This window comes from Citrobacter amalonaticus (genome assembly GCF_018252635.1).
Classification (GTDB): Bacteria; Pseudomonadota; Gammaproteobacteria; order Enterobacterales; family Enterobacteriaceae; genus Citrobacter_A; species Citrobacter_A amalonaticus_E.
The window spans coordinates 1-57671 of record NZ_JAGTXM010000002.1; the positions used below are offsets into that span (position 1 = coordinate 1).

Genomic DNA, 57671 nt, shown 5'->3' on the forward strand with positions numbered 1-57671 from the left:
GCCATAACGCCATGGATGACGGCAAAGACCGTACCTTCCAGCCGTTCGTCGAAGCCAACTGGATCCACAACACGCAGAACTACAGCGTGCAGATGGATGACATCAACAACGACGTGAAAGGCAGCCGCAACATAGGTGAACTGAAAGCTGGTATTGAAGGCCAGTTGACGAAGAACGTCACCCTGTGGGGCAACGTCGCCCAGCAGATTGGCGACAATGGCTACAGCGATACGCAAGGCATGCTGGGGCTGAAATACAGCTTCTAGTCCCTTTCCCCGTGGCGACGCGGGGATTTCTCACAAACCCTGACCTCGTCGGGGTTTGTGTTTTTTGGCAGTAAAGGGATCTTTCAGATTCATCAACAAGTTGCCGGCAATGACAATTGCTTACACTAGCAATGCTATGCTTATTCTGTGCATCTCAACAATGGAGCTGATGATGAAATTTTCCCGAGGAATACTGACAGGCGTCCTGCTGACCGCCTCCCCGCTGGTTTTTGCCGCCCCTGACTCCTGCGAACGCGTCAAGAGTGATATTGAGCAGCGCATCATCAATAACGGCGTGCCGGAGGCCAACTTTACCCTGAGCATCGTGCCAAACGATCAGGCCGATCAGCCGGACTCACAGGTCGTCGGACATTGCGCCAACGACACCCATAAAATTCTCTACACCCGAACCAGCAGTGGTAATGCCCCCGCCAGCACTACGCCGTCTCAGGATGGCGCCAACGCCGAACCGCAGTAATTCCGCCTGTTTTTCCCCCTCCGGCAACGGAGGGTTTTCCTCACATTGATATGGATTAATAACCCCTACTCATTAAGGGGTAAAATTCATGTCTGTTTAGCATGTCTTTGATATCGCTATTAATAATGTTATACAGCGCTCTGTTTGAAGGTGTGGCATTTCCACGACACCTCCCACATCACGTTGATTAAAAAAGAAAATTACGAATGGCTGTTCCCGGACAAGGAAGCAACCAGGTCAATGTTTAACATTAGCAAAGTGAGCAACCATGAAAATCACCACGCCTGAGGCCCTCATGACGGCCAGTATCAGTCGCCGTAGTCTGGTGAAATCATCCGCTATTGGCAGCCTTGCGCTTGCCAGCAGCGCTTTCACCCTCCCGTTCACCCGGATCGCGCGCGCCGCAGACGGCATGACGCCTGCGCCGGTCGAAGAAAAAGCCGTCTGGAGTTCCTGTACCGTGAACTGCGGAAGCCGTTGCCTGCTGCGTCTGCACGTCAAAGATGACACGGTTTACTGGGTGGAATCTGACACCACCGGCAACGATGAGTACGGCAACCATCAGGTTCGCGCCTGCTTACGCGGTCGCTCGATACGTCGACGTATGAATCATCCGGACAGACTGAAATACCCGATGAAACGCGTCGGCAAACGCGGCGAAGGCAAGTTTGAACGCATCACCTGGGATGAAGCGCTCGATACCATCGGCGACAACCTGAAGCGGATTTTAAAAGAGTATGGCAACGAGGCGGTTCACGTGCTGTACGGCACCGGCGTCGACGGCGGAAACATTACCAACTCCAACGTTCCTTACCGTCTGATGAACTCTTGCGGCGGCTACCTCAGTCGTTATGGCAGTTACAGTACCGCGCAAATCAGCGCCGCCATGAGCTACATGTTTGGCAGCAACGATGGCAACAGCCCGGATGACATTGCCAATACGAAACTGGTGGTGATGTTTGGTAACAACCCCGCGGAAACCCGGATGAGCGGCGGCGGCGTTACCTGGTACGTCGAGCAGGCACGCGAACGTTCCAGTGCGCGAATGATTGTGATCGATCCGCGCTATAACGACACCGCAGCCGGGCGCGAAGACGAATGGCTGCCCATCCGCCCCGGTACGGATGGCGCGCTGGCGGCGGCGATCGCCTGGGTGCTGATTACCGAAGATTTGATCGACAAGCCATTCCTCGACAAATATTGCGTCGGTTACGATGAAACCACCCTGCCTGCCGGTGCGCCGCATAACGCGCACTATAAGGCGTACATCCTCGGCGAAGGTCCGGACGGTATTGCTAAAACCCCGGAGTGGGCTTCCCGCATCACCAGTATTCCGGCGGATAAAATTATCCAACTGGCCCGTGAAATTGGCTCGGCGAAACCGGCCTATATCTGCCAGGGCTGGGGGCCTCAGCGTCACTCCAACGGTGAGCAAACCGCGCGAGCTATCGCCATGCTGTCGGTGCTCACCGGTAACGTCGGTATCAACGGCGGCAACTCAGGCGTACGTGAAGGCACCTGGGATCTTGGCGTGGAATGGTTTTCCCTGCTCGAGAATCCAGTGAAAACACAGATCTCCGTATTCACCTGGACCGATGCTATCGATCATGGCACTGAAATGACCGCCACACGCGATGGCGTACGCGGCAAAGATAAGCTGGATGTTCCCATTAAGTTCATGTGGTGCTACGCCAGTAATACGCTGATTAACCAGCACGGCAATATCGCTCATACCCATGATGTGCTACAGGACGACAGCAAGTGCGAAATGATTGTCGGCATCGAACATTTCATGACGGCGTCGGCGAAATACTGTGACATTCTGTTGCCAGATTTAATGCCGACCGAGCAGGAAGATCTGATCTCCCATGAATCCGCCGGCAACATGGGCTATGTGATCCTCGGTCAGCCCGCGACGTCTGCAAAGTTTGAAAGAAAGCCGATCTACTGGATGCTCAGTGAAGTCGCCCGTCGACTCGGCCCGGACGTCTACCAGACGTTCACCGAAGGACGTTCGCAGCATGATTGGGTGAAATACCTGCATGCGAAAACCAAAGAGCGCAATCCGGAAATGCCGGATTATGAAGAGATGAAGCAAACCGGTATCTTCAAGAAAAAATGCCCGGAGGAGCACTATGTCGCCTTCCGCGCGTTCCGTGAAGATCCTGATGCAAACCCGCTGAAAACGCCGTCAGGGAAAATTGAAATTTACTCTGCGCGACTGGCCACCATCGCCAGTACCTGGGAGCTGAAGAAGGACGACATCATCCATCCTCTGCCCGCCTATGCGCCCGGTTTTGACGGCTGGGACGATCCGCTCCGCAAAACGTACCCGCTGCAGCTTACCGGGTTCCACTATAAGGCGCGCACCCACTCCAGTTACGGCAATATTGATGTCCTGCAACAGGCCTGCCCACAGGAGATCTGGATTAACCCGATTGATGCCACGCCCCGCGGTATCCAACACGGCGATACCGTCCGGGTGTTTAACAACAATGGACAAATGCTGATCCCCGCCAAAGTGACGCCACGCATTCTGCCCGGCGTCACGGCCATTGGTCAGGGGGCGTGGCTCAAAGCCGACATGTTTGGCGATCGAATAGACCACGGCGGTTCCATCAACATCCTGACGTCGCACCGCCCTTCGCCGCTGGCCAAAGGCAATCCTTCGCACAGTAATCTTGTTCAGGTTGAAAAGGTCTAAGGAGTAACCGATGACAACCCAGTATGGATTTTTTATTGATTCCAGCCGTTGCACCGGGTGCAAAACCTGCGAACTGGCCTGCAAGGACTACAAAGATTTAACCCCGGACGTCAGCTTCCGCCGCATTTATGAATACGCGGGCGGTGACTGGCAGGAAGACAACGGCGTCTGGCATCAGAACGTGTTTGTCTACTATCTGTCCATTGCCTGTAACCATTGTGAGGATCCGGCCTGTACTAAGGTCTGCCCGAGCGGGGCGATGCACAAACGGGAAGACGGCTTTGTGGTGGTCGATGAAGATGTCTGCATCGGCTGCCGCTATTGCCATATGGCCTGTCCGTACGGCGCGCCGCAGTACAATGCTGCAAAAGGTCACATGACCAAGTGCGATGGCTGTCATGACCGAGTCGCCGACGGTAAGAAACCGATCTGTGTCGAGTCCTGTCCGCTTCGAGCGCTGGATTTTGGTCCCATTGATGAACTGCGTAAGAAGCACGGTGAACTGGCGGCGGTTGCGCCGCTGCCGGGGGCACACTTCACGAAGCCGAGTATTGTGATCAAACCGAATGCCAACAGCCGCCCGACCGGGGATACCACCGGTTATCTGGCGAATCCGAAGGAGGTGTAAAATGGGAAATGGATGGCATGAATGGCCGCTGGTGCTGTTTACGGTACTCGGCCAGTGCGTCGCAGGCGCGCTGATTGTCTGTGGACTTGGCTGGTTTGCGATGAAAGACGACGCCGCCGCCCGGCAGCGCCTGGTCCGCAGCATGTTTTTTCTCTGGCTGGTGATGGGGTTAGGATTCCTGGCCTCTGTCATGCACCTTGGGTCCCCGATGCGAGCATTTAACTCACTCAATCGCATTGGCGCATCCGGGTTGAGCAATGAAATCGCCGCTGGTTCAGTCTTTTTCGCCGTAGGCGGAATCTGGTGGCTGGTCGCCGTTCTGGGTAAAATGCCGCCCGCACTGGGGAAACTGTGGCTACTGGTCAGCATGGTGCTGGGGATCGTCTTCGTCTGGGCGATGACCCGCGTTTACCTGATCGATACCGTGCCGACCTGGTATACTGGCTATACGACGCTGGCGTTCTTTATGACGATGTTGCTCAGCGGCCCGCTGTTCGCGGCATTACTGCTACGGGCATCCCGCGTCACCTTTAATGGAACGCTGTTCGCCAGTATCAGCGTGCTGGCGTTGCTGATCAGCGTGGCGATCGTTGTTCTGCAAGGCATGTCGCTTGCGACAATTCACAGTTCGGTTCAGCAAGCTTCTGCGCTGGTGCCGGATTACGCCTCCTTGCAGGTATGGCGCGTGGTGCTGGTTACTGCCGGCCTGGGCTGCTGGATCTGCCCGCTGGTGCGTCGCAAAACGCCGCACGTCGCCGGGTTGTTGCTGGGGCTACTCCTCGTGCTTGGCGGCGAAATCATTGGCCGTGGCCTGTTTTATGGCCTGCATATGACTGTCGGTATGGCGGTGGCAGGTTAACAAATCCGTGCGGGGTAACCCGCACTATTCAGGATATTTCAGATGACTGATTTTACTCAATGTGATGATTTTGCGATGACCGCACGTGTGCTGGGGGCACTGTTCTACTACGCCCCCGACAGCGCCGAAGCCGCGCCTCTGGTGTCAGCGTTAACCGCTGATGACTGGCAGACGCAATGGCCGCTGGCAGCGGAAACACTGTCCCCGCTGGCAACAGACTTTAAACGCGTCAGCGATGAGTCACTTCCCGAGGCATTCCAGCGCCTGTTTGTCGGGCCGTACGCGTTACCCTCGCCGCCCTGGGGATCGGTCTGGTTAGATCGTGAAAATGTCCTGTTTGGTGAATCAACGCTGGCCCTGCGCCAATGGATGCGCGACAACGGTATTCACGTCGAGGCAGAGCAAAACGAACCCGAAGATCATTTTGGCTCGTTATTGCTGATGGTGGCGTGGCTGGCAGAAAGTGGCCGACACCGTGAATGCGAACAACTGATGGCGTGGCATCTGTTCCCGTGGTCATCCCGCTTTCTCGACGTATTCATTGAGAACGCCGGTCATCCTTTTTACCAGGCTCTTGGTGAGCTGGCTCGCCATACCCTGGCGCGGTGGCAGTCTCAGTTGCTGACGCCAGTCGCCGAAAAGCCACTATTCCGCTAATCCTCTGAAGGCAGGTTTTTCCTGCCTTTTCTGATACCTGCATCACTCTTGATTGTTACAGTGTCACTTTTTTATCGCGTTTTTAAGACAATTCTTTACATACCCTGCTTATCCTTTACGCCATAAGGCCAAATCGCGTTTAGCGATTAATAGTCTGCGAATCTAATTTGCCTGCGCGCTGGAATCCTTCCCGCCCTGTTGCTATAGCTCAAAATACCCTGCCAAACCATGGCATAACAACATGCGACGATTTTTCGCCGCCATAACGCATGCAAACAGGGAGACACACTGCAATGCACACATCCACGTTAACACGCGTGCTGGGCTTGAGTATTGCCATCATTCTGGTACTGGCGCTGCTGGTATGGGGAATTGGCATCGATACCCTCAAATCGCGTCAGGTTGATTTGCTTTATCTCGGTCAACAGCACCTGATTTTAGTCCTTACCTCGATGTTTTTCGCCCTGCTGGTCGGTATTCCAAGCGGTATTTTGCTCAGTCGCCCCGCCGCCCGTGGTATTGCCGAATATGTTATGCAGATTTTCAACATAGGCAACACGCTGCCTCCGCTGGCCGTTCTCGCGCTGGCGATGGTGATTATCGGCATTGGTGACATGCCCGCTATCGTTGCGCTTTTTCTGGCGTCACTGTTGCCAATTGTACGTAATACCTGGGCAGGATTGATTTCTGTGCCGTCGTCGCTGATTGAAGCGGCAAACGGCATCGGTATGACGAAATGGCAGCGGTTGCGTCAGGTAGAAATCCCCAACGCCTGGCCGGTCATGCTTTCCGGGATCCGCATTGCCACCGCGATCAACGTCGGTACGGCCCCGCTGGCGTTCCTGATTGGCGCGAGCAGCTACGGCGAACTGATTTTCCCCGGCATCTATCTTAACGACTTTCCGACATTGATTCTGGGTGCAACCGCCACTGCGCTTTTCGCCCTGATCCTCGACAGTCTGCTCGCCTGGCTTGGGCGTGCCCTGAGCCCGCACACGGCCAGATGACAATGATAAGAACAAGGAGCGCTAAATGAATCTCAAGAAAAAATGGCTGGGATGGTTCGCCGCCGCGCTGTTCATCAGCGTACAGGCCCAGGCGGCCCCCATTATTCTCGCCACCAAGAGTTTTACCGAGCAGCACATTCTCTCGGCAATGACCGTTCAGTATCTGCAAAAAAAGGGATTTCAGGTTCAGCCGCAGACCAATATCGCCACGGTGATCTCGCGTAATGCAATGATCAATAAACAGATTGATATGACGTGGGAGTACACCGGCACCTCGCTGATTATTTTCAACCACATCAATAAGCGCATGAGCCCGCAAGAGTCGTACGACACGGTAAAACGCCTTGATGCCAGAGTGGGACTGGTATGGCTGAAACCGGCAGATATGAACAACACCTACGCCTTCGCCATGCAGCGCAAGCGTGCCGAAGCGGAGAACATCAACACCATGTCAGAGATGGTGGCGAAAATTGAACACATTCGCCAGACCGATCCTGACAACAACTGGCTGCTGGGTCTCGACCTGGAATTTGCCGGGCGTAGCGACGGAATGAAACCGTTGCAGCAGGCCTATCAGATGGATCTCGACCGACCGCAAATCCGCCAGATGGACCCCGGACTGGTTTACAACGCCGTACGCGATGGCTTTGTTGACGCCGGTCTCGTCTATACCACTGACGGGCGTGTGAAAGGTTTTGATCTCAAAGTGCTGGAAGATGATAAGGGCTTCTTCCCAAGTTACGCTGTCACGCCGGTGGTGCGTAAAGATACGCTGGAAGCCCATCCGGGACTAGCGGAAGCGCTCAATACCCTTTCGGCTCAGTTGAACAATGACGTGATCAGTTCGCTGAACGCGAAGGTCGATATCGATCACCAGTCACCCCAGCAGGTTGCTCGCGAATTCCTGCAACAAAAGAATCTGCTGTAAGGAGCGCATATGGATACGATTCACTACATGATGGATAACGCGGGTTATCTGGCAACGCTCACCTTTCAGCATCTGTGGCTGGTGGCGCTGGCGGTTGGGCTGGCGATTATCACTGGCGTGCCGCTGGGGATCCTGATTGTCCGCCATAAATGGCTGGCAACGCCGGTGTTAAGCGTTGCGACGCTGCTGCTGACGATTCCCTCCATCGCTCTGTTCGGATTGATGATCCCCCTGTTTTCGCTGATCGGTCACGGAATTGGCGCACTGCCCGCCATTACCGCCGTGTTTCTTTACTCGTTGCTGCCTATTGTGCGTAACACCCATACCGCGCTGGACAGCCTCCCGCCGGGCTTACGCGAAGCGGGTCGCGGGATTGGCATGACCTTCTGGCAGCGCCTGCGCTGGGTGGAGATCCCGATGGCGTTACCGGTGATTTTCGGCGGTATCCGCACCGCCGTGGTCATGAATATCGGCGTCATGGCGATTGCCGCGGTGATTGGCGCAGGTGGCCTGGGATTACTGTTACTGAACGGCATCGGCGGCAGCGACATTCGCATGCTGATTGCCGGCGCATTGATGATTTGTCTTTTAGCGATTGCACTTGACTGGCTGCTACACCGCCTGCAAGTCGTCCTGACACCGAAGGGGATACGATAATGATAAAACTGGAAAACCTCACCAAACAATTTTCACAGAAAAATGGTCAGCCTTTGAAGGCGGTCGATAACGTCAATCTGAACGTGCCGGAGGGAGAAATGTGCGTTCTGCTGGGGCCGTCCGGCTGCGGTAAAACCACTACCCTTAAGATGATCAACCGCCTGATAGCCCCCAGCAGCGGGAACATTCTGATCAACGGAGAAAACACGGACGGAATGGATACCGTTACGCTGCGCCGCAATATTGGCTATGTGATCCAGCAGATTGGCCTGTTTCCTAATATGACCATTGAAGAAAATATCACCGTCGTTCCCCGCATGCTGGGCTGGGACAAAGCCCGCTGTAAAAGCCGCGCCGAAGAGTTAATGGAGATGGTGGCAATGGATGCGAAGAAGTTTCTGCATCGCTATCCGAAAGAGATGTCCGGCGGTCAGCAACAGCGTATTGGCGTGATTCGCGCCCTGGCAGCGGATCCGCCGGTCCTGCTGATGGATGAACCGTTTGGCGCCGTCGACCCCATCAACCGCGAAGTGATCCAGAATCAGTTCCTTGAGATGCAACGTGCGCTGAAAAAAACCGTGATGCTGGTGAGTCACGATATCGATGAAGCGCTGAAGCTCGGCGATCGCATCGCCGTGTTCCGTCAGGGGCGCATTGTCCAGTGCGCCAGCCCGGATGAACTGCTGGCCAAACCGGCCAACGATTTTGTCGGATCGTTCGTCGGCCAGGACCGCACGCTTAAACGTCTGCTGCTGGTTTCGGCGGGCGACGTGACCGATCAACAGCCCACGCTGACTGCCCAACCGTCCACTTCCTTAAGTGAGGCTTTTGGCATTATGGATGACAACGATATCCGCGCCATTACGGTGGTAGATGGCGAAGGGAAACCGCTGGGCTTTGTGAAACGTCGCGAAGCACGTCAGGCTATCGGTACCTGCGCAGACATCCTTCATCCCTTCCGCATTACCGGTAAAGCCGAAGATAACCTGCGTATTGTGCTCTCCAAACTGTATGAAAGTAATACCAGCTGGATGCCGATCGTTGACGAGGAAGGCCGCTACAACGGCGAGATCTCGCAGGATTATATCGCCGACTATCTCAGTTCCGGACGTACCCGTCGGGCGCTGAACATTCACGAAAACAGCTAAAACAGGTTATTACGCTACAAAAAAACCGGGGAGCGCATTGGCTCCCCGGTTTCACCATCAGGCATATAGTCGTAAATCAAGCCATAATTCTATCTACCGACAGCACGCTACCCAGCATGGACAGGCGAATGTACTGTCCCAGTTCGCGTTGTTCGGCACGCGGTAAATAAGGCAGTTCGCCAATCAATGGTGCCGGCAGTTTTTTGCTCAGCACATCGATAATCTCGGCGTAATGCGCCAGTCCCGGATTGATACGGTTAGCGACCCAACCGATCAGCGGTAAGCCGTCGTTGGCGATCGCCTGGGCTGTCAACAGCGCATGGTTAATACAGCCTTCCTGAATACCCACCACCATCAACACCGGTAACTGCTCCTGCACCACCCACTCGGACAACGGACGCAGATCGTTCATCAGACTGCGCCAGCCGCCTGTGCCTTCAACCACGACGTGATCAACCTTTTCGCTCAGGCTAGCCAGCCCGTTAGACAGTAAGGTGTAATTAATCGGGCCACTGTGGGCTACGCTACTTTCATCTTCGCTTAGGGCGATGGGATTAACCGACTCATAGGGTAACTCCAGCGTCGACACGCTTTGCAGCACCAGCGCATCTCTGTTACGCAATCCTTCAGGCGTCTCTTTACTGCTCTTCGCAACCGGTTTATATCCCGCGACGCTTTTACCTCCCGACGCTAACGCTTGCAGCAATGCGCGGGAAACAACCGTCTTCCCAACAGAAGTGTCTGTACCTGTAATAAAGAAACGCTTCAGCATCACCAACTCCACCGTTATGCTTCGAAAATATAAGCCAGGAAAATAATACAGTGGGGAAAGTCTAAGGTATGCCAGGTGGAATCAGCTTGAGTTAGCGCAATTTTTGGTAGAACAGTGAAAAAATGTTAACCCTGTAATAGACGAATCAACAAAGAACCGTTATACATCGCGTCTTTTACCAGCGCGGCTCCCGCCATTGTCCCCTGATTAGAGAACTGTGTGCTCTCAACGACCATATTCTTGCTGTAGGCCGGTAACGCCTGCTGGCGGATGCTGTCCGCAATTGCCGGGAACAACACGTCCGCCGCGTTGTTGAGGGGCGATCCAATCAGGATTTTTTGCGGATTAAACAGATTGACCATAATGGCGAGGATACGTCCGACGTGGGTTCCCACGCCGCTAATGATGTCTTTTGCCAGTAAATCACCCTGTATCGCCGCCTGACACAGCGAATCAACCGTCAGCGGCTGGCCGTGGAGCGAGGAACTCATGGACTGTGCCAGGCGCAGTTGTGCCAGTTCCAGTACGCTTTCAACGCTGGCGATGGTCTCCAGGCAGCCGTGGTTGCCGCAGTAGCAGCGTTTTCCGTAAGGATCGACCTGAGTATGGCCTATCTCCACCAGGCTGCTGCTACCTGCATGCAGTAAATGACCGTCTGTGATCACCCCGGCACCAACGTTATGATCGATAACCACCTGAATCACATCGCGTGCACCGCGGGACGCGCCAAACAGCGCCTCTGCCATGGTCCAGGCGCTGATATCATGCTGAATGTAGACCGGCACGCCGGTATGCTGCGCCAGCGTCTCGCCGAGCGGCATCTCTTTCACATCGGCATAAAACGGCATGCGATGCACGATCCCGTTCTCGGTATCGATAATGCCGGGTAAGGTAATGGCAATTGAGGTCAGACGTTCGAGTTTCTGCTGATGGCGAATAAAAAATTGATCGACCAGCGTGACAATACGCGCCAGCAGGGGCGTCTCATCGTTGAGCGGCAGTTCAAGACACTCTTCTACCACCAGCTTGCTGCTGAGGTCGCGCAGGGCGAGAAAGATTTCTCCACGACTGATACGAAGAGACAGATAGTGCCAGGCTTCCGTTTCCACCACCAGCCCCACCGCCGGGCGTCCGCGACTGCCCGCTTCTTTAATTTCCAGTTCCTGAACCAAATGCGCTTCAAGCATTTCACGCACGATCTTCGTGATACTGGCGGGTGCCAGTTGCGCAAGACGTGAAAGATCAATACGCGATACCGGTCCCAGCTGATCAATCAGGCGATAAACCGCCCCCGCATTGGTCTGCTTTATTTGATCGATGTGCCCAGGCTGACTATCAGCAACCACCTCTGACTCCCTTTATTTTCGCGCTCCGAAATAATCTGCGGGCTATGGTGAAGCACTTCAATACACAACGTCAACTTTTTACTTAGCCGTGTGATTAACTGCACATTTTCAGTCGTTATTAAATTAATTTAAGCACTCCTGACGGCCTGAATTAACTGCTGACGAAAACGTAGCGCCGCCTGACTCGGTTCGTGATGCGCTGACCAGACCAGCCACATTTCCGAGACGGCATCTTCTTCCGCAATGGGTACCCAACACATCTCATTAAGCTGCACTTTTTTAAATGAGGCCGGAAGTATCGACACCCCTAAGCCAGCGGCGACCAGCCCAATGATTGTCATTGCCTCCCCCACCTCCTGGGTAATCACCGGCGTCAACTGGTAGCGGCGCATCATGCCAAGGATATCATCATAAAGACCGGTTCCGACGTGCGGATCGAAGAAAACAAACGGTTCTTTCGCCAGTTCGGCCAGCGTCACCACTGGCTTTTGCGAAAGCGGAAAAACCCGGGGGATCATCGCCATCAACGGTTCATGCAAAATCACTTCATGGTGCAAGCTTTCCGGCAGCGGGGTATTGCGCATCAGGCCCAAATCCAGCGCCCCTTCGCTCAGCGGCGCCAGTTGTTCGCGGGTATTCATCTCGCGGGTCTGCAAATGCATGTCCGGGTATTTCTGGCGAAACAGCGACAGGGTATCCGACACCGCGCGGATAAACGGCGCAGACGAGGTAAAACCGATGCGCAGTTCTCCAGCCTCCCCCTGATGCAGGCGTTCCGCACGGGCGGCGGCATCATTGACCAGTCCGAGGATCTGTCGACTGTCTGCGAGAAATTGCTTACCCGCAGCGGTCAGGGCGACGCTCCGGTTAGTTCGCGCAAGCAGACGCGCGCCAACCTGCTGTTCAAGCATTTGTATTTGCTGACTCAGCGGCGGCTGCGACATATTCAGACGGGCCGCAGCGCGCCCAAAGTGCAATTCTTCCGCCACGGCAACAAAGTAACGAAGGTGACGCAGTTCAATATTCATATTTTTAAAGTATTATTTGAGACTATTAATATATTAGACAGAATAATGAGATTTTCCTACTCTATTCAATAAGGTTATGCCCGTCCCCTCAAAACACGGGTTTGTTGCGCAAGGATTTCCAGTGAGTCGTACTACTACAGTCAATGACGCGACGGCGAGCGATATTGACGACCAACGCATTTCTCAGCCGGTTCAGTTTATTCAACGCGGTACTTCTGCCTTTATGCGCGTCACGCTGGCGCTTTTTTCTGCCGGACTGGCAACGTTCGCCCTGCTGTACTGCGTCCAGCCTATTCTGCCGGTGTTGTCTCATGAATTTGGCGTTTCTCCCGCCAGTAGCAGTATTTCACTGTCAATCTCCACAGGAATGCTAGCCGTCGGCCTGTTATTTACCGGCCCATTGTCGGATGCCATCGGGCGCAAGCCGGTGATGGTGACCGCGTTGCTGCTCGCCTCCTGCTGCACGTTGCTCTCGACGATGATGACCAGTTGGCACGGTATTCTGGTAATGCGTGCGCTGATTGGCCTTTCGCTTAGCGGCGTGGCGGCGGTCGGGATGACCTATCTTAGCGAGGAGATCCACCCCAGTTTTGTCGCGTTCTCTATGGGGTTGTACATCAGTGGTAACTCGATTGGCGGGATGAGCGGACGTCTGATTAGCGGCGTGTTTACCGATTTCTTTAGCTGGCGCATTGCGCTGGCTGCCATTGGCTGTTTCGCGTTAGCGTCAGCCCTGATGTTCTGGAAAATTTTGCCGGAATCACGCCACTTCCGTCCCACGTCGCTGCGCCCCAAAACGCTGTTCATTAACTTCCGACTCCACTGGCGTGACCAGGGACTGCCGCTGCTGTTTGCCGAAGGTTTTCTGCTGATGGGGTCATTTGTCACTCTGTTTAACTACATCGGCTATCGTCTGATGCTTTCACCGTGGGAGCTCAGCCAGGCCGTGGTTGGCTTGCTTTCCGTCGCTTATCTGACCGGCACCTGGAGTTCGCCAAAGGCCGGTTCGATGACGGTCCGTTACGGACGCGGCCCGGTGATGCTCTTTTCCACCGCCGTGATGCTGTTCGGCCTGTTAATGACGTTGTTCAGTTCGCTGTGGTTGATTTTCGCCGGCATGCTGCTCTTCTCGGCCGGATTCTTTGGCGCGCATTCGGTGGCCAGTAGTTGGATTGGCCCGCGTGCGCGCCGCGCCAAAGGCCAGGCCTCTTCGCTGTATCTGTTCAGTTATTATCTGGGATCCAGTATCGCCGGTACGCTCGGCGGGGTGTTCTGGCATAGCTATGGCTGGAACGGCGTCGGGGGATTTATCGCGATTATGCTGGTACTGGCTATTCTGGTCGGCACACGACTGCATCATCGTCTTCACGTCTAGTCTGAAAGAAAAGCCCGGGCTTACCGGGCTTCTCGCCTCTCGACCAACAGTGGTTACCACATTCCTAAGATTGATGAATACCCCATCAATTCTCTGACGGCATCCAGTGCCAGAAGAGCAAAGACAACCCAGTGGAGTGGATTCATTTTGCTGTGTGTGCTTATTTTTATTAGACGGGTACGATGTTCCCGCTGGTTACTATAAAAAAGGCTATCGATAAACATAACTACCCATTATGGTGGGGACACTCAACCTGCCTGTTACGTCGAAGAGGTTACATGGATAACAAAAACTATCAACAACTTACCCGCACCTTCCTGCGACTCTCCCGCTTCTCTCATCTGTCCGCCATCGCCAGTTGGGATATGTTCGCAATGATGCCCCCTGGCGGCAGTGCGGCGCGTGGCGAAGCGCTGGCGGAACTGAGCGTGCTGGAGCACCAAATCCTGACCGAACCGAAAGTGGCGCAATGGCTTGCCGCTGCCGCACAGGAGGATCTCAATGATGTGGAGCAGGCCAACCTGCGAGAAATGACGCGATTGCATACCCAGGCCGCATTGTTACCGGAGTCGTTGGTGGAGGCCAAATCTCTCGCCGGCAGTCGCTGCGAACACGCCTGGCGCAGCCAGCGTCCCGCCAACGACTGGCAGGGATTTTCCGCCAATCTGCGCGAAGTGGTGAAACTCAGTCGCGAAGAGGCCAGACTGCGTGCGCAAGTCAAAGGCGGCTCGTTATATGACGCGCTACTGGATATTTATGAGCCGGAAATGACCAGCGCACAGCTGGACAGACTGTTTGCCGATCTCAAATCGTGGCTGCCGGATCTGCTCAACCGCGTGGTTGCCCGCCAGTCACAGCAGGCGCTGATTGCCCCTGTCGGCCCTTTCCCGACAGCCGTTCAGCGCGAACTGGGGCTGGAGACAATGTCTGTGCTCGGTTTCGATTTTAACGCCGGTCGCCTCGACATCAGCGCACATCCGTTTTGCGGCGGCGTACCGGAAGATGTGCGAATCACAACGCGTTATGACGAAAACGAATTACTCAGCGCCCTGTTTGGCGTGATCCACGAAACCGGACACGCCCGCTACGAGCAAAACCTGCCGCGTAACTGGCTGGGTCAGCCTGTCGCCCTCGCCCGTTCCACCGCGATCCACGAATCCCAGAGCCTGTTTTTCGAAATGCAGGTCGGTCGCAGCAACGCGTTTTTAAAGCGGTTGCTCCCCGCCGTGAAGCGTCATTTTGGCGATCAGGCAGCCTTTGAAGAGCAAAACTTCATCGCCTGGAACCAGCGGGTGAAACCCGGCTATATCCGCGTGGATGCCGATGAAGTCAGCTACCCGGCGCACGTGATCCTGCGTTATGAGATTGAGCGGGCTTTGATTAATGGCGATATCGAAGTAGACGATATTCCGGCGCTGTGGGACGAAAAAATGCAGGCATGGCTGGGGATCTCGACTAAAGGGAACTATCGCGACGGCTGCATGCAGGATATTCACTGGACCGACGGCGGGTTTGGTTACTTCCCCTCTTACACGTTGGGTGCGATGTACGCTGCACAGTTGTTCAGCGTCGCGAATCGCGCATTACCGGATCTTAGTCAGCAGATTGCCGGCGGCGATTTCAGCGCGTTGTTCGACTGGCTGCGACAAAACATCTGGCAGCACGGCAGTCGCTATACCACGACGCAGTTAATCACCCAGGCCACGGGAGAGGCCCTGAGCAGCCGTCATTTCCGCGCTCACCTGGAATCTCGCTATCTGTAAATCACCTCGCCGGGCCGCTGTGCCCGGCATTGTACATATCGTTACACGCCGAAACCAATGACTCACGGAAGCACTCATCACCCGGCGATATAGTTATTTCAACGGCCCCGCAGTGGGGTTGAATGAAAAACCAAATCGAGGGTATGAGAATGAAAAAAGTATTAGCTCTGGTTGTTGCCGCTGCTATGGGTCTGTCTTCTGCTGCGTTTGCGGCTGACACTACATCAACTGCACCGGCTGCGGCGCCTGTCGCGAAATCGGCCCCGGCAAAAACCACGCAGCACAAAAAACATCACAAAGCGACCACCCAGAAAGCGCCAGAGCAAAAAGCGCAGGCTGCTAAAAAACACCCGAAAAAAGCCAAAGCAACAGCTGAGCAAAAAGCGCCGGAACAAAAAGCGCAAGCCGCTAAAAAGCACACCAAAAAACACAGCCAAAAGCCGGCTGCTAAGCCCGCCGCTCAACCTGCAGCCTAAGTTCTGAAACGGTAAACTGGCGCGCCCCCTCGCGCCATTATTCAACGGCGCTGAACGCTTTCCCGGTTTAGCGCCGTCTTTTTCGGAGGGTAACATGGTGCGCCGTTATCGCTTTGAGTTCATCCTTATCACGCTTATTTTATGTGCCCTCATTGCCGCCCGCTTTTATCTTTCCTGATCGTAGTACGCTGATTTTGCTCTCACTTTCCTGCCGTTACGTCTATAGTAATTACTGAGGGTTTTCTTTTAATAATCATAATTACCCACACAGAGTGTGATATGCGTAAAACCGTTGCTGTATTACTGGGTTCGTTGTGCTTTTCATCGGGTATTGCGCATGCGGATAAGCCTGACGATGATACCGGGACCAGTGAAGTGAAAACGTTATTTTTTGGTCAGGACGATCGCGCGCCGGTAAGCGATCCTACCCAATCGCCATGGGATGCCATCGGGCAACTGGAAACCGCCAGTGGTAACCTCTGCACCGCGACGCTCATCTCCCCGCATCTGGCGCTCACTGCCGGACATTGCTTACTAACGCCGCCCAGAGGGAAACCGGATAAAGCCGTAGTCCTGCGTTTTGTCTCCAAAAAAGGGCTCTGGCGTTATGAAATTCACGGTATTGAAGGACGGGTGGATCCCGGTCTGGGAAAACGACTGAAGCCCGATGGCGACGGCTGGATTGTGCCGCCCGCAGCCGCACCGTGGGATTTTGGCCTGATCGTTCTGCGCTATCCCCCTTCCGGTATCACGCCGTTACCGCTCTTTGAAGGCGATAAAGCGGCACTGACCGCCGCACTCAAAGAGGCCGGACGCAAGGTCACGCAGTCTGGGTATCCGGAAGATCATCTGGATACGCTCTATTCTCATCAGGATTGTATTGTCACCGGTTGGGCGCAAAATGCGGTGTTATCGCACCAGTGTGACACGCTGCCGGGCGACAGCGGTTCACCGCTGATGCTGAAAACCGAGGCGGGTTGGCAGTTAATCGGTGTTCAGAGTTCCGCCCCGGCGGCAAAAGATCGCTGGCGCGCAGACAACCGGGCGATCTCGGTGACGGGATTTCGGGAAAAACTGGATGCGCTGTCCGGGGAGCAATAAGGCGCATCGTGCTGCCCGCAACAGGCGGGCAGCGAAGCATCAGGCCAGCTTAATCATCACCATGCCGGCCAGCAGCAGCGCAACACCGATCCAGCCTTTATGATTCAGACGCTGACCGAACAGTATCCATCCGGCAGCCAGCGTCGCGGCGATACCAAACCCTCCCCACAGCGCGTAGGCAACGGACAGGTCAATGCCTTTTACCGCCTGAGAAAGTGCGCTGAACGCGGCGAGTACCGCGGCCAGAGAGAGAATGCCGTACACTTTCCGTCGAAAGCCATCAGAGAATTTTAAAAAGACGTTGGCGATAATCTCCAGCACAATCGAAACGCTCAACCACGCCGCGTGAACCCACTCAAACTGTTGCATGCGTCACCTCTTTCTCGCTCTGACGCGGCTTGCGGGTACCGGATTTAATCAACACAATTCCCAATACCAGCGTTGTCAGTCCGGCAATTTTCATGGTCGACAGCGATTCATCAAATAACAGCACGCTAAACAGTGTAATAAATAAAATACCGATCCCTTCCCACAGCGCGTAAGCCACGCCGAGGGCGATTTTTTTAACGGCAAAAGAGAGGAAAATATACGAGGCTGCGATCATCACCAGCATTAAAATAAACCCGCTGTTGCCATCGCTCACGCTTGCCCATTTCATCGACAATGTGCCGGTAATTTCAGCGGCAATCGCCAGACCTAATAAAATCCAGTAAAACATGGTGCTTCTCCTGCTTGAGAATATAATCCTTTGGGCTTGCACAACGCTGCAAACCAGAAAATAAAATCAGTTAGCCAGACGCGTAGCGTCAGCTCAAACAGAAGAAGGGACTAAAGCGCGTTGCGCCAGTGCTGCTCACCTGCAAGCAGGAAAGAGGAGGAAGTGCGAAGAAGAATCTGTGTAGAAAAAAACGTCCTGAACATATTGTCCATAATATTACAATTATCCGCAGTGTTGCTTCTCGTCATCGCGGATGATAATTGTCCTCGGTAGTTGAACACGCCTGATTTGTATCATAGGCCAGGAATTAACTCAAAACCTTTTCACTTCTTTACCCGAATCGGGTGATTTTTCTCGGGACGCTTCGACCACAATCACATTATTATACGCGGCATGCAAAAAAATACAGGACGCTCCATGGCAAAACCAATCATCACGCTGAACGGTCTTAAGATCGTCATTATGCTGGGAATGCTGGTGATCATTCTTACCGGTATCCGCTTTGCGGCGGATATTATTGTGCCCTTTATTCTGGCATTATTTATTGCCGTCGTCCTCAGCCCGCTGGTACAGCGGATGGTGAAACTGCGCGTTCCGCGCGTGCTGGCGATCTCCCTGCTGGTGATCATCATCGTTATGGCGATGGTGTTACTGTTGGCCTATCTGGGAACGTCCCTCAACGAACTGGCGCGCACCCTGCCCCAATATCGCTCTTCACTGGTCATTCCGCTGAAAAACCTCGAGCCCTGGCTGGTTCGCTTAGGGATCGGCGTCTCGGTGGATGAGATGGTGAAGTATATCGACCCCAACGCGGCAATGACGCTAATCACTAATTTATTGACGCAGCTAACCAATGCCATGTCGTCGATATTTTTACTGTTACTCACCGTGGTCTTTATGCTGTTGGAAGTGCCGCAGCTCCCCACCAAACTCCAACAGATCATGGTTCGTCCGGTCGAGGGAATGGCCGCTATTCAGCGTGCTATCGATAGCGTGTCGCACTATCTGGTGCTGAAAACAGCAATCAGTCTGGTCACGGGACTGGTGGTCTGGGGCATGCTGGCAGCGCTGGATGTCCGTTTTGCCTTTATCTGGGGGCTGTTGGCCTTTGCACTCAACTATATCCCAAACATTGGTTCAGTGCTGGCGGCGATCCCGCCTATCATTCAGGTGTTAGCGTTTGGCGGCCTGTACGATGCGCTGGTGGTACTGGCGGGCTATCTGATCATTAACCTGGTGTTCGGCAATATCCTTGAGCCACGCATTATGGGGCGCGGTCTGGGGCTTTCTACGCTGGTGGTATTTCTGTCATTGATCTTCTGGGGGTGGCTGCTGGGGCCGGTGGGAATGCTGCTGTCGGTACCGCTGACTATTATCGTCAAGATTGCGCTGGAACAGTCCGTTGGCGGGCAAAGTATTGCCATTCTGTTAGGCGACGCCAACAAAGAGTGACCGACGTAAAAACGGCCTCCGCAGAGGCCGTTTCACCAGAACAACGGATTACAGCGCTTTCAGGATCGCATCCACGCTCGCTTTCGCATCGCCAAACAGCATATGGGTGTTCTCTTTGAAGAAAAGCGGGTTCTGCACACCGGCGTAACCTGTATTCATCGAACGTTTGAAGACAATCACGTTCTGCGCTTTCCACACTTCCAGCACTGGCATACCCGCAATCGGACTGTTTGGATCGTCCTGCGCCGCCGGGTTCACGGTATCGTTCGCGCCAATAACCAGCACGGTGTCGGTATCGGCGAAATCATCGTTTATCTCGTCCATTTCCAGCACGATGTCGTAAGGCACTTTCGCTTCCGCCAACAGTACGTTCATGTGGCCAGGCAGACGTCCTGCCACCGGGTGAATACCGAAACGCACCTTGATACCGCGTGCGCGCAGCTTCTCGGTAATTTCCGCTACCGGATACTGCGCCTGCGCCACCGCCATGCCGTAGCCCGGGGTGATGATCACCGTATGCGAGTTTTTCAGCATATCTGCGGTCTCTTCCGCACTGATCTCACGGTGTTCGCCCACTTCTTCATCACCGCTGGACGCCGTACCATCCGTACCAAACCCCCCCGCAATTACGCTGATGAACGAGCGGTTCATCGCCTTACACATGATGTAAGACAGAATCGCACCGGAAGAACCGACCAGCGCACCGGTCACGATCAGCAGGTCATTGCTCAGCATGAAGCCCGCCGCCGCTGCCGCCCAACCAGAGTAGGAGTTCAGCATGGAGACCACGACCGGCATATCTGCCCCGCCGATGGACGCCACCAGATGCCAGCCAAACGCCAGTGCGATGATAGTCATCACCAGCAGAGCCAGCACCTGCAAGCCAACGCTTTCGGTACGGACAAAAACCACCAACAGCAGGAAAGAGACGACCAGCGCCGCGAGGTTCATTTTGTGACGATTCGGCAGCATCAGCGGCTTAGAAGAGATCTTGCCGCGCAGTTTACCAAACGCCACCACCGAACCGGTGAAGGTCACCGCACCGATGAAGATGCCAAGGAACACTTCGGTCAGATGAATGTTGACCAGAATCGGCTCGAGGCCTGTTTCGTGATACAGATAGCTGTTGAAACCAACCAGTACCGCAGCCAGACCAACGAAGCTGTGCAGAATCGCCACCAGTTCCGGCATTTCGGTCATTTCGACTTTCTTCGCCAGACGAATACCAATCGCGCCGCCAATGATCATCGCCACCAGGATCCAGGCAACATTGCCGGTATCCGGGCCAAAAATCGTGGCGATCAGCGCAATCGCCATCCCGGCGATACCGAAGTTGTTACCCTGCTGAGACGTTTCATGCTTTGAAAGTCCCGCCAGACTGAAAATAAACAGGATCGCGGCAACAATGTATGCAGCTGTAACTAATCCTCCAGACATGTGTTACCCCTTAGTTTTTCCGGAACATTTTCAGCATGCGCTGAGTCACGGTGAAGCCACCGAAAATATTGATGCTGGCAATCAGAACCGCGATGAAGCTCAGGAAGCTAACCCAGCCGCCCTGACCAATCTGCAATAGTGCGCCAACGACGATGATCCCTGAAATGGCGTTGGTCACGGACATCAGCGGCGTATGCAGAGCATGGGAGACGTTCCAGACCACGTAGTAACCCACCACGCAGGACAGGGCGAACACCGTAAAGTGACCGAGGAACTCTTTCGGCGCGACATCTGCCAGCCAGCCGAACAGAACGATCGCCAGCGCCATCAGCGCGTATTTTCGCCACGGCGATGCCGGTTTTTCTGGCTCTTTTGCCGCCGGTGCAGCTTTCGCGGCGGCCTGCGGTTGTGCAGATACCTGAATCGGCGGCGCCGGCCAGGTAATTTCGCCGTCACGCACTACCGTGACGCCGCGCACGACCACGTCATCGAAATCAACGGTGATATTGCCGTCTTTCTCTTTGCACAACAGCTTAAGCAGGTTAACGAGGTTGGTGCCGTACAACTGTGAGGACTGCGTCGGCAGACGCCCCGGCAAGTCGGTATAGCCAATCACTTTAACGCCGTTTGCCGTGGTCGTAACCTGATTGGCGACCGTGTATTCACAGTTACCGCCGTTTTGCGCCGCCAGGTCGACAATCACGCTGCCCGCTTTCATGGAGTCAACCATCTCACGGGTGATCAGTTTCGGTGCTGGTTTACCCGGAATCAGCGCGGTGGTGACAATAATGTCGACCTCTTTTGCCTGCGCGGCAAACAGCGCCATTTCCGCTTTGATAAACGCTTCAGACATCACTTTGGCGTAACCGTCGCCGCTGCCTGCTTCCTCTTTGAAATCCAGTTCGAGGAATTCAGCGCCCATACTCTGGACCTGTTCTTTCACTTCCGGACGGGTGTCAAAGGCACGCACAATCGCGCCCAGGCTGTTCGCTGCGCCAATGGCGGCCAGACCGGCAACACCGGCCCCAATCACCATCACTTTGGCAGGAGGCACTTTGCCTGCCGCGGTGATCTGCCCGGTAAAGAAGCGGCCAAACTCATGCGCGGCTTCTACGATCGCCCGATAACCGGCAATATTTGCCATGGAGCTCAATGCATCCAGCGACTGCGCGCGTGAAATACGCGGTACGGAATCCATTGCCATCACCGTCACATTACGCTCGGCGAGCTTTTGCATTAACTCTGGATTCTGCGCAGGCCAGATGAAGCTGACCAGCGTGGTGCCCGGATTGAGTAGCGGAATTTCTTCATCTTCCGGCGCATTGACCTTCAAAATGATCTCTGATTGCCAGACAGTGCTGCCATCGACAATTTCCGCGCCCGCTTCTACAAAAGCGTTATCGTCAAAACTCGCCAGTCCACCCGCGCCGCTCTCTACCGCGACGGTGAAACCCAACTTCAGCAGTTGCTCAACCGTTTTCGGCGTCGCCGCTACGCGGGTTTCATTGGTAAACCGTTCTTTTGGTATGCCAATTCGCATAATGTTCCCTTCCATCGGTATTTTTGATGATGGTTTGTCAGTGATCGTGGAATTGCGCAGGCAATTTCACGCAGGAGGTATAGGTTACCCCGGAAAAATAAAACAGTAACAAACTCTGTATAACGTACTGAAAATAGCGCTTGTGATCTAGCGCCAAAAAACAGTATTTGTCGGGTTATCAGCAAAACAGGAACGATTCAGCCCTCTGACCGGGATAATGACCTTCAATTCCTCGTGAAAGGCCCATAAATCGCTCAGACGAAGCGGCAAAACATGATTAAGCGCCACAGCAGATCAACTAATTAACATTAAATTAACTTATAAAATTCAGTGCGTTCATCAGTTTTTACTGTGAAATGACCATTTTTTCGACATATCATAATTTGTTATCGACCTTGTGACCTCATCTGCCGTGTTGATTGAAAAATCACGCAGACAGTCACCGGGTTTAAATGCAATAATCAGCCACGTTTCTAGTCAATAACAATACCAGTACCTGGTTTGCGCAAGGCGAAGGATTATTTTATGAAGCTTAAGAACACTCTCCTGGCGTCCGCACTTCTTTCTGCGACGGCTTTTTCTGTAAACGCCGCAACAGAATTGACGCCGGAGCAAGCGGCAGCACTGAAACCTTACGACCGTGTCACGGTCACAGGCCGTTTTAATGCGATTGGCGACGCGGTGAAGGCCGTTAACCGCCGCGCCGATAAAGAAGGCGCCGCCTCATTTTATGTTGTCGATACATCCGATTTTGGTAACAGCGGTAACTGGCGTGTTGTTGCAGACTTCTACAAAGCCGACGCCGAGAAAGCGGAAACCAGCAAAAATCGCGTAATCAATGGCGTGGTTGAATTGCCAAAGTCAGAAGCCGTCATGCTGGAACCGTTTGATACCGTCACCGTACAGGGTTTCTACCGCAGCCAGCCGGAAGTAAATGACGCTATCACGAAAGCCGCGCGTGAAAAAGGAGCCTACTCCTTCTATATCGTGCGTCAGATTGATGCGAACCAGGGTGGCAACCAGCGTATTACCGCCTTTATCTATAAAGAAGATGCGAAGAAACGCGTGGTACAGAGCCCTGACGCGATCCCGGCGGATTCTGATGCGGGTCGCGCAGCGTTAGCTGCCGGCGGCGAAGCGGCGAAGAATGTCGAAATTCCGGGCGTGGCGACTACGGCATCCCCGAGTTCTGAAGTTGGTCGCTTCTTCGAAACGCAATCCACAAAAGGTGGGCGTTACACTGTCACCCTGCCGGATGGCACTAAAGTCGAAGAACTGAACAAAGCCACAGCGGCCATGATGGTGCCGTTCGACAGCATCAAGTTCACCGGCAACTACAGCAGCATGACAGAAGTCTCTTATCAGGTTGCCAAGCGTGCGGCGAAGCAAGGGGCGAAGTATTACCACATTACCCGTCAGTGGCAGGAACGTGGTAATAACATGACCATCAGCGCCGATCTGTATAAATAAGGCTCTCCGGTCATAAAATAAGGCGGCTTTATGCCGCCTTTCGCTTTATTAGTCACAAATTTTCCTCTGATCATTGCATGCAGTCTCTTCTCTCCGTAAAATCCCGCGCCTTAGTGGCTTTCACCATTTTTATGCGCTTTGCCACAATAATTATTCTCCATCGATCGTTTGTACCACGGGATAACCATGGAAAAAAAACTGGGACTGAGCGCTCTCACCGCGCTGGTTTTAAGCTCAATGCTTGGCGCAGGTGTGTTCAGTCTGCCGCAGAATATGGCCGCTGTCGCCAGCCCGTCGGCATTACTTATCGGCTGGGCGATTACCGGGGCCGGGATATTGCTGCTGGCGTTTGCCATGTTAATCCTGACCCGTATCCGTCCCGAACTGGATGGTGGCATCTTCACCTATGCCCGCGAAGGATTCGGTGAGTTAATTGGTTTCTGCTCAGCCTGGGGCTACTGGTTATGCGCGGTGATTGCCAACGTCTCCTATCTGGTCATTGTCTTCTCTGCCCTCAGTTTCTTTACCGATACGCCGGAATGGCGTCTGTTTGGTGACGGAAATACCTGGCAGGCGATCGTGGGTGCGTCGGTGCTGCTGTGGGTAGTGCATTTTCTGGTGCTGCGCGGTGTGCAAACGGCAGCGAGCATCAACCTGGTGGCGACGCTGGCGAAGTTACTGCCGCTCGGTCTGTTTATCGTGCTGGCCTTTATGGCATTTAAACTGGAGATTTTCAGCCTTGACTTTACCGGCCTCGCGCTGGGAGTCCCGGTGTGGGAACAGGTTAAGAACACGATGCTCATCACACTATGGGTATTCATCGGTGTGGAGGGTGCGGTCGTCGTCTCAGCCCGGGCACGCCATAAGCACGATGTAGGCCGCGCTACGTTGCTGGCGGTACTCTCCGCGCTTGCTGTTTATCTGCTGGTTACCCTGCTCTCGCTTGGCGTGGTTGCCCGCCCGGATCTGGCGGAGATCCGTAACCCGTCCATGGCCGGTCTGATGGTCAAAATGATGGGACCGTGGGGTGAGATTATCATTGCGGCGGGTCTGATTGTCTCCGTTTGCGGAGCCTATCTGAGCTGGACGATTATGGCGGCGGAAGTCCCGTTCCTCGCCTCAACGCATAAAGCCTTTCCGCGGATTTTCGCCCGTCAGAATGCGCAAGGCGCACCATCAGCCTCACTATGGCTCACCAACCTCTGCGTCCAGATCTGTCTGGTGCTGATCTGGCTGACCGGTTCGGATTACAACACGCTGCTGACCATCGCGTCAGAGATGATTCTGGTCCCCTATTTCCTCGTCGGTGCCTTCCTGCTGAAAATCGCCACCCGTCCGCTTCATCAGGCGGTAGGTGTCGGGGCGTGCATTTATGGCTTATGGTTATTGTATGCTTCCGGGCCGATGCACCTGCTGCTGTCGGTGGTGCTTTATGCGCCGGGTCTGCTGGTATTCCTGTATGCACGTAAGACGCATACGCATGATAACGTGCTGAATCGTCAGGAGATGGTTCTGATTGGTCTGTTGCTGGTTGCCGCTGTGCCGGCGACCTGGTTACTGGTGGGGTAAGCGCATCCCATCGTTTGACGCTAATAGCCTGATTCACAGGCGCATAAGGAGTTTTTCGATGGGAACTCAATATCCTCTGCCCATTCTCGTGACCGGTGGCGGCCGCCGCATAGGACTCGCGATTGCCTGGCATTTTATCAACCAGAAACAGCCGGTGATCGTTAGCTACCGTACGCATTACCCGGCAATCGACGGGTTGAGCCAGGCGGGCGCGCTATGCATTCAGGCTGATTTCTCCACCGATGAAGGCATTCTGGCCTTTGCCGATAGAGTGAAAGAGCAAGCCCGCGGTCTGCGCGCTATCGTGCACAATGCCAGCGCATGGATGGCAGAGAAGCCCGGAACACCACTTTCTGACGTGCTGGCCTGCATGATGCAAATCCACGTCAATGCCCCCTATCTGCTCAACCATGCGCTCGAAGGCATGCTGCGCGGACACGGGCACGCCGCCGCAGATATCATTCACTTTACCGACTACGTTGTGGAGAAAGGCAGCGACAAGCATATCGCGTATGCCGCCAGTAAAGCGGCGCTGGATAATATGACCCGCTCATTTGCCCGCAAGCTCGCGCCAGAGGTGAAAGTCAACGCCATTGCCCCTTCGCTGATCCTGTTTAACGAAGGCGATGACGCCGAATATCGCCAGCAGGCGCTGAACAAATCGCTGATGAAAACGGCTCCGGGCGAAAAAGAGGTGATCGATTTAATCGATTATCTGCTGACCAGCTGCTTTGTGACCGGGCGTAGCTTCGCCGTGGACGGCGGTCGTCATTTGCGTTAGTGCAGTTTGACCCAGCAAAAGATCAGCAGCCAGGCGCTCAGGCACCAGCAGATCACCGCCCCGCCCAGCGCCACCGGCAGCTTCAGAAAACCGGTGAAATACCACAGCGAAACAAGATAGACAAAATAAGGAATAATCGACCACATGCTGAATACGATGGTCGTTCTTAACGCGTCAATTCCCCGCTCGCTGGCCACGATGTAATGGGCAATCAGTGCGAAAGTCGGGAACAGAGGGATTAATCCTGCGATGTAGTAATTCTTTGTTTTTGCCAGCAACCCAATCAGCACCACCACCAGCGCACCCAGCGCGGCTTTAATCACGAGTCCCATTACCTTGCCTTTACACATCAATAACATCGACAACCAGCATAACGGAAGCGTCACCGTTTAGGAAAGATTAATGGAAGGCAACGCCACGGCGGTGTATGTTGACGTTTTCTGATCGGCAATCAAGACGATGAACACGATTGTATTTGTTGAAGACGATCCTGAGGTCGGCGCGCTCATTGCGGCTTATCTGGCTAAGCACGATTTTGACGTGGTCGTCGAACCGCGTGGCGATCTGGCTGAAGCGCGGATCCACCAGGTTCAGCCGGACCTGGTGTTACTGGATATCATGCTCCCTGGTAAAGACGGGATGACCCTCTGTCGTGACCTGCAAAACCAATGGCAGGGGCCAATCGTTCTGCTCACTTCGCTTGACAGCGACATGAACCACATCCTGGCGCTGGAAATGGGGGCCTGCGATTACATTCTGAAAACCACGCCGCCAGCGGTACTGCTGGCCCGTCTGCGGCTGCATTTGCGTCAGAGCGATCAGTCTGGCCATAGCAAAGGGATTCAGCCTGCCGCCGTCACGCCGCACAAGACGCTGCACTTTGGTTCCCTGACCATCGACCCCATCAACCGTGTCGTTTTGCTCAGTGGCGAACAGGTTATACTTTCCACCGCCGATTTCGAGCTGCTGTGGGAACTCGCCACTCACGCCGGACAGATTATGGACCGCGATGCGCTACTAAAAAATCTGCGTGGCGTCACCTACGACGGCATGGATCGCAGTGTCGATGTTGCCATTTCGCGTCTGCGCAAGAAACTGCTCGATAATGCGGCTGAGCCCTATCGTATTAAAACGGTACGCAATAAAGGCTATCTGTTTGCCCCGCACGCCTGGGATGAGGTGCAAGGTCAGTAAGACGAGGCCTTTCGCCCGTTACGGCATGACGATATGGGGAGGCAGTCTCAGGATCCGGAGATTGCCATAATGAATATCCAGCCCGGGGACCGTTTGAAACGGATGCTCATAGTAAATCGTCCAGTGCATGCGCGCACGGTTTTCTGTTGTACAGAATCGACGTAATTTTTCGTGGCAGGACAGTGGATAATGAATGCGTCCCAGTTGACGTGCAGGACTGGGATCGCGATTGGTCACCTGACAGGGGCAATAGGTAAGAAAGACGTCGGCGCGCCGGGGAAGACGATGTCGATGGTTCGCGAAATCCCGCAATACTTCATCCCAGTGTTCAATCATTGCTTCTTCCGCATGTCGCCCCTCGGGGTCCATAGCGGTTCTCGCAGCCATATTCCTCGCGAAACTAATCAGCTCTCGGTAGCGCAGTTGACCTTGTGCGCTATCGTAAGGCGGAGGGTCTTCGTGTCCTCGGTGCAGCAAGTCATGATGCAGTTCCAGCCTCCTTTGCAGAACGGAGCTGGCAACCTGATCGCGGGTCTGGCGACTATGAAAAACATAATAACGCGCGCCTTCCAGACTCAACACCAGGCCTACTGCCCCTGCCCGCGTACGTAATGGTAAAGCTTCCGTCAGCGTATTACGCACCAGCATTTGTTCTCTCCCTTGAAAAGATCCATTCCTGTTTTTACGACACCATATACTTTAGCCAGGAAAGAGATTTCCCTCTCCATCACAAAATTTTCACTCAGGACAGGACAGTGTACACTGCCAGGCGGGATACGCATGATGGCGACCAGGACAACAGAGCAACGCGCCTGCAATGTGCCTGCAATCCGTTTGCATCAGACACAACATTGAACATTCGGTGATTTTTAATGAAGAAACTGTTCGTGCAGTTTTATCTCCTGCTGTTTGTCTGCTTTCTGGTGATGACCCTGCTGGTCGGACTGGTTTACAAATTCACCGCAGAACGAGCTGGCAGGCAGTCGCTCGATGATTTGATGAAAAGCTCGCTGTATCTCATGCGCAGCGAATTGCGCGAGATCCCCCCGCATGACTGGGGTAAAACGCTCAAAGAGATGGACCTTAATCTCTCTTTTGACCTGCGCGTTGAGCCACTGACAAAATTCAGACTGGATGACCAGAGCATGCAGCGGCTGCGAGAAGGCGATATCATTGCGCTCGACGATCAATACACCTTCATTCAACGTATCCCGCGCAGTCATTACGTGCTGGCCGTTGGCCCCATTCCCTATCTCTATTTTCTCCATCAGATGCGCCTGCTGGATATCGCGCTAATGGCGTTTATCGCCATTTCACTGGCTTTTCCGGTGTTTATCTGGATGCGTCCTCACTGGCAGGAAATGCTGCGTCTGGAGGCCGCCGCTCAGCGGTTCGGCAAAGGTCATCTCAGCGAACGGCTGCATTTTGACAGCGGCTCCAGCTTTGAACGTCTGGGCATTGCTTTTAATCAGATGGCAGACAACATCAATGCGCTGATCGCCAGCAAAAAACAGCTGATCGACGGGATTGCCCATGAACTGCGTACCCCGCTGGTTCGCCTGCGCTACCGGCTGGAGATGAGTGAAAACCTTACTGAACAAGAATCTCTCGCGCTTAATCGCGATATCGGACAGCTCGAAGCCTTAATTGAGGAACTGTTAACCTACGCCCGCCTCGACAGACCGCAGAATGAACTGCATCTTAGCGAACCGGACCTCCCGGCCTGGCTCACGGCGCATATTGATGATGTGCAAAGTGTGAGTCCTGAGCGAACGCTGCAGGTGACGCGTCTCACCCACGGCGATTATGGCGCGCTGGATATGCGACTCATGGAACGGGTGCTGGACAATCTGCTGAACAACGCGCTGCGCTACTGCCAGTCCACGGTGCAGATAAGCCTGCAGCTCAGCGATCGTTTCGCGACGCTGACCGTCGAAGATGACGGGCCGGGCATTGCCCCGGAAGCCAGGGAGACGGTCTTTGAGCCTTTCGTCCGCCTGGATCCGAGCCGTGACCGAGCCACCGGCGGGTGCGGTCTGGGTCTGGCTATCGTCTACTCCATCGCTCAGGCGATGGGTGGCACGGTCAGTTGTGGGGAAAGCGAACTGGGCGGTGCCCGCTTCAGCTTTTGTTGGCCGATCTGGCACACACTTCCTGAATTAACCGCTGGCTGACGCAATCTGCACGGTAGTCGCAGGCGGCATGACATGATATATATTTAGTATGTTGTAACTAACGGAGTGCGCAATGGCTCGTTACGATCTCGTCGACAGACTGAATACCACGTTTCGCCAGATGGAACAGACGCTGGCTGAACTGACGCAAACGCTCGGAGAACATCATCTGATGATAGCCCGTGTCTTTTCGCTGCCGGAAGTGACCAAAGAGGCCGAGCACTCACCGCTGGACAGCATTGCGGTGAAGCAGCATCTCGGCAAAGAGGCTGAAGCGCTGGCGCTGGCGCATTATCGCCACCTGTTTATTCAGCAGCAGTCCGAGACGCGTAGCAGCAAAGCGGCGGTACGCCTGCCCGGCGTGTTGTGCTATCAGGTGGACAGCACCCGCCAGGCAGCGCTGGAAAATCAGGTACAGCGCATCAATCAGTTGAAAACCACCTTTGAGCATATTGTCACCGTGGAGTCCGGTTTGCCCTCTGCTGCACGCTTTGAATGGGTCCATCGCCATCTGCCGGGGCTGATTACGCTCAATGCGTATCGGACGCTGACGGTAATAAACGATCCGGCAACGCTGCGCTTTGGCTGGGCAAACAAACATATCATCAAGAATCTGAAACGCGATGAGGTGCTGGCGCAACTGGAAAAGAGTCTGAACATGCCGCGCAGCGTACATCCCTGGACCCGCGAAGAGTGGCAGGCAAAACTGGAGCGCGAATATCAGGACATCGCCGCCCTACCGCAGCAGGCAAAACTGAAAATAAAGCGACCGGTCAAGGTCCAGCCCATCGCCCGCGTCTGGTACAAAGGCGAGCAAAAGCAGGTACAGCACGCCTGCCCAACGCCGCTTATCGCGTTGATCAATACGGAAAACGGCGCAGACATGCCGGATATTGGCGAGCTACTGAACTACGATGCCGATAACGTACAGCATCGCTTTAAACCCCAGGCGCAGCCGCTGCGTCTGATAATTCCGCGACTGCACCTGTATCTTGCGGATTAACGCCCCGGCTTCATGCTGCCGACCATTTGCTCTGGCCGTACCCAACTATCGAACTCCGCTTCAGTGAGATAGCCCAGCGCCAGAGCTGCAGCTTTCAGCGTCAGCCCCTCTTTATGCGCTTTCTTGGCGATTTCCGCCGCTTTGTCGTAACCGATATGGGTATTCAGCGCGGTGACCAGCATCAGTGATTCATTGAGCAGCTGATTAATTCGCGCACGGTTGGGTTCAATACCTACCGCACAATGCGCATTAAAGCTCTCCATACCGTCCGCCAGCAGACGTACCGATTGCAGGAAGTTGTGGATCACCATCGGACGGAAGACGTTCAGTTCGAAATTGCCTGATGCGCCGCCGATATTAATCGCCACATCGTTCCCCATCACCTGACAGCACAGCATCGTCAGCGCTTCACACTGGGTGGGATTGACCTTGCCCGGCATGATTGAGCTGCCCGGTTCGTTTTCCGGAATGGCGATTTCACCAATGCCGCAGCGTGGCCCGGACGCCAGCCAGCGCACATCGTTGGCGATTTTCATTAGCGACGCCGCCAGGGCTTTCAGCGCACCGTGGGCATGAACCAGCGCATCACAGGTCGCCAGCGCTTCGAACTTGTTCGGTGCGGTGACAAAGGGCGCGTGAGTGAGGGCTGCCAGTTCATCGGCGACGCGACGGGCATATTCCGGATGGGTATTCAGTCCGGTGCCGACCGCTGTACCGCCCAATGCCAGCTCCGCGACGTGTGGCAGACTGTTTTCAATATGCCGCTGATTATGTTCTAACATCGCCACCCAGCCGGAAATCTCCTGCCCCAGCGTCAGCGGAGTGGCGTCCTGGAGATGGGTTCGGCCAATTTTGACGATATCAGCAAAAGCGTGTGATTTCTCGTTCAGCGTCTTCGTCAGCGCCTGCAACTGCGGGATAAGGTGGCTGCGCAGCGCCAGCAGTGCAGCGACATGCATCGCCGTAGGAAAGACGTCGTTCGAACTCTGGCTCTTGTTGACGTCATCATTAGGATGGACTTTGCGCTCCATGCCGCGAACGCCGCCCAACAGTTCGCTGGCCCGGTTCGCCAGCACTTCGTTCATATTCATGTTGCTTTGCGTACCCGACCCGGTCTGCCAGATAGCCAGAGGAAATTCCTCCGTATGTTTATCTGCCAGCACCTCATCAGCGGCCTGCATAATAGCGGCGGCTTTGTCGGCGGCCAGCAACCCTAAATCGTCGTTAACCTTCGCCGCTGCGCGCTTGGTGAGCGCCAGCGCGTGGATCAGCGAGACGGGCATTTTCTCGGTGGAGATCCGAAAATGCTCAAGCGAACGCTGGGTCTGCGCGCCCCACAGCTTATCGGCCGGGACATCTATTGCGCCCATCGAATCTTTCTCGCTGCGTACCGTTACCATGACCTGCTCCTTAGAGAATAAATTGATTAGGTTATGTTCGACATTGCCCACTTGCTTGCGGTCTTATGAGTATCAACGATGACAGCACCACCGTTTGGTGGTTTGTGCGATAAAAAAAACCGCCCCGAAGGGCGGCTGACGTTACTTAACGCAGCGTGCGCACTGCGACGTCTGAATCTGCTGGAAGAAATCGTTACCTTTATCATCAACGAGAATAAAGGCCGGGAAATCTTCGACTTCGATTTTCCAGATTGCTTCCATTCCCAGTTCCGGATATTCCACGCACTCCAGGCTTTTAATGCTGCCCTGCGCCAGTACGGCTGCCGGGCCGCCAATACTGCCGAGGTAAAATCCGCCGTGTTTCTGACAGGCGTCGGTCACCTGCTGACTGCGGTTACCCTTCGCCAGCATGATCATACTCCCGCCCTGCGACTGAAGCTGATCAACATATGAATCCATGCGCCCGGCTGTGGTCGGACCGAGTGAACCGGAGGCATAGCCTTCCGGCGTCTTCGCCGGACCGGCATAGTAGATCGGATGATCTTTTACATACTGCGGCAGCCCTTCGCCATTATCCATCCGCTCTTTTAATTTCGCGTGCGCGATATCACGAGCGACGATGATCGTGCCGTTCAGAGAAAGACGGGTCGACACCGGGTATTGCGACAGCTGTTCGAGGATCGCTTTCATTGGACGGTTCAGGTCAACGCGAACCGCTTCCCCTTCCCCCGCTTTACGCAGCTCTTCAGGAATGTATTTGCCGGGATTGTGTTCCAGCTTCTCAATCCAGATGCCTTTGCGGTTGATCTTCGCTTTGATGTTACGATCCGCCGAACAGGAGACGCCCATGCCGACCGGACAGGACGCACCGTGGCGCGGCAGGCGGATCACGCGAACATCGTGGGCAAAGTACTTGCCACCAAACTGCGCGCCTAAACCAAGGTTTTGCGCTTCCGTCAGCAGCTCGTTTTCCAGCTCAACGTCACGAAACGCCTGTCCATGCTCATTCCCTTCGGTCGGCAGTTCGTCATAGTATTTCGCCGACGCCAGCTTCACGGTCTTCAGGTTGGCTTCCGCCGACGTCCCACCAATGACAAAGGCGATGTGGTATGGCGGACAGGCGGCTGTTCCTAGCGTTCGCATCTTCTCAACGAGGTAGTTTTTCAGCTTGCCCGGCGTGAGCAGCGCTTTGGTTTCCTGCCAAAGATAGGTTTTGTTCGCGGAACCGCCGCCCTTCGCGATGCAAAGGAATTTGTACTCATCACCATCGACGCTGTAGAGGTCAATCTGCGCAGGCAGGTTGGTACCGGTGTTCACCTCTTTATACATATCCAGGGCGGCGTTTTGCGAATAGCGCAGGTTATCTTCGGTGTAGGTGTTGTACACCCCACGCGCCAGCGCCGCTTCATCCCCCCCACCGGTCCAGACGCGCTGACCTTTTTTGCCGACAATAATCGCCGTGCCGGTATCCTGACAGGTTGGCAGAATGCCCTTCGCGGCGATGTCAGAGTTGCGCAAGAACTGTAGCGCCACATATTTATCATTCTCGCTGGCGTCCGGATCGCGCAGAATATCAGCAACCTGTTGCTGGTGCGCAGGGCGCAGCATAAATGAGGCGTCATGAAACGCCTGGCGCGCGAGCAGCGTCAACGCTTGCGGGTCGACTTTAAGGATCTCTTGTCCTTCAAATTCGGCGACGGAGACGTATTCACTGGTCAGCAGGGTGTATTCGGTATCATCCTTTTTGAGGGGAAAAGGATCCTGATAATGAAAGGGTTTGTTTGACATTGTTCTCTCACTTACTGCTCGGTCTGATTTTCTTAGGCTTCAGGGCAGATGTTCCATTGCCCTCGTTAAAAGCGAGTTACACTATCCTACACAATTTTTTAACAAAAACTGAGACAAGTACGACTTTTTGCACCCACAGGTTACTTCCCGGAGGTTTCTTGCTTTAATAGTCGAATTAAGTTCTCACTGATTTCCAACTTGTAACAGGGCATTGAACATGCAAAAACTCATCAACTCCGTGCAGAACTACGCCTGGGGAAGTAAAACGGCGCTGACGGAACTCTATGGTCTGGCGAATCCACAGCAGTTACCGATGGCGGAACTGTGGATGGGCGCGCACCCGAAAAGCAGCTCAAAGATTGAAGACGCCAGCGGTCAGATCGTCTCGCTGCGTGAGGTCATTGACCGTCAACAGTCAGCCTTGCTCGGGGATGCCGTGGCGAAGCGCTTTGGTGAATTGCCGTTCCTGTTCAAAGTGCTGTGCGCCGCGCAACCGCTGTCCATCCAGGTGCATCCGAACAAGCGCAATTCCGAGGCTGGCTTTGCTAAAGAGAACGCCGCCGGTATTCCGATGGATGCCGCAGAGCGCAACTACAAAGATCCGAACCATAAGCCGGAGCTGGTGTTCGCGCTGACCCCGTTCCTTGCCATGAACGCATTCCGCGAGTTCTCTGAGATCGTTTCACTGCTGCAACCGGTGGCCGGCGCGCACACCGCCATCGCCCATTTCCTCGAACAGCCCAACGCGGAGCGGCTGAGCCAGTTGTTTGCCGGTCTGCTGAGTATGCAGGGCGAGGAGAAATCCCGTGCGCTGGCGATTCTGAAAGCGGCGCTGGAAACCCGGCAGGGCGAACCGTGGCAAACCATCCGCCTTATCGCCGAGTTTTATCCGGACGACAGCGGGCTCTTCTCTCCTCTGCTGCTGAACGTGGTGAAGCTGAATCCTGGTGACGCGATGTTCTTGTTCGCCGAAACGCCGCATGCCTATCTGCAGGGCGTGGCGCTGGAAGTTATGGCGAACTCCGATAACGTTCTGCGTGCGGGCCTGACACCGAAATATATCGACATTCCGGAACTGATCGCCAATGTGAAATTTGAAGCAAAACCGGCGAACCAGTTACTGACCACACCGGTGAAGCATGGCGCGGAGCTTGATTTCCCAATCCCGGTCGATGATTTCGCATTCTCCTTGCACTCTCTGTCCGCCAAGGAGACGGAGATTAACCAGCACAGCGCCGCGATCCTGTTTTGCGTTGAAGGCGAAGCGGTGTTGAGCAAAGGCGAGCAGCGTCTGGTGCTTAAACCCGGTGAATCGGCGTTTATCAGCGCCGAAGAGTCACCGGTGAACGTCAGCGGCGTGGGCCGTGTGGCGCGGGTTTACAACAAACTCTAGCAACTTACTGAATTTTTTAGTAACTCTTGCTAAGCTTGTAAGTGGCTTATGACTTTGCCAGGCGGTCTTTTCCGCCTGGTTTCATTTTATGGATAAACAATATGAAAAAATCGCTGGTAGCTGCAGGTGTGATCGTCGCACTCGGCGTCGTCTGGACGGGCGGTGCATGGTACACGGGTAAAAAGCTGGAAACCCATCTTGCTGAGATGGTCAGCCAGGCCAATGCGCAGATTAAACTCACGGCGCCGGAAGCAAATGTGGAACTCGCTTATCAGAACTATCAGCGTGGCGTATTCAGCAGCCAGTTACAGTTGGTGCTTAAGCCGGTGGCTGGAAAAGAAAATCCATGGCTGAAATCTGGTCAAAGCGTGGTGCTTGACGAATCCGTCGATCACGGCCCCTTCCCGTTCGCCCAACTGAAAACTTTTAATCTTCTGCCATCGATGGCCTCGGTGAAAACGACCCTGGTCAATAACGACGTCAGCAAACCGCTCTTTGAGATGGCGAAGGGTGAAACGCCTTTTGAGATCAATTCGCGGATTAGCTACAGCGGCGATACCCGTTCTGCCATGTCGCTGAAACCGCTGAACTACGAAAAAGGGGCGGAGAAAGTTGCATTCAGCGGCGGCGAATTTATCTTCAATGCTGATAAAGAAGGCAACGTGGTTTCCCTTTCCGGTGAAGCGAAGAGCGGTCTGGTTGATGCCGTGAATGAGTATGACCAGAAAGTCCAGATCTCCTTTAACGACCTGAAAACAGAGGGTTCAAGCACCCTTGCCAGCTTCGGCGAGCGCGTCGGCAATCAGAAAGTCACGATTGGGAAAATGGCCTTTGCCGTTGAAGGCAAAGAGATGGCGCTGCTGGAAGGCATGGAGATCAGCGGTAAAACCGATCTCGTGGATGACGGTAAAACCATCAACAGCCAACTGGATTACGCCCTGAACAGCCTGAAAGTACAGAATCAGGATCTGGGAAGCGGCAAGCTGACGCTGAAAGTAGGTCAGATTGACGGCGCGGCATGGCATCAGTTCAGCCAGCAGTATAATGCCCAGACCCAGGCTCTGTTATCGCAGCCGGACGTGGCGGATAACCCGGAACTGTATCAGCAGAAAGTGACCGAAGCCTTCTTCGGCGCCCTGCCGCTGTTGATGAAAGGCGAACCGGTGATCACCATTGCGCCGTTGAGCTGGAAAAATGCCAAAGGTGAAACGGCGCTGAATTTGTCCCTGTTCCTGAAGGATCCGGCCACCGCGCAGGGTGAGCCACAGACGCTGGCCGACGAAGTCGACCGCTCGGTGAAATCGCTTGACGGTAAGCTGTCGATTCCGGTGGATATGGCCGTTGAGTTTATGACCCAGGTAGCCCGTCTGGAAGGTTATCAGCAGGATGAAGCCGCTAAGCTTGCCAATCAGCAGGTGAAAGGCCTGGCCGCGATGGGACAGATGTTCCGCATTACCACCCTTGAGGACAACACCATCGGCACCAGTCTGCAGTACGCTAATGGTCAGGTGACCTTAAACGGGAAGAAGATGCCGCTGGAAGAATTTGTCGGCATGTTCGGTATGGTACTTCCCCAGCAGTAATCGCCAGCCCCCTCTGCGGAGGGGGTTATTCTTGCACCACCAGCCGCGCAGACAGCGTCTGACTGCGGGTGTGACTTTCCCCACGCGCAATGCGTTGCAGGATTCGTTCCGCCAGACTGTAGCCCATTTCCCGCGCCGGCATTGCCGCCCAGACAATGGGCAGATCGTCCAGCGCGTTTTCCGCCACATCGGCAAAAGCACCTAAAGAAACCTGCTGCTCAAAGTAGCGATCAACCCCCACCTCACCGCTCTGCCGTCCTGCACGCATCAGGCCAAACCACGCGCCTATCGCAATCGTTTCGTTGTAGCACACCACGGCGCTGATGGTCGGATTACGTCGTAGTAACGCGCCGATTGCCTCGGCTGCCTGCTTCTGGCTGGACGCGCATTCCATTACCCAGTCGCTGTGAAACGGTAAACCGTATTTCAGCAGTGTCGCGCAGTAGCCGCCAACGCGTTCCGCACGCGTTAATGATGATCCCTGTCCACCCAACCATGCAATACGCTGATGTCCGTGGCGAATCAGATGCTCCGTCAACAGTTGCGCAGCCTGCATATTGTCCGGACGCACAGTATCCACGTCGTCCAGATAGCTGGCTCGCGAAGCGAAAACGACCGGGATCCCTTTTTCTTCCGCCATCAGGCGCAAGTCGTCGCTACTGCCTGCCGCCCCGGCGATAACCACGCCGTCGACGCCCTGATTCAGCAGCATGGCAAAACGCTGCGCCAGTTGTTCACCATCCTGACCACCATGCAACAAAAACACCATCCGGCCCTGTGCTTCCAGCGCTTCCGTTAGCCCCGCCGTCAGTTCCGCATAAAACGGTGCCGACAGATCGCGAACAATCAGTCCGATCACCCCGCTCTGCCCACCGCGTAGCACCGAAGCCTGACGGTTACGCACAAACCCCAGTTGCTCTATCGCCGCATTCACCCGTTCACCGGTGGCGCTTGAAATGCGGCCCTTGCCGCTGAGCACCAGTGAAACCGTGCTGACAGAGACGCCTGCCGCCAGTGCGACATCGTGGATAGTGATTTTTTTGGCTATAGCCATAAAAACGCCAGACTCCCTGATAATGGGACAGATAAAACGTTTTATCTAATGCATCTATTTATACGCGTTAACATCCTTTAATAATGTGATTTTCACCGCACTAAATAGTGATAAAACGTTTTATCTTCTTGTTCAAATTTTCTCATTACCCATGGATTTGCACAAGGAGTCGTTAAATGACGGCGAAGACAACACCAAAAATTACGCTGTGGGAATTTTTCCAGCAGTTAGGGAAAACGTTTATGCTGCCCGTGGCGCTGCTTTCATTTTGCGGGATCATGTTGGGGATTGGCAGTTCGCTAAGCAGCCACGATGTGATCACCCTGCTTCCGGCGCTGGGTAACCCGGTGCTGCAGGCCATCTTTACCTGGATGAGCAAAGTTGGCTCCTTCGCCTTCAGTTTCCTGCCGGTGATGTTCTGTATTGCGATCCCGCTCGGACTGGCGCGCGAAAACAAAGGCGTGGCAGCGTTTGCCGGTTTTGTCGGTTACGCGGTAATGAACCTCGCCGTCAACTTCTGGTTGACCGCGAAGGGTATCCTGCCAACCACTGATGCAGCGGTCCTGAAAGCCAATAATATCCAGAATATCCTTGGCATTCAGTCTATTGACACCGGGATCCTCGGCGCAGTAATCGCCGGTATTATCGTCTGGATGCTGCACGAGCGTTTCCATAATATCCGCCTGCCGGATGCGTTGGCCTTCTTCGGCGGCACCCGCTTTGTGCCAATCGTTTCCTCGGTGGTGATGGGTCTGGTTGGTCTGGTGATCCCGCTGGTGTGGCCCGTGTTCGCGATGGGGATCAGCGGTCTGGGCCATATGATCAACAGCGCGGGTGACTTTGGGCCGATGCTGTTTGGTACTGGCGAACGCCTGCTGTTGCCATTTGGTTTGCATCATATTCTGGTCGCGTTAATTCGCTTTACCGACGCCGGGGGTACTCAGGAAGTATGCGGTCATACGGTGAGCGGCGCGCTGACCATTTTCCAGGCGCAGCTGAGTTGCCCAACTACCCAGGGCTTTTCGGAAAGCGCCACCCGCTTCCTGTCACAGGGTAAAATGCCGGCGTTCCTCGGCGGCTTGCCGGGTGCAGCGTTAGCGATGTACCACTGCGCACGTCCGGAAAATCGTCACAAGATCAAAGGGCTGTTGATCTCAGGTCTGATTGCCTGCGTCGTTGGCGGCACCACGGAACCGCTGGAGTTCTTGTTCCTGTTTGTCGCACCGGTGCTGTATGTCATTCACGCATTGCTGACCGGTCTGGGCTTTACCATGATGTCCGTTCTGGGTGTGACGATCGGTAACACCGACGGCAATATTATCGACTTTGTGGTGTTTGGGATCCTCCACGGACTGTCCACTAAGTGGTATCTGGTACCGGTCGTCGCGGCAGTCTGGTTCGTGGTGTACTACGCTATCTTCCGCTTCGCCATCACCCGCTTTAATCTCAAAACGCCGGGTCGCGACAGCGAAATCGCCAATACGCTCGAAAAAGCCGTTGCCGGCACGCCGGGAAAATCGGGTTATAACGTGCCTGCGATTCTGGCCGCGCTGGGCGGCGCCGATAACATCGTCAGCCTGGATAACTGCATTACTCGCCTGCGTCTTTCTGTTAAGGATATGTCGCGTGTCAATGTGCAGGCGCTGAAGGACAATCGCGCCATTGGCGTCGTGCAGTTAAATCAGCATAACCTACAGGTGGTGATTGGCCCGCAGGTCCAGTCGGTTAAAGACGAAATGGCAGGCCTGATGAACACCGTTCAGGCATAAGGACACGCACATGTTTGATTTCTCACAGGTTGTTGACCGTCACGGTACGTGGTGCACGCAATGGGATTACGTGGCCGATCGTTTTGGCAGCGCCGACCTGTTGCCATTTACTATCTCTGATATGGATTTCGCCACCGCCCCCTGCATCCTGGAGGCGCTGAACCAGCGCCTCGCTCACGGCGTTCTGGGTTACAGCCGCTGGCAAAATGAGGCGTTTCTCGGCGCAATTGCCCACTGGTTTGCCCGCCGTCATAACACACGCATCGATACCGGGTCGTTGGTGTATGGCCCCTCCGTGATCTATATGGTGTCGCAACTCATCCGTCAGTGGTCCTCTGTCGGTGACGGCGTAGTGCTCCATACTCCCGCCTATGATGCGTTTTATAAAGCTATTGAAGGCAATCAGCGCCATGTTGTCCCAGTGGCGCTGGAACAGCAAAATGGCAATTGGCATTGCGACATGGAGAAACTGGATGCGACGCTGGCGCGCCCGGAAAGCAAAATTCTGCTGCTGTGCAGTCCGCATAACCCGACCGGTAAAGTCTGGACGCGCAAGGAACTGGAAACAATGGCGGAACGCTGCCAGCGTCACGGCGTTCGGGTGATATCTGATGAAATCCATATGGATATGGTCTGGGGCGAACAGCCGCACATCCCCTGGAGCAATGTGGCGCGTGACAGTTGGGCGCTGTTCACCTCTGGCTCCAAAAGCTTCAATATACCGGCGCTGACAGGCGCTTACGGGATGATTGAAGACGCTGAGAGTCGTAATACGTATCTCAACGCGTTGAAAGGTCGCGACGGACTGTCTTCTCCCGCCGTGCTGGCGCTGACCGCTCATATCGCGGCCTATGAACAGGGCGAGTCGTGGCTTGACGCGCTGCGGGCGTATCTCCGGGATAATCTGCGCTACATTGCGGATACGCTGAATGCGGCTTTTCCTGAACTCAACTGGCCGGTGCCGCAGTCAACCTATCTTGCATGGATCGACCTGCGGGCGTTGAGCGTAGATGATAAAGCATTGCAGAACGCGCTGATTCAGCAGGAAAAAATCGCCATCATGCCCGGCTATACCTACGGTGATGAAGGACGTGGTTTTGTGCGACTGAATGCCGGCTGTCCACGTTCAAAACTCGAAAAAGGTGTGAACGGTTTGATTAACGCGATCCGCTCAGTACGCTGATACATTGTTGCGCAATGGAATTAATCATTGCGCAACATAGCTTTTCCTTTGCTTTTGTTTTTATAATAGCGCGCACTTTTATCTATTAAATATGAGTGCGACCATGATTGATACTTCCCTGCCGTTAACAGACATTCATCGCCACCTTGATGGCAACATCCGGGCACAAACCATTCTGGATCTTGGCCGCCAGTTCAATTTGCAACTTCCCGCGCAAACCCTTGAAACACTGATCCCTCATGTACAGGTTACCGCCACTGAACCGGATCTTGTTAGCTTCCTGTCGAAACTGGACTGGGGTGTAAAGGTCTTAGCCTCTCTCGACGCCTGTCGTCGTGTGGCCTTTGAAAACATCGAAGATGCAGCGCGCAATGGCCTTCACTACGTTGAGCTGCGCTTTTCCCCCGGCTACATGGCAATGACGCATCAACTGCCGGTTGCCGGCGTGGTAGAAGCCGTCATTGCCGGCGTGCGTGAAGGCTGCCAAACCTTTGGTGTGCAGGCGCAACTGATCGGCATTATGAGCCGGACCTTCGGCGAGGCCGCTTGTCTGCAGGAACTGGAAGCGCTGCTGACGCACCGCGATCGCATCACGGCCCTTGACCTTGCCGGTGATGAGCTGGGCTTCCCGGGCAGTCTGTTCCTGTCCCATTTCAACCGTGCGCGTGACGCTGGCTGGCATATTACGGTTCACGCCGGTGAGGCCGCCGGCCCGGAAAGTATCTGGCAGGCGATTCGCGAACTGGGTGCGGAACGCATCGGACACGGCGTGAAAGCGGTTGAAGATCCGGCACTGATGGACTTCCTCGCGGAACAACGGATTGGCATCGAATCCTGTCTGACGTCGAATATCCAGACCAGCACCGTGGCGTCACTGGCCGTACATCCGCTGAAAACATTCCTGGCCCATGGCGTCCTCGCCAGCCTGAATACAGACGATCCGGCGGTTCAGGGGGTGGATATTATTCACGAATATACCGTCGCGGCGCCGGCAGCAGGACTGAGCCGTGAACAGATTCGTCAGGCACAGATAAACGGACTGGAAATCGCCTTCCTGAGCGCGGCGGAAAAGCAGGCGCTGCGAGATAAAGTAGCGGCAGCTTAACGAAAAGAGGCCCGATGTGTTCATCGGGCCTGTCAGACATCAGGCAAGGCATAACGTCGAACGATGTTTCGCCGACTCAATTCCCAGCTCAATCAGTTCCATAATCTGAATAGCCTGGCTCGCCGGCACCGGGTTCTCTCCGTTACCATTGAGCGCATCACGGATACCGGCATAGTACGCCGGATAATTCCCCGGCACGGTCAGCCACGTCTCTTCCACGCGTGTTTCGCCTTCAACGCGTGTGACGATGCCATCACGCATATCATAGCCCCAGTCTTCCTGTGGCAGGCGTTCGCCATTTTTCAGGCGCTCTTCCTGGGGATCCAGACCGTACTTCACATAGCTGCCGCGCGACCCATGCACGATGTAACGCGCCGATTCCGCTGCCGCCAGCATTGTACCGTGTAAGATCACCCGACGCTGCGGGTAGGAAAGCGTGGCATGAAAGTAGTCCGTTGACTGTGCCCCTGGGCGTAACTGGGCCAGGTCTACCGTCATGCTGACAGGCAGACCGAACAGATTGATCGCCTGATCGAGGAGATGCGGAGCCAAATCGTACCAGATACCACTGCCCGGGCCCCCTTGCTCACGCCAGCGATCGCGTACCTGCGGACGGAAGCGATCGAAATGCGATTCAAAATAGGCCACCTCACCCAGAACACCTTCCGCCAGCATCGCTTTCAGGGTCAGGAAGTCACTGTCCCAGCGACGGTTGTGGAAAACAGAAAGTACTCGCCCCAGACTGCGTGCCAGCGCATCCAGTTCACGCGCTTGTGACAGTGTCACAGTAAAGGGTTTATCGACCACCACATGTTTGCCTGCTTCCAGCGCGGCTTTGGCCAGTGGGAAGTGGGTGTCGTTAGGGGTGGGAATAACGATCAGATCGATATCAGGATCGTTAAACAGATGCTTCGGCTCAGAGACAACGGCCACAGAAGGCCAGTCCGCCTTCACTTTCGCTGCATCGCTACTGGAAACGACGGCCAGTTCCAGTCCCGGCGTACCGTCAATCAGGGGAGCATGGAACGTTTTACTGGCGTAACCGTAGCCAATCAGTCCTACACGGATGTTGTCACTCATAACTATGCCTCTCGTTTCAGTCTGTGACTATTTCACACTATCCATGAACCACTCACAATAGTTTAATAACCTCGCCACGATAAAGGTCGTTATTTAACTTAAGTCAAATAAATGTCACTTTCGTGCAATTTGTCGATATAAAGTCGCTGAAATCGTTCCCGAAACACTTGCCGGAATAATTATTGCTAAGTAACATCTGCTGCCGGTATTTAAGGATAAATCAAGCAAATGTCGTCAGTTATCGATCGTCTAATTGAATTAACAGGTTGGGTGGTTCTTGCGGTCTCCGTGGTTCTTCTTGGGGTTGCCAACCATATTGATAATTACCAGCCTCCCGAACCGACCGCCGCCGTTCAGCAGAAATAGCGCGCCAGGCGGCCTCTGTCGCCTGGAAGGTCGGCTTTCCCGTATTACTTGCAGAAAAAGCTGAAAAATTATCTGAAAAAGCGAATTGTGCGGCCTCCCGCGACTGCGCTTATTGCCAGTCATGGCGAAGCGCGTTACCCTTCGCACTGGTGTCGTCTGACACGTCAAACACCATTTAAGATAATACTTTTTAGCCTTTGCCTGCCGGGTCCTTTCGCCGGAACAGGTTTATTTACCATTCGCCACCCGTGGCTTTATTTTATAAAAGGGATCCCTGTTTATGACCGTTCAGGATTATTTATTAAAATTTCGCAAAATTAGCTCGCTCGAAAGTCTGGAAAAACTGTTTGACCACCTGCACTACACCCTGACCGACGATCGTGACATTATCAATATGTATCGTGCCGCCGATCATCGCCGTGCAGAACTGGTCTCCGGCGGACGCCTCTTTGATGTTGGTCAGGTACCGAAATCCGTCTGGCACTACGTGCAATAAGAAAGTAGCGCTTGCTGGTAAAAGCTTTATAATAATTGCCCCAAAAAGAACGGTACGTCTGGCAATTCCGGAGATTTTATGACCACAACACCGGCACAGCGCATTGGCGGTTGGTTACTGGGCCCGCTGGCCTGGCTTTTAGTCGCCTTACTGAGTGCGTCGCTGGCTCTGTTTCTGTATGCTACGGCGCTCGCCTCGCCCAGGACGTTTGCGATGCTGGCGGAGCAAAGTACCGGCAACTTGCTGTTGTGGGGTATCTCTTTTCTCACCGCGATCGCCATGTGGTATTACACCCTGTGGTTGACGATTGCGTTCTTTAGGCGCAGACGTAGCGTGCCGAAGCACTATATTATCTGGCTGCTGGTTTCCGTCTTACTGGCGGTCAAGGCATTTGCCTTTTCACCCGTGCCGGATGCCTTAGCCGTGCGCCAGTTACTATTCCCGCTGCTGGCGGCAGCGCTGTTAGTGCCCTATTTCAAGCGATCGTCGCGCGTGAAAACCACCTTTGTGAACCCGTAATAACCCTACAGTTAACCTGTTGTCGCCTGCTGTAGATTGTCAGATAATAGGCGGCTTTTTTATTTCAGGCCGAAAAATGACTGATTACCTGCTGCTGTTTGTCGGAACTGTACTGGTCAATAACTTTGTACTGGTTAAGTTTCTGGGCCTTTGTCCTTTTATGGGCGTTTCCAAAAAGCTGGAAACCGCGATGGGGATGGGGCTTGCCACCACTTTTGTGATGACGCTGGCCTCCATTTGCGCCTGGCTGATTGATACCTGGATTCTGATCCCGCTCGATCTCATTTATCTGCGCACGCTGGCTTTTATTCTGGTTATCGCGGTCGTGGTGCAATTTACCGAAATGGTAGTGCGCAAAACCAGCCCGGCGCTCTATCGTCTGCTGGGGATCTTCTTACCGCTAATCACCACCAACTGCGCGGTTCTGGGTGTCGCGCTGCTGAATATCAATCTCGGCCATAATTTTTTACAGTCGGCGCTATATGGTTTCTCCGCCGCTGTCGGCTTCTCGCTGGTGATGGTGCTGTTTGCGGCGATTCGTGAGCGTCTCGCTGTTGCAGATGTCCCGGCGCCTTTTCGCGGTAATGCCATTGCGCTGATTACCGCTGGGTTAATGTCTCTGGCCTTTATGGGCTTTAGTGGTCTGGTGAAGTTGTAATGAATGCTATCTGGATTGCCGTTGCCGCCGTGAGCCTGCTGGGTCTGGTGTTCGGCGCTATCCTGGGTTACGCCTCCCGCCGTTACGCGGTAGAGGATGATCCTGTCGTTGAAAAAATCGATGAGATTCTGCCGCAGAGCCAGTGTGGGCAATGCGGCTATCCTGGCTGTCGCCCCTACGCGGAAGCGATTGGTAGCCAGGGGGAAAAAATTAACCGCTGTGCCCCCGGCGGCGAAGCGGTGATGTTAAAAATAGCTGAACTGCTGAACGTGGATCCTCAGCCAATCGATGGCGATGAACAGGATGTTGCGCCGGTCCGCATGCTGGCGGTGATTGATGAAGCCAACTGCATCGGTTGTACCAAGTGTATTCAGGCCTGTCCGGTGGACGCCATTATTGGCGCAACGCGCGCCATGCACACGGTGATGAGCGATTTGTGCACAGGCTGCAATCTGTGCGTGGATCCCTGCCCGACTCACTGCATTGAACTGCGTCCGGTCGCTGAAACGCCTGACAGCTGGAAGTGGGATTTGAACACCATCCCCGTGCGTATTATCCCCGTGGAACAACATGCTTAAGTTATTCTCTGCTTTCAGAAAAGATAAGATCTGGGATTTCAACGGCGGCATTCATCCGCCGGAAATGAAAACCCAGTCAAACGGCACGCCGCTGCGCCAGGTTCCCCTCGCGCAACGCTTCGTTATGCCGCTCAAACAGCATATTGGTGCTGAAGGGGAACTGTGCGTCGCCGTAGGGCAGCATGTGCTACGCGGACAAGCGCTGACCCGTGGATGGGGAAGAATGCTCCCGGTTCATGCGCCGACCTCCGGGACGGTGGTCGCCATTGCACCTCACTCAACGGCGCATCCTTCGGCTTTAGCCGAGCTGAGCGTGATCATCGATGCCGATGGCGAAGACCGTTGGATTGAACGCGAAGGCTGGCAGGAGTATCGCTCGCAGAGTCGCGAAGCTTTAATTGAGCGCATTCACCAGTTTGGCGTCGCAGGCCTGGGCGGCGCTGGCTTTCCGACTGGCAATAAATTGCAGGGCGGCGGCGACAAAATTGAAACGCTGATCATCAACGCGGCGGAGTGTGAACCCTATATCACCGCCGACGATCGTCTGATGCAGGATTGTGCGGCTCAGATTGTCGAGGGTATCCGCATTCTGGCCCATATTCTGCAACCGCGAGAAGTGCTTATCGGCATCGAAGATAACAAGCCGCAGGCAATCTCAATGCTGCGTGCGGTGCTGGCCGATGCGCGAGATATCTCGCTACGCGTGATCCCGACGAAATATCCTTCGGGTGGCGCAAAACAGTTGACCCAAATTCTGACCGGGAAGCAGGTTCCGCACGGTGGTCGTTCCTCCGACATCGGCGTACTGATGCAAAACGTCGGGACGGCGTATGCGGTAAAACGCGCGATCGTCGACGGCGAGCCTATTACCGAGCGTGTAGTGACCCTCACTGGTGAAGCGGTTAACCGCCCGGGCAACGTCTGGGCGAGACTTGGTACGCCGGTGCGACATCTGTTAAATGATGCCGGTTTCTGTCCTTCTGCCGATCAGATGGTGATTATGGGCGGCCCGCTGATGGGCTTCACCCTGCCATGGCTCGATGTGCCGGTGGTGAAGATAACTAACTGTTTACTGGCGCCGTCAGCGACAGAGATGGGTGAACCGCAGGAAGAGAAAGGCTGCATTCGCTGTAGCGCCTGCGCCGACGCCTGCCCGGCCGATCTTCTGCCCCAGCAGCTTTACTGGTTCAGTAAAGGACAACAGCATGACAAAGCCACGGCGCATAACATTGCAGATTGCATTGAATGCGGTGCCTGCGCCTGGGTCTGCCCAAGCAATATTCCGTTGGTGCAATATTTCCGTCAGGAAAAAGCCGAGCTTTATGCAATAAGCCAGGAAGAGAAGCGCGCGGCAGAGGCAAAAGCGCGTTTTGAAGCACGTCAGGCTCGCCTGGAACGTGAAAAAGCGGCACGTCTGGAACGTCATAAGAAAGCGGCCGCACAGCCTGCGGCGAAAGATCAGGATGCTATTGCTGCCGCCCTGGCTCGCGTCAAAGAGAAACAGGCGCAAGCGACCCAACCGGTGATGATCAAAGCCGGTGAAAAACCGGACAATAGCGCGGTGATTGCCGCTCGCGAAGCGCGCAAAGCACAGGCACGGGCAAAACAGGCCGAGAACGTCACCACAGTAGATGCCGATCCGCGCAAAGCCGCCGTCGAAGCCGCTATCGCCCGCGCCAAGGCGCGCAAGCAGGAACAACAGGCCAGCAGCAAACCTGCCGCACCGACTGAAACGGTGGATCCGCGCAAAGCCGCCGTCGAAGCCGCTATCGCCCGCGCGAAGGCGCGCAAGCAGGAACAACAGGCCAGCAGCAAACCTGCTGCACCGGCTGAAACGGTGGATCCGCGCAAAGCCGCCGTCGAAGCCGCTATCGCCCGCGCGAAGGCGCGCAAGCAGGAACAACTAGCCAGCAGCGGACCTGCCGCACCGGCTGAACCGACTGTAGAATCGCTCGACCCGCGCAAGGCGGCCGTTGCCGCTGCGATAGCACGCGCAAAAGCCAGAAAAGACGCTCAGCAGCACGTTGTGAACGAGGAATAAATGGTATTCAGAATCGCAAGCTCTCCCTACACGCATAATCAGCGTCAAACCTCGCGCATTATGCTGCTGGTCTTACTGGCTTCGGTGCCGGGCATCGCGGTGCAATGGTGGTTTTTCGGTTGGGGGACGCTGTTCCAGATTATACTCGCCTGCACAAGTGCGTTGCTGGCGGAAGCCGCCGTACTCAGATTACGTAAACAGCCGGTGGTGGCGATTTTAAAAGACAATTCAGCGCTGCTGACCGGTCTGCTGCTTGCTGTCAGTATTCCGCCCCTCGCCCCGTGGTGGATGGTGATCCTTGGTACGGTATTCGCGGTAATCATCGCCAAGCAACTGTATGGCGGCCTGGGACAAAACCCATTCAACCCGGCGATGATTGGCTACGTGGTGCTGCTGATCTCCTTCCCGGTACAGATGACCAGTTGGTTGCCACCGCAAGAGATTGCTGCGTCCGCACCGGGACTGGTCGATGCGCTACAGGTCATTTTTACCGGACATACCGCCAGCGGCGGTGACATGAATGCACTGCGTATGGGAATTGACGGGGTAAGCCAGGCTACGCCGCTGGATACGTTCAAAACCTCCCTGCATGCGGGTCATTCTGTTGAGCAGATCATGCAGTACCCTATCTACAGCGGTATGTTTGCCGGTGCAGGCTGGCAGTGGGTCAACCTGGCCTGGCTGGCTGGCGGTCTCTTCCTGTTACAGCAAAACGCCATACGCTGGCATATTCCGGTGAGCTTCCTGCTCTCATTGACCGTCTGTGCGACGCTGGGCTGGCTGTTTGCCCCCGAGTCGCTGGCCTCTGCGCAAATTCATCTGCTCTCCGGAGCAACGATGCTTGGTGCCTTCTTTATTCTGACAGACCCGGTGACGGCCTCGACGACCAATCGAGGTCGCCTGGTGTTTGGCGCGCTGGCAGGCTTGCTGGTGTGGTTAATCCGCAGTTTCGGCAGCTATCCGGATGGTGTGGCATTTGCCGTGCTGTTGGCCAATATTACCGTCCCGCTGATTGACTACTACACGCGCCCACGCGTGTATGGGCACCGCAAAGGATAATCCATGCTGAAAACGATACGTAAACATGGCTTCACCCTGGCGCTGTTTGCCGCTGGCTCGACCGGACTGACCGCCGCTATCAACCAGATGACCAGGACCACCATTGATGAACAGGCGGCCATTCAGCAAAAGGCCCTGTTTGATCAGGTTCTCCCGGCCGATCGCTACAATAACCGTTTGCAGGATCGCTGCGTCGTGGTCAACGCCCCTGAACTGGGTAAAGGTGAGCATCGCGTGTATATCGCCGAGCAGGACGGCACCCCCGTAGCGGCAGTACTTGAGGCGACGGCGCCGGATGGCTACTCTGGCTCCATTCAGTTGCTTGTCGGTGCCGATTTCAGCGGCACAATTTTGGGCACTCGCGTGACGGAACACCATGAAACCCCGGGTCTGGGCGATAAAATAGAACGACGTCTGTCTGACTGGATCACCGGATTTAGCGGAAAGAAAATTCAGAATGATAACGACAGCCACTGGGCTGTGAAAAAAGATGGCGGAGATTTTGACCAGTTTACCGGAGCGACGATTACGCCGCGCGCGGTGGTGAATGCCGTCAAGCGTGCAGGACTGTATGCCCGGACGCTGCCTGCGCAACTTCCTCAACTTCCGGCCTGCGGAGAATAAATCATGAGCGAAATTAAAGATGTCATCGTTCAGGGGTTGTGGAAGAACAACTCAGCGCTGGTGCAGTTGCTGGGGATGTGTCCCCTGCTGGCCGTCACGTCGACCGCCACTAATGCCCTCGGACTGGGACTCGCCACCACGCTGGTGCTGACGTTGACCAACCTGACCATTTCCGCGCTGCGCCGCTGGACGCCCGCAGAAATTCGTATTCCGATTTACGTGATGATCATCGCCTCGGTGGTCAGCGCGGTACAAATGCTGATCAACGCCTATGCCTTTGGCCTCTACCAGTCGCTGGGGATTTTTATCCCGCTGATCGTGACCAACTGCATTGTGGTCGGACGCGCTGAAGCCTTTGCCGCCAAAAAAGGTCCTGCGCTCTCTGCGCTCGATGGGTTTTCCATCGGGATGGGCGCGACCGGCGCTATGTTTGTGCTGGGCTCTATGCGAGAGATCATCGGCAACGGGACATTATTTGACGGTGCGGATGGGCTGCTCGGAAGCTGGGCGAAGGTACTGCGCGTGGAAATTTTCCATACCGACTCTCCTTTCCTGCTGGCAATGTTGCCGCCCGGCGCCTTTATTGGTCTGGGACTCATGCTGGCGGTGAAATATCTCATAGATGAGAAGATGAAAAAGCGCCGCGCCAGTGCATCAGTCGCAACGGAGTTGCCCTCCGGTGAACCAGGGAATGTCTCATGAATAAAGCAAAGCGGTTAGAAATATTAACCCGATTACGCGCAAACAATCCGCATCCAACCACCGAACTGAATTTCAGCTCGCCCTTTGAACTGTTGATCGCGGTACTGTTGTCAGCACAGGCGACGGATGTCAGCGTGAATAAGGCCACGGCGAAACTCTACCCCGTTGCCAATACCCCCGCCGCCATGCTGGAACTCGGCGTTGAGGGCGTGAAGTCCTATATCAAAACGATCGGCCTGTTTAACAGCAAAGCCGAAAACGTGATTAAGACCTGCCGCATCCTGCTTGAGCAACATCATGGCGAGGTGCCAGAGGATCGTGCGGCGCTTGAAGCCTTGCCGGGCGTGGGTCGCAAGACAGCAAACGTCGTGCTGAATACCGCCTTCGGCTGGCCCACCATCGCCGTCGACACGCATATCTTTCGCGTCTGTAACCGTACCCACTTTGCACCCGGCAAGAACGTTGAGCAGGTGGAAGAGAAGTTGCTGAAAGTGGTTCCCGCAGAGTTTAAGGTCGACTGCCATCACTGGCTGATCCTGCACGGTCGCTACACCTGTATCGCCCGCAAACCGCGCTGTGGTTCCTGTATCATCGAAGATCTCTGTGAATTCAAAGAGAAGGTGGATATTTGACCGATCGGGGCAGACCAATTCGCCCCGTCATAACATTTTGTTATCCTCTGTTTCTACCTCTTCATTCCGTCAATGATTCCACGCTCTTCCGCTTAGACAAATGAATCATCCCGGTAATTAGCAGTTATTCAGGTTAATCCTTTTTTTAATAACGAAAATTTCTATCCAATTGTGATCGCGATCATAGTGATAACTCCATGTAAATTTTTTTGTCCATTTTGGTTAATTCTACAATCAGATGACAATGAGTCAGTTTTTATACACAAAACATTACACTGGCTATTTTTTAGATACTGGCCTTTATCACTGCATTAATTGCCATATAGCAGAACATATCGCCATACAGCGATTTACAGGGCTGACTGATAGTGTAAAAAACTGCCATTCTGCAATTAAAGAAATTTAACGCTAGATAACATTTACCAACCCCGATGAATCCACCACCTCAGATATATGTAACAGATTATTACAAAAGACTTGTCTGAAAGTACAAGATAGTGAACATTACTTGCCGTTTCCCCTCCCACTATAACAATTTCACGGCTACCCGGTGGTATCACGTGACAGAACACCCCCGTTAATATGGGATGTAAAAAAAGAGGCTAAAGTGTCTACTGCAAACAAGAAACCAACGGAAAGCGTCAGTCTTAACGCTTTCAAACAACCGAAGGCGTTCTATCTCATCTTCTCGATTGAGCTCTGGGAGCGTTTCGGTTACTACGGCTTACAAGGAATTATGGCCGTTTACCTGGTTAAACAACTGGGTATGTCTGAAGCGGATTCAATTACTCTTTTCTCGTCCTTTAGTGCCCTGGTTTATGGTCTGGTCGCCATTGGTGGCTGGTTAGGCGACAAAGTTCTGGGTACCAAGCGCGTCATTATGCTCGGTGCAGTAGTACTGGCTATTGGTTATGCCCTGGTGGCATGGTCCGGACACGATGCCGGCATCGTTTATATGGGGATGGCCGCCATTGCCGTGGGTAATGGTCTGTTCAAAGCTAACCCGTCCTCGCTGCTGTCGACCTGCTACGCCAAAGATGACCCGCGTCTTGATGGTGCATTTACGATGTACTATATGTCCGTCAATATCGGTTCATTCTTCTCTATGCTGGCAACGCCGTGGCTGGCCGCGCATTACGGCTGGAGCACCGCGTTCGCGTTGAGCGTGGTCGGTATGCTGATCACAGTGGTGAACTTCGCGTTCTGCCAGCGTTGGGTGAAAAACTACGGTTCTAAGCCGGACTTCGAACCGATTAACTTCCGTAACCTGTTGCTGACCATCGTTGGCGTTATCGCGCTGATCGCGATTGCAACCTGGCTGCTGCACAACCAGCAAATCGCCCGTATGGTTCTGGGTGTGATCGCGTTCGGTATCGTGATTATCTTCGGTAAAGAAGCCTTCTCTATGCAGGGCGCTGCCCGTCGTAAAATGATTGTGGCGTTCATTCTGATGCTGGAAGCAATCATCTTCTTCGTGCTGTACAGCCAGATGCCGACGTCGCTGAACTTCTTCGCCATCCGTAACGTTGAGCATTCTATCCTTGGCATTGCGTTCGAACCTGAACAGTATCAGGCGCTGAACCCGTTCTGGATCATCATTGGTAGTCCTATCCTCGCGGCTATCTATAACAAGATGGGCGATACCCTGCCGATGCCGACGAAGTTTGCCATCGGTATGGTGCTGTGTTCTGGCGCGTTCCTGATCCTGCCGCTGGGTGCTAAATTCGCATCCGATGCAGGCATCGTATCCGTTAACTGGCTGATCATTTGCTACGGCCTGCAAAGTATCGGTGAGCTGATGATTTCCGGTCTGGGTCTGGCTATGGTGGCACAACTGGTTCCGCAGCGTCTGATGGGCTTCATCATGGGTAGCTGGTTCCTCACGACAGCCGGCGCCAACATTATTGGCGGTTATGTCGCCAGCATGATGGCTGTTCCGGAAAACGTAACCGACCCGCTGATGTCTCTGGAAGTGTATGGTCGCGTGTTCCTGCAGATTGGCGTGGCGACCGCAGTGATCGCTGTTCTGATGCTGCTGACGGCGCCGAAACTCAACCGCATGACTCAGGATGATGAACCTCGCGAGAAAGCGTCTACAACCGCTGCCGCGTAAATATCTGGGAAACGCATAATGAAGCTGCTAACTTTGCGTTAGCGGCTTTTTTTTTGCCTGAACCCGAGCCAGGATACGTTAAACCTTAGTGGAAAGGAGTTATCGATGAAACTGTTTTACAAACCAGGCGCCTGTTCTCTTGCTTCCCATATTACCCTTCGCGAGAGTGGGAAAGATTTCACGCTCGATGGCGTGGATTTGATGAAAAAACGTCTGGAAAACGGCGATGATTTTTTCGCGGTCAACCCAAAGGGACAGGTTCCCGCCCTGTTGCTCGATGACGGTACGCTGCTGACCGAAGGCGTGGCGATTATGCAATATCTCGCCGACAGCGTTCCTGATCGCCAGTTGTTGGCTCCCGTGAGCAGCATTTCACGCTATAAGACCCTGGAATGGCTTAACTATATTGCGACTGAGCTGCATAAAGGCTTTACGCCGCTGTTTCGCCCTGACACGCCGGAAGAGTACAAACCGACCGTTCGCGCACTACTCGAGAAAAAAATGCAGTACGTCGATGCCGCTCTCAGCGAGGGACAATGGATTTGCGGCTCGCGATTCACTATCGCTGATGCCTACCTTTTCACCGTGCTGCGCTGGGCGTATGCGATAAAACTTAATATGGACGGGTTAGACCATATTGCGGCATATATGAAACGAATGGCTGCGCGTCCGGGCGTTGCGGCGGCGATGAAGGCGGAAGGATTACAATAAGCGAATCAGGCCGGATGTAGCGGTCAACGCCACATCCGGCAGATAAGTCAGAGCCGTGTGGCGCTAAAATAATGATCTGGTTGAGCGATACGATCCTGCGCGGCCACCACTTGCAACTCATATTCCTGCATGGCTTTGGTGGCAATCATAATTTCATACACAGCCGCCGTAACATGTTCCAGCGCCTGCTGGATTGTTGCGCCTTGCAGCAACTTCACTAACAGCAACCCGCTGGTCACATCACCCACGCCGACCGGCTGCCGGGCGCCGAAATCCACCAGCGGACGGCTGATGTGCCAGGCATCATCGACAGTTACCAGCAGCATTTCAAAACGATCCTGGCTGTAACCCGCGCGCGCCAGGTGCTTGACCAGCACAATCTCCGGTCCTTGCGCAATGAGCTCGCGAGCAGCGGCAACCGCTTCATCTACGCTGTTCACCGCGTGTTCGCAGAGGATTTCCAGCTCAATCAGATTCGGAGCAATGATGTCGCTGGCAGGTAACGCGTGACGAACATGAAACTCAGCAACGCCAGGCGCGACGATGCACCCCTTTTCCGGATGTCCCATCACCGGGTCGCAGAAATATTTCGCCGCCGGGTTGGCCGCTTTCACCTGACGCACGATCCCCAGAATATGCTCGCCCTGCTCGGCAGAACCCAAATAACCACTCAACACCGCATCGCAGCGCTTCAACTGATCGATATCGTCGATACCCTGCACAATCTCCGTCAGATGTGAAGGCGGCATGACGCAGCCTGTCCATTTGCCGTATTGCGTGTGATTAGAGAATTGAACCGTATTGAGGGGCCAGACGTTGGCACCGAGGCGGCGCATCGGAAATTCCGCTGCGCTATTGCCAGCATGTCCAAAAACAACGTGGGACTGAATGGCGAGGATATTCTTCATTTTTTGCTTACCACAACCCTGAAAAAATAAAGGGGCGTGGTTTCCCACGCCCCTGCTCACTTTCGATTACTTCCAGCAGACCAGACAGTAATTCTTCTTACCGCGACGCAACAGCGTGTAGCGGCCGTACAAACGATCGCCTTCAACGAAGGTGTACTCCGGATCAGACTGCTTCTCACCGTTGATGGTGATCGCGTTTGACGCAATGGTTTTACGCGCCTGACCACGGGACGGTTGCAGTTCGGAATCCACCAGCGCCTGCATCAGGTCAGCGCCTTTTTCCATCTCAACCATCGGCACACCATCCTGCGCCAGTTGTTCGAAGTCCGCTTCGCTCAAATCGCTCAGCGTGCCGTTGAACAGGCTCTCGGTGATGCGTTTTGCCGCGATAAGGCCTTCTTCGCCATGCACCAGACGCGTGACCTGCTCGGCCAGCACATACTGGGCACGTGGCGCCTTACCGCTGTTCTTGTCTTCTTCTTCCAGCGCATTGATCTCTTCAATGTCCATGAAGGTGAAGAACTTCAGGAAACGATACACGTCGGCATCCGCCGTGTTGATCCAGAACTGGTAGAATTTGTACGGGCTGGTTTTCTTCGGATCCAGCCATACCGCGCCGCCTTCGGTTTTGCCGAACTTGGTGCCGTCCGCTTTGGTGATCAGCGGAACGGTCAGACCGAAGACCTGATTCTGATGCAGACGACGCGTCAGGTCGATCCCGGAGGTGATGTTCCCCCACTGATCGGAACCGCCAATTTGTAGCGCCACACCATGCAGTTTATTCAGACAGGCAAAGTCATAGCCCTGTAACAGGTTGTACGAGAACTCAGTGAAGGAGATCCCTTGATCGTCACGGTTCAGACGCTGCTTTACCGCTTCTTTGTTGATCATCTGGTTTACAGAGAAATGTTTCCCGATATCGCGCAGGAAGGTCAGCACATTCATGTTGCCGAACCAGTCATAGTTGTTCGCCGCGATAGCGGAGTTGTCGCCGCAGTCGAAATCCAGGAACGGAGCAACCTGTTTACGGATTTTATCTACCCACTCCTGAACGGTATCTTCGGTGTTCAGTTTACGCTCGGCGGCTTTAAAGCTCGGGTCGCCAATCAGACCGGTCGCGCCACCGACCAGCGCCACAGGTTTGTGACCTGCCTGCTGGAAGCGTTTCAGGCATAACAAGGGAACCAGATGCCCCAAATGCAAGCTGTCAGCGGTAGGATCGAAGCCGCAATAGAGCGCGATCGGGCCTTGCGCCAGTCGCTCTGCTAACGCTTCCTCGTCCGTCACCTGGGCGACCAGCCCCCGCTCTTGCAATTGTTTAATCAAGTTACTGCTTGCCATCAAAATCTCCATGTATAAAACGACTGCACCTTTGCCGGTACACGACTTTTCGCCAGACGCGAAAGCTCTATAGAATAAAGCGCTGGCGCACACAGCGCTAGCGCTTAACACAACAATTTTCCGGGTTTATGGCGCGAGACGGTCAATTTTCCATGCGTTATTTTCACGCTGGTATAAAAAGCGGTCATGCAGTCGGTGCTCACCGCCCTGCCAGAACTCCATCTGCTCAATGCTGACGCGGAACCCGCCCCAGAAACTGGGCAACGGCACTTCGCCCTGCTGGAATTTCTGTTTTAATTCGAGGAATTTACTTTCAAGGATCCCGCGCGCGGAAATGCGGCTGGACTGTTTCGAAACCCAGGCCCCGATCTGGCTGTCACGCGGGCGACTGTGGAAATACTTCACCACTTCCAGCGTCGATAAGCGCTCGGCCTGGCCTGTCACCATCACCTGACGCTCCAGCATATGCCAGGGAAACAGCAGGCTGATACGCGGATTTTTTTCGATTTGATGCGCTTTACGGCTGCCGAGGTTGGTATAGAACACCAGCCCTTTTTCATCGTAGTGTTTCAACAACACAATTCGCTGATACGGTTGGCCATTTTCATCTACGGTTGCCACAACCATGGCGGTAGGATCCGCCAGTCTGGCATCACATGCCTGAGCCAGCCAGCGTTCGAAAAGCGTTAACGGCTCAGCGGGAAGATCGCGGCGGCGCAGACCACCTTTGGTGTATTCACGGCGCAGATGCGCGATTTGCTGCAATTCGTCGTTATCAGACATGAGGTTCGCTACGGATTGTCAGTGGGTGGCGCTATTGTGCGCCGCCCTGCTGGAAATCTCAACGCTTCGGATTTTGTAACTGGCAGTTATTCAGCACGATACGGTCGCGTTTGTAAACGGTCGCGCCGTCGCCTTTCGACCAGAACACATAGATTCCATCGGTATAGCGCGCGCCAGACGCCGAAATGCCCTGCTTCAGATTAAGCAACTTGTTGTCATAAACAAAGTTCACCTCCTGACGGGTATTATTCAGTTTTACCGTCAGCGGTTTTTCATCACACTGGTATTCCAGCGTGTCCGTTTGCATACGTTCAACAAACTGGTTGTAGACGCTACAACCAGAGAGCATAAGCGGGAAACAAATGAGTAGCAGTTTTTTCATAGACGTATCCTGAAGACTTTCCTGGTCCGGGAGGGTGAATTCACCCTCCTTAATCTCCACAGTGTAACGACAGAAGACGAAAGAAAAATTCAGTTAACTCTGAGTTCGTGGGTTGGCAGGGAAAACAGCACCGAGCACACTCGCTTCGCGGGCACCGGTAACCGACGGTAAATTACCCGGCAGACCGGCCAGCGTGCGCCACGCCAGCCAGGCAAATGCCAGCGCTTCCATATCATCGCCGCTAATCCCAGCCTCATCGGTAGTGGTAACTTCTGTTCCCGGCAGCAGTCCCGCCAGTCGGGTCATTAACAAGGGATTACGACTGCCGCCGCCGCACACCATCAGACGTTCGCAGCCGCCACTCAGCAGCACTTGTTCGGAAATGGTAACAGCCGTCAGTTCCGTCAGCGTCGCCTGAACATCGCGCGGCGCAATTCCCGGGAATGCCGCCAGTTGACGCTCGATCCAGCCGTAGTTGAAGTATTCGCGCCCGGTACTTTTCGGTGCCGGTAGCGAGAACCATGGGTCGCTAAGCATATGTTGCATGAGCGGAATAATTACCGTTCCACCACTGGCCCATTGCGCATCTTTATCATAGGGTTTACCGCACTGCCGCCAGATCCAGGCATCCATCAGCATATTCCCCGGCCCGGTGTCGTATCCACGAACGGGTTGCCCGGGGATCAACAGCGACAAATTCGCGATGCCGCCAATATTAAGCACCATTCTTCGCTCTGTCGGATGCGCGAGCAGCGCCTGATGAAATGCAGGGACCAGAGGCGCGCCCTGTCCTCCCAGCGCAATATCCCGACGACGAAAGTCACCAACTACCGTGATACCGGTATGCGCCACAATCTGATTGTTGTCACCGA

Annotated in this window: 59 protein-coding genes (1 of these 59 running past the window's edge); 39 read left to right on the forward strand and 20 right to left on the reverse strand. The window is 54.5% G+C overall.

Annotated elements, in window-relative coordinates; genetic code table 11:
- The 10 genes from KE671_RS04465 to osmV form a co-directional block, all read left to right on the forward strand.
- On the forward strand, positions 1-266 hold a 266-nt coding region (locus KE671_RS04465; RefSeq protein ID WP_206161921.1), incomplete at its 5' end, for an autotransporter outer membrane beta-barrel domain-containing protein.
- 172 nt (positions 267-438) lie between these two features.
- A complete protein-coding gene (locus KE671_RS04470; protein ID WP_206162753.1) occupies positions 439-744 on the forward strand; it encodes a DUF1161 domain-containing protein in 306 nt (101 codons plus the stop codon).
- Positions 745-1012: 268 nt separating this feature from the next.
- Positions 1013-3448, forward strand: coding sequence for a selenate/tellurate reductase subunit YnfF (ynfF, locus tag KE671_RS04475; RefSeq protein WP_206161922.1), 2436 nt, complete (start codon positions 1013-1015; stop codon positions 3446-3448).
- A gap of 10 nt (positions 3449-3458) precedes the next feature.
- Positions 3459-4076 (forward strand): dimethylsulfoxide reductase iron-sulfur subunit DmsB, encoded by a 618-nt coding sequence (dmsB, locus tag KE671_RS04480; RefSeq protein WP_206161923.1) that lies wholly within the window; start codon positions 3459-3461, stop codon positions 4074-4076.
- A gap of 1 nt (position 4077) precedes the next feature.
- The gene (locus KE671_RS04485) at positions 4078-4935 is read left to right on the forward strand and encodes a dimethyl sulfoxide reductase anchor subunit family protein (protein WP_206161924.1); all 858 of its coding nucleotides are present in this window, start codon (positions 4078-4080) and stop codon (positions 4933-4935) included.
- A gap of 42 nt (positions 4936-4977) precedes the next feature.
- Complete coding sequence (gene dmsD / locus KE671_RS04490) at positions 4978-5592, forward strand: Tat proofreading chaperone DmsD (RefSeq protein WP_206161925.1); 615 nt, start codon at positions 4978-4980, stop codon at positions 5590-5592.
- 293 nt (positions 5593-5885) lie between these two features.
- A complete protein-coding gene (gene osmY, locus KE671_RS04495) occupies positions 5886-6599 on the forward strand; it encodes an ABC transporter permease (protein WP_206161926.1) in 714 nt (237 codons plus the stop codon).
- Positions 6600-6624: 25 nt separating this feature from the next.
- A complete protein-coding gene (gene osmX / locus KE671_RS04500) occupies positions 6625-7527 on the forward strand; it encodes a glycine betaine ABC transporter substrate-binding protein (RefSeq protein WP_206161927.1) in 903 nt (300 codons plus the stop codon).
- 9 nt (positions 7528-7536) lie between these two features.
- Positions 7537-8184 (forward strand): ABC transporter permease, encoded by a 648-nt coding sequence (gene osmW / locus KE671_RS04505; protein WP_206161928.1) that lies wholly within the window; start codon positions 7537-7539, stop codon positions 8182-8184.
- Complete coding sequence (gene osmV, locus KE671_RS04510) at positions 8184-9332, forward strand: osmoprotectant ABC transporter ATP-binding protein OsmV (RefSeq protein ID WP_206161929.1); 1149 nt, start codon at positions 8184-8186, stop codon at positions 9330-9332. The genes osmW and osmV overlap by 1 nt, the downstream gene beginning before the upstream one ends.
- Positions 9333-9408: 76 nt before the next feature.
- Here the strand turns inward: osmV and bioD are convergent, their stop codons facing one another.
- The 3 genes from bioD to KE671_RS04525 all read right to left on the reverse strand — a co-directional run bounded on the left by bioD (position 9409) and on the right by KE671_RS04525 (position 12478).
- Positions 9409-10104 carry a dethiobiotin synthase gene (bioD, locus tag KE671_RS04515; RefSeq protein ID WP_206161930.1) on the reverse strand — a complete coding sequence of 232 codons (696 nt, stop codon included), beginning with the start codon at positions 10102-10104 and terminating at the stop codon, positions 9409-9411.
- Between the two features lie 125 nt (positions 10105-10229).
- Positions 10230-11450 (reverse strand): sugar metabolism global transcriptional regulator Mlc, encoded by a 1221-nt coding sequence (gene mlc / locus KE671_RS04520; protein ID WP_206161931.1) that lies wholly within the window; start codon positions 11448-11450, stop codon positions 10230-10232.
- A gap of 128 nt (positions 11451-11578) precedes the next feature.
- Positions 11579-12478 (reverse strand): LysR family transcriptional regulator, encoded by a 900-nt coding sequence (locus tag KE671_RS04525; protein ID WP_206161932.1) that lies wholly within the window; start codon positions 12476-12478, stop codon positions 11579-11581.
- A 121-nt stretch (positions 12479-12599) separates the two neighbouring features.
- Here KE671_RS04525 and KE671_RS04530 point away from each other — a divergent pair, with 121 nt between their 5' ends.
- Positions 12600-13853 carry an MFS transporter gene (locus KE671_RS04530; RefSeq protein WP_206161933.1) on the forward strand — a complete coding sequence of 418 codons (1254 nt, stop codon included), beginning with the start codon at positions 12600-12602 and terminating at the stop codon, positions 13851-13853.
- Positions 13854-13906: 53 nt separating this feature from the next.
- Here the strand turns inward: KE671_RS04530 and KE671_RS23040 are convergent, their stop codons facing one another.
- On the reverse strand, positions 13907-14077 hold the full coding sequence (locus KE671_RS23040) for a KPN_01571 family protein (RefSeq protein WP_211986780.1): 171 nt from the start codon (positions 14075-14077) through the stop codon (positions 13907-13909).
- A gap of 54 nt (positions 14078-14131) precedes the next feature.
- Between KE671_RS23040 and KE671_RS04540 the strand changes: the two genes are divergently transcribed.
- The 4 genes from KE671_RS04540 (at position 14132) to KE671_RS04555 (ending at position 17193) form a co-directional block, all read left to right on the forward strand.
- Positions 14132-15616, forward strand: coding sequence for a carboxypeptidase M32 (locus tag KE671_RS04540; RefSeq protein WP_206161934.1), 1485 nt, complete (start codon positions 14132-14134; stop codon positions 15614-15616).
- A gap of 149 nt (positions 15617-15765) precedes the next feature.
- Complete coding sequence (gene asr, locus KE671_RS04545; RefSeq protein ID WP_206162754.1) at positions 15766-16092, forward strand: acid resistance repetitive basic protein Asr; 327 nt, start codon at positions 15766-15768, stop codon at positions 16090-16092.
- Positions 16093-16186: 94 nt separating this feature from the next.
- Complete coding sequence (locus KE671_RS04550) at positions 16187-16270, forward strand: hypothetical protein (protein WP_099434124.1); 84 nt, start codon at positions 16187-16189, stop codon at positions 16268-16270.
- A 101-nt stretch (positions 16271-16371) separates the two neighbouring features.
- The gene (locus KE671_RS04555; protein WP_206161935.1) at positions 16372-17193 is read left to right on the forward strand and encodes a trypsin-like serine peptidase; all 822 of its coding nucleotides are present in this window, start codon (positions 16372-16374) and stop codon (positions 17191-17193) included.
- Between the two features lie 39 nt (positions 17194-17232).
- Here KE671_RS04555 and mdtI read toward each other — a convergent pair whose 3' ends face one another.
- The 3 genes from mdtI to KE671_RS23045 form a co-directional block, all read right to left on the reverse strand.
- Positions 17233-17562 (reverse strand): multidrug/spermidine efflux SMR transporter subunit MdtI, encoded by a 330-nt coding sequence (mdtI, locus tag KE671_RS04560; RefSeq protein ID WP_206161936.1) that lies wholly within the window; start codon positions 17560-17562, stop codon positions 17233-17235.
- The gene (gene mdtJ, locus KE671_RS04565) at positions 17549-17911 is read right to left on the reverse strand and encodes a multidrug/spermidine efflux SMR transporter subunit MdtJ (RefSeq protein WP_206161937.1); all 363 of its coding nucleotides are present in this window, start codon (positions 17909-17911) and stop codon (positions 17549-17551) included. Before mdtJ ends, mdtI begins: the two co-directional genes overlap by 14 nt.
- A gap of 110 nt (positions 17912-18021) precedes the next feature.
- Positions 18022-18192, reverse strand: a complete 171-nt coding sequence (locus KE671_RS23045) for a hypothetical protein (protein ID WP_080343303.1) — start codon at positions 18190-18192, stop codon at positions 18022-18024.
- 136 nt (positions 18193-18328) lie between these two features.
- Here KE671_RS23045 and KE671_RS04570 point away from each other — a divergent pair, with 136 nt between their 5' ends.
- Complete coding sequence (locus tag KE671_RS04570) at positions 18329-19363, forward strand: AI-2E family transporter (protein WP_206161938.1); 1035 nt, start codon at positions 18329-18331, stop codon at positions 19361-19363.
- Positions 19364-19411: 48 nt separating this feature from the next.
- Here the strand turns inward: KE671_RS04570 and pntB are convergent, their stop codons facing one another.
- Entirely contained in the window at positions 19412-20800 is a 1389-nt protein-coding gene (gene pntB / locus KE671_RS04575) for a Re/Si-specific NAD(P)(+) transhydrogenase subunit beta (RefSeq protein WP_206161939.1), read from the reverse strand.
- Between the two features lie 10 nt (positions 20801-20810).
- The gene (pntA, locus tag KE671_RS04580; RefSeq protein ID WP_206161940.1) at positions 20811-22340 is read right to left on the reverse strand and encodes a Re/Si-specific NAD(P)(+) transhydrogenase subunit alpha; all 1530 of its coding nucleotides are present in this window, start codon (positions 22338-22340) and stop codon (positions 20811-20813) included.
- 525 nt (positions 22341-22865) lie between these two features.
- On the opposite strand from pntA, the gene ydgH reads away from it, so the two are divergent.
- The 3 genes from ydgH (at position 22866) to folM (ending at position 26160) form a co-directional block, all read left to right on the forward strand.
- A complete protein-coding gene (ydgH, locus tag KE671_RS04585) occupies positions 22866-23810 on the forward strand; it encodes a DUF1471 family protein YdgH (RefSeq protein ID WP_206161941.1) in 945 nt (314 codons plus the stop codon).
- A 186-nt stretch (positions 23811-23996) separates the two neighbouring features.
- Complete coding sequence (locus tag KE671_RS04590; RefSeq protein WP_206161942.1) at positions 23997-25379, forward strand: amino acid permease; 1383 nt, start codon at positions 23997-23999, stop codon at positions 25377-25379.
- A gap of 58 nt (positions 25380-25437) precedes the next feature.
- Entirely contained in the window at positions 25438-26160 is a 723-nt protein-coding gene (gene folM / locus KE671_RS04595; protein WP_206161943.1) for a dihydromonapterin reductase, read from the forward strand.
- Here the strand turns inward: folM and KE671_RS04600 are convergent.
- Positions 26157-26492, reverse strand: coding sequence for a GlpM family protein (locus KE671_RS04600; RefSeq protein WP_042319174.1), 336 nt, complete (start codon positions 26490-26492; stop codon positions 26157-26159). The genes folM and KE671_RS04600 overlap by 4 nt on opposite strands.
- Positions 26493-26619: 127 nt before the next feature.
- Between KE671_RS04600 and rstA the strand changes: the two genes are divergently transcribed.
- Entirely contained in the window at positions 26620-27354 is a 735-nt protein-coding gene (gene rstA, locus KE671_RS04605; RefSeq protein ID WP_206161944.1) for a two-component system response regulator RstA, read from the forward strand.
- A gap of 18 nt (positions 27355-27372) precedes the next feature.
- On the opposite strand, the gene KE671_RS04610 is transcribed toward rstA, so the two are convergent.
- Complete coding sequence (locus KE671_RS04610) at positions 27373-28002, reverse strand: hypothetical protein (RefSeq protein ID WP_206161945.1); 630 nt, start codon at positions 28000-28002, stop codon at positions 27373-27375.
- A 224-nt stretch (positions 28003-28226) separates the two neighbouring features.
- On the opposite strand from KE671_RS04610, the gene rstB reads away from it, so the two are divergent.
- Together rstB and tus are read left to right on the forward strand one after the other, a co-directional pair.
- Complete coding sequence (rstB, locus tag KE671_RS04615; protein ID WP_206161946.1) at positions 28227-29528, forward strand: two-component system sensor histidine kinase RstB; 1302 nt, start codon at positions 28227-28229, stop codon at positions 29526-29528.
- A 73-nt stretch (positions 29529-29601) separates the two neighbouring features.
- A complete protein-coding gene (gene tus / locus KE671_RS04620; RefSeq protein WP_206161947.1) occupies positions 29602-30531 on the forward strand; it encodes a DNA replication terminus site-binding protein in 930 nt (309 codons plus the stop codon).
- Here tus and fumC read toward each other — a convergent pair.
- Together fumC and fumB are read right to left on the reverse strand one after the other, a co-directional pair.
- Positions 30528-31931 (reverse strand): class II fumarate hydratase, encoded by a 1404-nt coding sequence (gene fumC / locus KE671_RS04625; protein WP_206161948.1) that lies wholly within the window; start codon positions 31929-31931, stop codon positions 30528-30530. The two genes, tus and fumC, sit on opposite strands and share 4 nt — an antisense overlap.
- Before the next feature lie 141 nt (positions 31932-32072).
- A complete protein-coding gene (gene fumB / locus KE671_RS04630) occupies positions 32073-33719 on the reverse strand; it encodes a class I fumarate hydratase FumA (RefSeq protein ID WP_206161949.1) in 1647 nt (548 codons plus the stop codon).
- A 217-nt stretch (positions 33720-33936) separates the two neighbouring features.
- On the opposite strand from fumB, the gene manA reads away from it, so the two are divergent.
- Positions 33937-35112, forward strand: coding sequence for a mannose-6-phosphate isomerase (gene manA / locus KE671_RS04635; protein WP_206161950.1), 1176 nt, complete (start codon positions 33937-33939; stop codon positions 35110-35112).
- A 101-nt stretch (positions 35113-35213) separates the two neighbouring features.
- Positions 35214-36695, forward strand: coding sequence for a YdgA family protein (locus KE671_RS04640; RefSeq protein WP_206161951.1), 1482 nt, complete (start codon positions 35214-35216; stop codon positions 36693-36695).
- Between the two features lie 25 nt (positions 36696-36720).
- Here the strand turns inward: KE671_RS04640 and KE671_RS04645 are convergent, their stop codons facing one another.
- Positions 36721-37749, reverse strand: coding sequence for a Mal regulon transcriptional regulator MalI (locus tag KE671_RS04645; RefSeq protein ID WP_206161952.1), 1029 nt, complete (start codon positions 37747-37749; stop codon positions 36721-36723).
- A 176-nt stretch (positions 37750-37925) separates the two neighbouring features.
- Here KE671_RS04645 and malX point away from each other — a divergent pair, with 176 nt between their 5' ends.
- The 3 genes from malX to add all read left to right on the forward strand — a co-directional run bounded on the left by malX (position 37926) and on the right by add (position 41806).
- Positions 37926-39518: a maltose/glucose-specific PTS transporter subunit IIBC gene (gene malX, locus KE671_RS04650; RefSeq protein WP_206161953.1), complete on the forward strand. Its 1593-nt coding sequence runs from the start codon at positions 37926-37928 to the stop codon at positions 39516-39518.
- Between the two features lie 10 nt (positions 39519-39528).
- Positions 39529-40701 (forward strand): MalY/PatB family protein, encoded by a 1173-nt coding sequence (locus tag KE671_RS04655; RefSeq protein WP_206161954.1) that lies wholly within the window; start codon positions 39529-39531, stop codon positions 40699-40701.
- Positions 40702-40804: 103 nt separating this feature from the next.
- A complete protein-coding gene (gene add / locus KE671_RS04660) occupies positions 40805-41806 on the forward strand; it encodes an adenosine deaminase (RefSeq protein ID WP_206161955.1) in 1002 nt (333 codons plus the stop codon).
- 39 nt (positions 41807-41845) lie between these two features.
- Here the strand turns inward: add and KE671_RS04665 are convergent, their stop codons facing one another.
- Positions 41846-42886, reverse strand: a complete 1041-nt coding sequence (locus KE671_RS04665; RefSeq protein WP_206161956.1) for an oxidoreductase — start codon at positions 42884-42886, stop codon at positions 41846-41848.
- 240 nt (positions 42887-43126) lie between these two features.
- Between KE671_RS04665 and blr the strand changes: the two genes are divergently transcribed.
- The 12 genes from blr to gstA all read left to right on the forward strand — a co-directional run bounded on the left by blr (position 43127) and on the right by gstA (position 53385).
- Entirely contained in the window at positions 43127-43252 is a 126-nt protein-coding gene (blr, locus tag KE671_RS04670; RefSeq protein WP_061078033.1) for a division septum protein Blr, read from the forward strand.
- Positions 43253-43532: 280 nt separating this feature from the next.
- Positions 43533-43748, forward strand: coding sequence for a transcription modulator YdgT (ydgT, locus tag KE671_RS04675; protein WP_061077420.1), 216 nt, complete (start codon positions 43533-43535; stop codon positions 43746-43748).
- Positions 43749-43826: 78 nt separating this feature from the next.
- On the forward strand, positions 43827-44267 hold the full coding sequence (locus KE671_RS04680) for a DUF2569 domain-containing protein (RefSeq protein WP_206161957.1): 441 nt from the start codon (positions 43827-43829) through the stop codon (positions 44265-44267).
- Positions 44268-44343: 76 nt separating this feature from the next.
- The gene (rsxA, locus tag KE671_RS04685; RefSeq protein WP_005121199.1) at positions 44344-44925 is read left to right on the forward strand and encodes an electron transport complex subunit RsxA; all 582 of its coding nucleotides are present in this window, start codon (positions 44344-44346) and stop codon (positions 44923-44925) included.
- A complete protein-coding gene (gene rsxB, locus KE671_RS04690) occupies positions 44925-45503 on the forward strand; it encodes an electron transport complex subunit RsxB (protein ID WP_206161958.1) in 579 nt (192 codons plus the stop codon). Before rsxA ends, rsxB begins: the two co-directional genes overlap by 1 nt.
- Positions 45496-47544 carry an electron transport complex subunit RsxC gene (rsxC, locus tag KE671_RS04695; RefSeq protein WP_206161959.1) on the forward strand — a complete coding sequence of 683 codons (2049 nt, stop codon included), beginning with the start codon at positions 45496-45498 and terminating at the stop codon, positions 47542-47544. Before rsxB ends, rsxC begins: the two co-directional genes overlap by 8 nt.
- Positions 47545-48603, forward strand: a complete 1059-nt coding sequence (gene rsxD / locus KE671_RS04700) for an electron transport complex subunit RsxD (protein ID WP_206161960.1) — start codon at positions 47545-47547, stop codon at positions 48601-48603. It begins immediately after the preceding gene.
- 3 nt (positions 48604-48606) lie between these two features.
- Positions 48607-49227, forward strand: a complete 621-nt coding sequence (gene rsxG / locus KE671_RS04705; protein WP_206161961.1) for an electron transport complex subunit RsxG — start codon at positions 48607-48609, stop codon at positions 49225-49227.
- Between the two features lie 3 nt (positions 49228-49230).
- A complete protein-coding gene (locus tag KE671_RS04710) occupies positions 49231-49929 on the forward strand; it encodes an electron transport complex subunit E (protein ID WP_206161962.1) in 699 nt (232 codons plus the stop codon).
- Entirely contained in the window at positions 49926-50561 is a 636-nt protein-coding gene (gene nth / locus KE671_RS04715; protein WP_061077413.1) for an endonuclease III, read from the forward strand. The genes KE671_RS04710 and nth overlap by 4 nt, the downstream gene beginning before the upstream one ends.
- Before the next feature lie 607 nt (positions 50562-51168).
- On the forward strand, positions 51169-52674 hold the full coding sequence (gene dtpA, locus KE671_RS04720) for a dipeptide/tripeptide permease DtpA (RefSeq protein WP_206161963.1): 1506 nt from the start codon (positions 51169-51171) through the stop codon (positions 52672-52674).
- Between the two features lie 105 nt (positions 52675-52779).
- On the forward strand, positions 52780-53385 hold the full coding sequence (gene gstA, locus KE671_RS04725; RefSeq protein ID WP_206161964.1) for a glutathione transferase GstA: 606 nt from the start codon (positions 52780-52782) through the stop codon (positions 53383-53385).
- A gap of 47 nt (positions 53386-53432) precedes the next feature.
- Here the strand turns inward: gstA and pdxY are convergent, their stop codons facing one another.
- From pdxY to anmK, 5 genes are all read right to left on the reverse strand, one after another.
- Complete coding sequence (pdxY, locus tag KE671_RS04730) at positions 53433-54293, reverse strand: pyridoxal kinase PdxY (RefSeq protein WP_206161965.1); 861 nt, start codon at positions 54291-54293, stop codon at positions 53433-53435.
- A gap of 66 nt (positions 54294-54359) precedes the next feature.
- Entirely contained in the window at positions 54360-55634 is a 1275-nt protein-coding gene (tyrS, locus tag KE671_RS04735) for a tyrosine--tRNA ligase (protein WP_061077409.1), read from the reverse strand.
- Positions 55635-55760: 126 nt separating this feature from the next.
- A complete protein-coding gene (gene pdxH / locus KE671_RS04740) occupies positions 55761-56417 on the reverse strand; it encodes a pyridoxamine 5'-phosphate oxidase (RefSeq protein WP_206161966.1) in 657 nt (218 codons plus the stop codon).
- 58 nt (positions 56418-56475) lie between these two features.
- Complete coding sequence (mliC, locus tag KE671_RS04745; protein ID WP_044254665.1) at positions 56476-56799, reverse strand: C-type lysozyme inhibitor; 324 nt, start codon at positions 56797-56799, stop codon at positions 56476-56478.
- 93 nt (positions 56800-56892) lie between these two features.
- Positions 56893-57671, reverse strand: the 3' portion of a protein-coding gene (gene anmK / locus KE671_RS04750; protein ID WP_206161967.1) for an anhydro-N-acetylmuramic acid kinase. Its footprint extends 343 nt past the window's final position; only the last 779 of its 1122 coding nucleotides appear in the window; its start codon lies beyond the right edge, outside the window; it ends in the stop codon at positions 56893-56895.

Coding starts and splice junctions, on each gene's coding strand:
- KE671_RS04570 (WP_206161938.1), top strand. CDS start 18,329: ATGGCAAAACCAATCATCACGCTGAACGGTCTTAAGATCGTCATTATG.
- KE671_RS04540 (WP_206161934.1), top strand. CDS start 14,132: ATGGATAACAAAAACTATCAACAACTTACCCGCACCTTCCTGCGACTC.
- KE671_RS04710 (WP_206161962.1), top strand. CDS start 49,231: ATGAGCGAAATTAAAGATGTCATCGTTCAGGGGTTGTGGAAGAACAAC.
- KE671_RS04590 (WP_206161942.1), top strand. CDS start 23,997: ATGGAAAAAAAACTGGGACTGAGCGCTCTCACCGCGCTGGTTTTAAGC.
- malX (WP_206161953.1), top strand. CDS start 37,926: ATGACGGCGAAGACAACACCAAAAATTACGCTGTGGGAATTTTTCCAG.
- KE671_RS04645 (WP_206161952.1), bottom strand. CDS start 37,749: ATGGCTATAGCCAAAAAAATCACTATCCACGATGTCGCACTGGCGGCA.
- KE671_RS23040 (WP_211986780.1), bottom strand. CDS start 14,077: ATGTTTATCGATAGCCTTTTTTATAGTAACCAGCGGGAACATCGTACC.
- dmsD (WP_206161925.1), top strand. CDS start 4,978: ATGACTGATTTTACTCAATGTGATGATTTTGCGATGACCGCACGTGTG.
- ydgH (WP_206161941.1), top strand. CDS start 22,866: ATGAAGCTTAAGAACACTCTCCTGGCGTCCGCACTTCTTTCTGCGACG.
- pntB (WP_206161939.1), bottom strand. CDS start 20,800: ATGTCTGGAGGATTAGTTACAGCTGCATACATTGTTGCCGCGATCCTG.
- KE671_RS04525 (WP_206161932.1), bottom strand. CDS start 12,478: ATGAATATTGAACTGCGTCACCTTCGTTACTTTGTTGCCGTGGCGGAA.
- KE671_RS04655 (WP_206161954.1), top strand. CDS start 39,529: ATGTTTGATTTCTCACAGGTTGTTGACCGTCACGGTACGTGGTGCACG.
- ynfF (WP_206161922.1), top strand. CDS start 1,013: ATGAAAATCACCACGCCTGAGGCCCTCATGACGGCCAGTATCAGTCGC.
- dmsB (WP_206161923.1), top strand. CDS start 3,459: ATGACAACCCAGTATGGATTTTTTATTGATTCCAGCCGTTGCACCGGG.
- pntA (WP_206161940.1), bottom strand. CDS start 22,340: ATGCGAATTGGCATACCAAAAGAACGGTTTACCAATGAAACCCGCGTA.
- pdxY (WP_206161965.1), bottom strand. CDS start 54,293: ATGAAGAATATCCTCGCCATTCAGTCCCACGTTGTTTTTGGACATGCT.
- tus (WP_206161947.1), top strand. CDS start 29,602: ATGGCTCGTTACGATCTCGTCGACAGACTGAATACCACGTTTCGCCAG.
- rsxB (WP_206161958.1), top strand. CDS start 44,925: ATGAATGCTATCTGGATTGCCGTTGCCGCCGTGAGCCTGCTGGGTCTG.
- mliC (WP_044254665.1), bottom strand. CDS start 56,799: ATGAAAAAACTGCTACTCATTTGTTTCCCGCTTATGCTCTCTGGTTGT.
- nth (WP_061077413.1), top strand. CDS start 49,926: ATGAATAAAGCAAAGCGGTTAGAAATATTAACCCGATTACGCGCAAAC.
- manA (WP_206161950.1), top strand. CDS start 33,937: ATGCAAAAACTCATCAACTCCGTGCAGAACTACGCCTGGGGAAGTAAA.
- asr (WP_206162754.1), top strand. CDS start 15,766: ATGAAAAAAGTATTAGCTCTGGTTGTTGCCGCTGCTATGGGTCTGTCT.
- KE671_RS04555 (WP_206161935.1), top strand. CDS start 16,372: ATGCGTAAAACCGTTGCTGTATTACTGGGTTCGTTGTGCTTTTCATCG.
- mdtI (WP_206161936.1), bottom strand. CDS start 17,562: ATGCAACAGTTTGAGTGGGTTCACGCGGCGTGGTTGAGCGTTTCGATT.
- KE671_RS04610 (WP_206161945.1), bottom strand. CDS start 28,002: ATGCTGGTGCGTAATACGCTGACGGAAGCTTTACCATTACGTACGCGG.
- gstA (WP_206161964.1), top strand. CDS start 52,780: ATGAAACTGTTTTACAAACCAGGCGCCTGTTCTCTTGCTTCCCATATT.
- rsxC (WP_206161959.1), top strand. CDS start 45,496: ATGCTTAAGTTATTCTCTGCTTTCAGAAAAGATAAGATCTGGGATTTC.
- tyrS (WP_061077409.1), bottom strand. CDS start 55,634: ATGGCAAGCAGTAACTTGATTAAACAATTGCAAGAGCGGGGGCTGGTC.
- bioD (WP_206161930.1), bottom strand. CDS start 10,104: ATGCTGAAGCGTTTCTTTATTACAGGTACAGACACTTCTGTTGGGAAG.
- rsxD (WP_206161960.1), top strand. CDS start 47,545: ATGGTATTCAGAATCGCAAGCTCTCCCTACACGCATAATCAGCGTCAA.
- rsxA (WP_005121199.1), top strand. CDS start 44,344: ATGACTGATTACCTGCTGCTGTTTGTCGGAACTGTACTGGTCAATAAC.
- KE671_RS04600 (WP_042319174.1), bottom strand. CDS start 26,492: ATGGGACTCGTGATTAAAGCCGCGCTGGGTGCGCTGGTGGTGGTGCTG.
- mdtJ (WP_206161937.1), bottom strand. CDS start 17,911: ATGTTTTACTGGATTTTATTAGGTCTGGCGATTGCCGCTGAAATTACC.
- osmX (WP_206161927.1), top strand. CDS start 6,625: ATGAATCTCAAGAAAAAATGGCTGGGATGGTTCGCCGCCGCGCTGTTC.
- KE671_RS04640 (WP_206161951.1), top strand. CDS start 35,214: ATGAAAAAATCGCTGGTAGCTGCAGGTGTGATCGTCGCACTCGGCGTC.
- ydgT (WP_061077420.1), top strand. CDS start 43,533: ATGACCGTTCAGGATTATTTATTAAAATTTCGCAAAATTAGCTCGCTC.
- osmY (WP_206161926.1), top strand. CDS start 5,886: ATGCACACATCCACGTTAACACGCGTGCTGGGCTTGAGTATTGCCATC.
- KE671_RS04680 (WP_206161957.1), top strand. CDS start 43,827: ATGACCACAACACCGGCACAGCGCATTGGCGGTTGGTTACTGGGCCCG.
- KE671_RS04665 (WP_206161956.1), bottom strand. CDS start 42,886: ATGAGTGACAACATCCGTGTAGGACTGATTGGCTACGGTTACGCCAGT.
- rstB (WP_206161946.1), top strand. CDS start 28,227: ATGAAGAAACTGTTCGTGCAGTTTTATCTCCTGCTGTTTGTCTGCTTT.
- osmV (WP_206161929.1), top strand. CDS start 8,184: ATGATAAAACTGGAAAACCTCACCAAACAATTTTCACAGAAAAATGGT.
- KE671_RS04470 (WP_206162753.1), top strand. CDS start 439: ATGAAATTTTCCCGAGGAATACTGACAGGCGTCCTGCTGACCGCCTCC.
- add (WP_206161955.1), top strand. CDS start 40,805: ATGATTGATACTTCCCTGCCGTTAACAGACATTCATCGCCACCTTGAT.
- osmW (WP_206161928.1), top strand. CDS start 7,537: ATGGATACGATTCACTACATGATGGATAACGCGGGTTATCTGGCAACG.
- rsxG (WP_206161961.1), top strand. CDS start 48,607: ATGCTGAAAACGATACGTAAACATGGCTTCACCCTGGCGCTGTTTGCC.
- rstA (WP_206161944.1), top strand. CDS start 26,620: ATGAACACGATTGTATTTGTTGAAGACGATCCTGAGGTCGGCGCGCTC.
- KE671_RS04550 (WP_099434124.1), top strand. CDS start 16,187: ATGGTGCGCCGTTATCGCTTTGAGTTCATCCTTATCACGCTTATTTTA.
- KE671_RS04485 (WP_206161924.1), top strand. CDS start 4,078: ATGGGAAATGGATGGCATGAATGGCCGCTGGTGCTGTTTACGGTACTC.
- fumC (WP_206161948.1), bottom strand. CDS start 31,931: ATGGTAACGGTACGCAGCGAGAAAGATTCGATGGGCGCAATAGATGTC.
- pdxH (WP_206161966.1), bottom strand. CDS start 56,417: ATGTCTGATAACGACGAATTGCAGCAAATCGCGCATCTGCGCCGTGAA.
- fumB (WP_206161949.1), bottom strand. CDS start 33,719: ATGTCAAACAAACCCTTTCATTATCAGGATCCTTTTCCCCTCAAAAAG.
- folM (WP_206161943.1), top strand. CDS start 25,438: ATGGGAACTCAATATCCTCTGCCCATTCTCGTGACCGGTGGCGGCCGC.